57 protein-coding genes and 1 tRNA gene (1 of these 58 cut by a window edge) are annotated in these 55842 nt (G+C 68.7%); 39 read left to right on the forward strand and 19 right to left on the reverse strand.

Annotation, left to right across the window (positions count from 1 at the left end; translation table 11 throughout):
- The 11 genes from HKK74_RS26595 to lysA all read left to right on the forward strand — a co-directional run.
- Positions 1-1563: the 3' portion of an NADH-quinone oxidoreductase subunit G gene (locus HKK74_RS26595; RefSeq protein WP_187246086.1), read on the forward strand. It extends 900 nt beyond the left edge of the window; only the last 1563 of its 2463 coding nucleotides appear in the window; its start codon lies beyond the left edge, outside the window; its stop codon occupies positions 1561-1563.
- Positions 1560-2825: an NADH-quinone oxidoreductase subunit NuoH gene (gene nuoH, locus HKK74_RS26600; RefSeq protein WP_187246087.1), complete on the forward strand. Its 1266-nt coding sequence runs from the start codon at positions 1560-1562 to the stop codon at positions 2823-2825. The genes HKK74_RS26595 and nuoH (HKK74_RS26600) overlap by 4 nt, the downstream gene beginning before the upstream one ends.
- On the forward strand, positions 2812-3336 hold the full coding sequence (gene nuoI, locus HKK74_RS26605; RefSeq protein ID WP_187246088.1) for an NADH-quinone oxidoreductase subunit NuoI: 525 nt from the start codon (positions 2812-2814) through the stop codon (positions 3334-3336). The genes nuoH (HKK74_RS26600) and nuoI overlap by 14 nt, the downstream gene beginning before the upstream one ends.
- Positions 3333-4124: an NADH-quinone oxidoreductase subunit J gene (locus tag HKK74_RS26610; protein WP_187246089.1), complete on the forward strand. Its 792-nt coding sequence runs from the start codon at positions 3333-3335 to the stop codon at positions 4122-4124. The genes nuoI and HKK74_RS26610 overlap by 4 nt, the downstream gene beginning before the upstream one ends.
- A gap of 46 nt (positions 4125-4170) precedes the next feature.
- Positions 4171-4470, forward strand: coding sequence for an NADH-quinone oxidoreductase subunit NuoK (nuoK, locus tag HKK74_RS26615; RefSeq protein WP_187246090.1), 300 nt, complete (start codon positions 4171-4173; stop codon positions 4468-4470).
- Between the two features lie 13 nt (positions 4471-4483).
- Positions 4484-6388 (forward strand): NADH-quinone oxidoreductase subunit L, encoded by a 1905-nt coding sequence (gene nuoL, locus HKK74_RS26620; RefSeq protein ID WP_187246091.1) that lies wholly within the window; start codon positions 4484-4486, stop codon positions 6386-6388.
- Between the two features lie 70 nt (positions 6389-6458).
- Complete coding sequence (locus tag HKK74_RS26625; protein ID WP_187246092.1) at positions 6459-8009, forward strand: NADH-quinone oxidoreductase subunit M; 1551 nt, start codon at positions 6459-6461, stop codon at positions 8007-8009.
- On the forward strand, positions 8006-9604 hold the full coding sequence (gene nuoN, locus HKK74_RS26630; RefSeq protein WP_187246093.1) for an NADH-quinone oxidoreductase subunit NuoN: 1599 nt from the start codon (positions 8006-8008) through the stop codon (positions 9602-9604). The genes HKK74_RS26625 and nuoN overlap by 4 nt, the downstream gene beginning before the upstream one ends.
- A gap of 8 nt (positions 9605-9612) precedes the next feature.
- Entirely contained in the window at positions 9613-10608 is a 996-nt protein-coding gene (locus tag HKK74_RS26635) for a polyprenyl synthetase family protein (RefSeq protein ID WP_187246094.1), read from the forward strand.
- 189 nt (positions 10609-10797) lie between these two features.
- A complete protein-coding gene (locus HKK74_RS26640) occupies positions 10798-11193 on the forward strand; it encodes an SAV_915 family protein (RefSeq protein ID WP_187246095.1) in 396 nt (131 codons plus the stop codon).
- Between the two features lie 157 nt (positions 11194-11350).
- A complete protein-coding gene (lysA, locus tag HKK74_RS26645; RefSeq protein WP_187246096.1) occupies positions 11351-12673 on the forward strand; it encodes a diaminopimelate decarboxylase in 1323 nt (440 codons plus the stop codon).
- Between the two features lie 24 nt (positions 12674-12697).
- On the opposite strand, the gene rarD is transcribed toward lysA, so the two are convergent.
- The gene (rarD, locus tag HKK74_RS26650) at positions 12698-13606 is read right to left on the reverse strand and encodes an EamA family transporter RarD (protein WP_187246163.1); all 909 of its coding nucleotides are present in this window, start codon (positions 13604-13606) and stop codon (positions 12698-12700) included.
- Between the two features lie 237 nt (positions 13607-13843).
- Between rarD and msrA the strand changes: the two genes are divergently transcribed.
- The 5 genes from msrA (at position 13844) to HKK74_RS26675 (ending at position 16693) form a co-directional block, all read left to right on the forward strand.
- Positions 13844-14500, forward strand: a complete 657-nt coding sequence (msrA, locus tag HKK74_RS26655) for a peptide-methionine (S)-S-oxide reductase MsrA (RefSeq protein ID WP_187246097.1) — start codon at positions 13844-13846, stop codon at positions 14498-14500.
- Positions 14501-14826: 326 nt separating this feature from the next.
- Complete coding sequence (locus HKK74_RS26660; RefSeq protein WP_187246098.1) at positions 14827-15354, forward strand: flavoprotein; 528 nt, start codon at positions 14827-14829, stop codon at positions 15352-15354.
- Between the two features lie 25 nt (positions 15355-15379).
- A complete protein-coding gene (locus tag HKK74_RS26665) occupies positions 15380-15685 on the forward strand; it encodes a helix-turn-helix domain-containing protein (protein WP_187246099.1) in 306 nt (101 codons plus the stop codon).
- 301 nt (positions 15686-15986) lie between these two features.
- The gene (locus HKK74_RS26670) at positions 15987-16301 is read left to right on the forward strand and encodes a hypothetical protein (protein WP_187246100.1); all 315 of its coding nucleotides are present in this window, start codon (positions 15987-15989) and stop codon (positions 16299-16301) included.
- A complete protein-coding gene (locus HKK74_RS26675; protein WP_187246101.1) occupies positions 16277-16693 on the forward strand; it encodes a PIN domain-containing protein in 417 nt (138 codons plus the stop codon). Before HKK74_RS26670 ends, HKK74_RS26675 begins: the two co-directional genes overlap by 25 nt.
- Here HKK74_RS26675 and HKK74_RS26680 read toward each other — a convergent pair.
- The 4 genes from HKK74_RS26680 to HKK74_RS26695 all read right to left on the reverse strand — a co-directional run bounded on the left by HKK74_RS26680 (position 16674) and on the right by HKK74_RS26695 (position 19812).
- Positions 16674-17183, reverse strand: a complete 510-nt coding sequence (locus HKK74_RS26680) for a DUF7674 family protein (RefSeq protein ID WP_187246102.1) — start codon at positions 17181-17183, stop codon at positions 16674-16676. The two genes, HKK74_RS26675 and HKK74_RS26680, sit on opposite strands and share 20 nt — an antisense overlap.
- Positions 17184-17193: 10 nt before the next feature.
- Complete coding sequence (locus HKK74_RS26685) at positions 17194-18324, reverse strand: DUF4190 domain-containing protein (RefSeq protein ID WP_187246103.1); 1131 nt, start codon at positions 18322-18324, stop codon at positions 17194-17196.
- Between the two features lie 99 nt (positions 18325-18423).
- Entirely contained in the window at positions 18424-19005 is a 582-nt protein-coding gene (locus HKK74_RS26690; protein ID WP_187246104.1) for a suppressor of fused domain protein, read from the reverse strand.
- A gap of 432 nt (positions 19006-19437) precedes the next feature.
- On the reverse strand, positions 19438-19812 hold the full coding sequence (locus HKK74_RS26695; RefSeq protein WP_312881792.1) for a winged helix-turn-helix transcriptional regulator: 375 nt from the start codon (positions 19810-19812) through the stop codon (positions 19438-19440).
- 99 nt (positions 19813-19911) lie between these two features.
- On the opposite strand from HKK74_RS26695, the gene HKK74_RS26700 reads away from it, so the two are divergent.
- Positions 19912-20547 (forward strand): NAD(P)-dependent oxidoreductase, encoded by a 636-nt coding sequence (locus HKK74_RS26700; RefSeq protein WP_187246105.1) that lies wholly within the window; start codon positions 19912-19914, stop codon positions 20545-20547.
- A 274-nt stretch (positions 20548-20821) separates the two neighbouring features.
- Positions 20822-21691, forward strand: a complete 870-nt coding sequence (locus HKK74_RS26705) for a M12 family metallopeptidase (protein WP_187246106.1) — start codon at positions 20822-20824, stop codon at positions 21689-21691.
- Between the two features lie 39 nt (positions 21692-21730).
- Here the strand turns inward: HKK74_RS26705 and HKK74_RS26710 are convergent, their stop codons facing one another.
- Together HKK74_RS26710 and HKK74_RS26715 are read right to left on the reverse strand one after the other, a co-directional pair.
- Complete coding sequence (locus HKK74_RS26710; protein WP_187246107.1) at positions 21731-22345, reverse strand: GNAT family N-acetyltransferase; 615 nt, start codon at positions 22343-22345, stop codon at positions 21731-21733.
- A complete protein-coding gene (locus HKK74_RS26715; RefSeq protein ID WP_187246108.1) occupies positions 22342-22911 on the reverse strand; it encodes a DUF4240 domain-containing protein in 570 nt (189 codons plus the stop codon). Before HKK74_RS26715 ends, HKK74_RS26710 begins: the two co-directional genes overlap by 4 nt.
- 88 nt (positions 22912-22999) lie before the next feature.
- Between HKK74_RS26715 and HKK74_RS26720 the strand changes: the two genes are divergently transcribed.
- From HKK74_RS26720 to HKK74_RS26730, 3 genes are all read left to right on the forward strand, one after another.
- Positions 23000-23338, forward strand: a complete 339-nt coding sequence (locus HKK74_RS26720) for a YciI family protein (RefSeq protein WP_187246109.1) — start codon at positions 23000-23002, stop codon at positions 23336-23338.
- 360 nt (positions 23339-23698) lie between these two features.
- Entirely contained in the window at positions 23699-24025 is a 327-nt protein-coding gene (locus HKK74_RS26725; protein ID WP_187246110.1) for an ArsR/SmtB family transcription factor, read from the forward strand.
- Between the two features lie 186 nt (positions 24026-24211).
- Positions 24212-24736: an isochorismatase family protein gene (locus HKK74_RS26730; RefSeq protein ID WP_187246111.1), complete on the forward strand. Its 525-nt coding sequence runs from the start codon at positions 24212-24214 to the stop codon at positions 24734-24736.
- Positions 24737-24829: 93 nt separating this feature from the next.
- Here the strand turns inward: HKK74_RS26730 and HKK74_RS26735 are convergent, their stop codons facing one another.
- A complete protein-coding gene (locus HKK74_RS26735) occupies positions 24830-25660 on the reverse strand; it encodes an ABC transporter permease (protein WP_187246112.1) in 831 nt (276 codons plus the stop codon).
- A complete protein-coding gene (locus HKK74_RS26740; RefSeq protein WP_187246113.1) occupies positions 25657-28182 on the reverse strand; it encodes an alpha/beta fold hydrolase in 2526 nt (841 codons plus the stop codon). Before HKK74_RS26740 ends, HKK74_RS26735 begins: the two co-directional genes overlap by 4 nt.
- A gap of 155 nt (positions 28183-28337) precedes the next feature.
- On the opposite strand from HKK74_RS26740, the gene HKK74_RS26745 reads away from it, so the two are divergent.
- Positions 28338-29924 carry an MDR family MFS transporter gene (locus tag HKK74_RS26745; RefSeq protein WP_187246114.1) on the forward strand — a complete coding sequence of 529 codons (1587 nt, stop codon included), beginning with the start codon at positions 28338-28340 and terminating at the stop codon, positions 29922-29924.
- A gap of 57 nt (positions 29925-29981) precedes the next feature.
- On the forward strand, positions 29982-31358 hold the full coding sequence (locus HKK74_RS26750; RefSeq protein ID WP_187246115.1) for a hypothetical protein: 1377 nt from the start codon (positions 29982-29984) through the stop codon (positions 31356-31358).
- A 17-nt stretch (positions 31359-31375) separates the two neighbouring features.
- Here HKK74_RS26750 and HKK74_RS26755 read toward each other — a convergent pair whose 3' ends face one another.
- The 6 genes from HKK74_RS26755 to HKK74_RS26780 all read right to left on the reverse strand — a co-directional run bounded on the left by HKK74_RS26755 (position 31376) and on the right by HKK74_RS26780 (position 37119).
- A complete protein-coding gene (locus HKK74_RS26755; protein ID WP_246492008.1) occupies positions 31376-31525 on the reverse strand; it encodes a hypothetical protein in 150 nt (49 codons plus the stop codon).
- Entirely contained in the window at positions 31515-32090 is a 576-nt protein-coding gene (locus HKK74_RS26760; protein WP_187246116.1) for a SecDF P1 head subdomain-containing protein, read from the reverse strand. Before HKK74_RS26760 ends, HKK74_RS26755 begins: the two co-directional genes overlap by 11 nt.
- 40 nt (positions 32091-32130) lie before the next feature.
- Positions 32131-32673, reverse strand: coding sequence for a SecDF P1 head subdomain-containing protein (locus HKK74_RS26765; protein WP_187246117.1), 543 nt, complete (start codon positions 32671-32673; stop codon positions 32131-32133).
- Positions 32674-32805: 132 nt separating this feature from the next.
- Positions 32806-33879, reverse strand: coding sequence for a 2-oxoacid:ferredoxin oxidoreductase subunit beta (locus HKK74_RS26770; protein WP_187246165.1), 1074 nt, complete (start codon positions 33877-33879; stop codon positions 32806-32808).
- Positions 33880-33898: 19 nt separating this feature from the next.
- Positions 33899-35752, reverse strand: a complete 1854-nt coding sequence (locus HKK74_RS26775; protein WP_187246118.1) for a 2-oxoacid:acceptor oxidoreductase subunit alpha — start codon at positions 35750-35752, stop codon at positions 33899-33901.
- Between the two features lie 302 nt (positions 35753-36054).
- Positions 36055-37119 (reverse strand): hypothetical protein, encoded by a 1065-nt coding sequence (locus HKK74_RS26780; protein WP_187246119.1) that lies wholly within the window; start codon positions 37117-37119, stop codon positions 36055-36057.
- 99 nt (positions 37120-37218) lie between these two features.
- Here HKK74_RS26780 and HKK74_RS26785 point away from each other — a divergent pair, with 99 nt between their 5' ends.
- Entirely contained in the window at positions 37219-37461 is a 243-nt protein-coding gene (locus HKK74_RS26785) for a hypothetical protein (protein ID WP_187246120.1), read from the forward strand.
- 282 nt (positions 37462-37743) lie between these two features.
- Here HKK74_RS26785 and HKK74_RS26790 read toward each other — a convergent pair whose 3' ends face one another.
- Positions 37744-38874, reverse strand: coding sequence for a hypothetical protein (locus HKK74_RS26790; protein WP_187246121.1), 1131 nt, complete (start codon positions 38872-38874; stop codon positions 37744-37746).
- 430 nt (positions 38875-39304) lie between these two features.
- Between HKK74_RS26790 and HKK74_RS26795 the strand changes: the two genes are divergently transcribed.
- From HKK74_RS26795 to nuoH (HKK74_RS26810), 4 genes are read left to right on the forward strand one after another with little or no spacing between them, the layout of a single operon-like run.
- Positions 39305-39676: an NADH-quinone oxidoreductase subunit A gene (locus tag HKK74_RS26795; protein ID WP_312881798.1), complete on the forward strand. Its 372-nt coding sequence runs from the start codon at positions 39305-39307 to the stop codon at positions 39674-39676.
- Positions 39667-40794 carry an NADH-quinone oxidoreductase subunit NuoB gene (locus tag HKK74_RS41580; RefSeq protein WP_187246122.1) on the forward strand — a complete coding sequence of 376 codons (1128 nt, stop codon included), beginning with the start codon at positions 39667-39669 and terminating at the stop codon, positions 40792-40794. Before HKK74_RS26795 ends, HKK74_RS41580 begins: the two co-directional genes overlap by 10 nt.
- A complete protein-coding gene (locus HKK74_RS26805; protein ID WP_187246123.1) occupies positions 40791-41390 on the forward strand; it encodes an NADH-quinone oxidoreductase subunit C in 600 nt (199 codons plus the stop codon). Before HKK74_RS41580 ends, HKK74_RS26805 begins: the two co-directional genes overlap by 4 nt.
- Positions 41380-42348 (forward strand): NADH-quinone oxidoreductase subunit NuoH, encoded by a 969-nt coding sequence (nuoH, locus tag HKK74_RS26810; protein ID WP_187246124.1) that lies wholly within the window; start codon positions 41380-41382, stop codon positions 42346-42348. The genes HKK74_RS26805 and nuoH (HKK74_RS26810) overlap by 11 nt, the downstream gene beginning before the upstream one ends.
- An 89-nt stretch (positions 42349-42437) precedes the next feature.
- Here nuoH (HKK74_RS26810) and HKK74_RS26815 read toward each other — a convergent pair whose 3' ends face one another.
- On the reverse strand, positions 42438-43196 hold the full coding sequence (locus HKK74_RS26815) for a helix-hairpin-helix domain-containing protein (RefSeq protein ID WP_187246125.1): 759 nt from the start codon (positions 43194-43196) through the stop codon (positions 42438-42440).
- A 104-nt stretch (positions 43197-43300) separates the two neighbouring features.
- On the opposite strand from HKK74_RS26815, the gene HKK74_RS26820 reads away from it, so the two are divergent.
- The 7 genes from HKK74_RS26820 (at position 43301) to htpX (ending at position 50610) form a co-directional block, all read left to right on the forward strand.
- Positions 43301-43810, forward strand: coding sequence for a NuoI/complex I 23 kDa subunit family protein (locus HKK74_RS26820; RefSeq protein WP_187246126.1), 510 nt, complete (start codon positions 43301-43303; stop codon positions 43808-43810).
- A 37-nt stretch (positions 43811-43847) separates the two neighbouring features.
- The gene (locus HKK74_RS26825; RefSeq protein ID WP_187246127.1) at positions 43848-44417 is read left to right on the forward strand and encodes an NADH-quinone oxidoreductase subunit J family protein; all 570 of its coding nucleotides are present in this window, start codon (positions 43848-43850) and stop codon (positions 44415-44417) included.
- Complete coding sequence (gene nuoK / locus HKK74_RS26830) at positions 44417-44818, forward strand: NADH-quinone oxidoreductase subunit NuoK (RefSeq protein WP_187246128.1); 402 nt, start codon at positions 44417-44419, stop codon at positions 44816-44818. Before HKK74_RS26825 ends, nuoK (HKK74_RS26830) begins: the two co-directional genes overlap by 1 nt.
- Positions 44815-46671: an NADH-quinone oxidoreductase subunit 5 family protein gene (locus HKK74_RS26835; protein ID WP_312881801.1), complete on the forward strand. Its 1857-nt coding sequence runs from the start codon at positions 44815-44817 to the stop codon at positions 46669-46671. The genes nuoK (HKK74_RS26830) and HKK74_RS26835 overlap by 4 nt, the downstream gene beginning before the upstream one ends.
- Positions 46668-48146 carry a complex I subunit 4 family protein gene (locus tag HKK74_RS26840; protein WP_187246129.1) on the forward strand — a complete coding sequence of 493 codons (1479 nt, stop codon included), beginning with the start codon at positions 46668-46670 and terminating at the stop codon, positions 48144-48146. Before HKK74_RS26835 ends, HKK74_RS26840 begins: the two co-directional genes overlap by 4 nt.
- Complete coding sequence (locus HKK74_RS26845) at positions 48146-49618, forward strand: NADH-quinone oxidoreductase subunit N (protein WP_187246130.1); 1473 nt, start codon at positions 48146-48148, stop codon at positions 49616-49618. The genes HKK74_RS26840 and HKK74_RS26845 overlap by 1 nt, the downstream gene beginning before the upstream one ends.
- 134 nt (positions 49619-49752) lie before the next feature.
- Positions 49753-50610 (forward strand): zinc metalloprotease HtpX, encoded by an 858-nt coding sequence (gene htpX, locus HKK74_RS26850; protein WP_312881803.1) that lies wholly within the window; start codon positions 49753-49755, stop codon positions 50608-50610.
- 91 nt (positions 50611-50701) lie between these two features.
- Here htpX and HKK74_RS26855 read toward each other — a convergent pair whose 3' ends face one another.
- Positions 50702-51508: a UTRA domain-containing protein gene (locus HKK74_RS26855; protein WP_187246131.1), complete on the reverse strand. Its 807-nt coding sequence runs from the start codon at positions 51506-51508 to the stop codon at positions 50702-50704.
- Between the two features lie 124 nt (positions 51509-51632).
- Between HKK74_RS26855 and HKK74_RS26860 the strand changes: the two genes are divergently transcribed.
- Positions 51633-51932 carry a hypothetical protein gene (locus tag HKK74_RS26860; protein WP_187246132.1) on the forward strand — a complete coding sequence of 100 codons (300 nt, stop codon included), beginning with the start codon at positions 51633-51635 and terminating at the stop codon, positions 51930-51932.
- Positions 51933-52052: 120 nt separating this feature from the next.
- Here HKK74_RS26860 and HKK74_RS26865 read toward each other — a convergent pair whose 3' ends face one another.
- Positions 52053-52541: a YajQ family cyclic di-GMP-binding protein gene (locus tag HKK74_RS26865; RefSeq protein ID WP_187246133.1), complete on the reverse strand. Its 489-nt coding sequence runs from the start codon at positions 52539-52541 to the stop codon at positions 52053-52055.
- Positions 52542-52837: 296 nt separating this feature from the next.
- Between HKK74_RS26865 and HKK74_RS26870 the strand changes: the two genes are divergently transcribed.
- The 3 genes from HKK74_RS26870 to HKK74_RS26880 all read left to right on the forward strand — a co-directional run bounded on the left by HKK74_RS26870 (position 52838) and on the right by HKK74_RS26880 (position 55758).
- Positions 52838-52919: transfer RNA gene (locus HKK74_RS26870), tRNA-Tyr, on the forward strand.
- Positions 52920-53942: 1023 nt separating this feature from the next.
- Positions 53943-54629: a hypothetical protein gene (locus HKK74_RS26875; RefSeq protein ID WP_187246134.1), complete on the forward strand. Its 687-nt coding sequence runs from the start codon at positions 53943-53945 to the stop codon at positions 54627-54629.
- On the forward strand, positions 54589-55758 hold the full coding sequence (locus HKK74_RS26880) for a helix-turn-helix domain-containing protein (RefSeq protein WP_222722762.1): 1170 nt from the start codon (positions 54589-54591) through the stop codon (positions 55756-55758). Before HKK74_RS26875 ends, HKK74_RS26880 begins: the two co-directional genes overlap by 41 nt.
- Positions 55759-55842 lie beyond the last annotated feature (84 nt).

Below are 55842 nucleotides of genomic sequence, written 5' to 3' on the forward strand. Positions count from 1 at the left end.
CTCGTGCGCGGCGAGGACGGGGTGCTGGCGCCAGCGTCCTGGCCCGAGGCGCTCGACGCGGCCGCGCGCGGGCTCGCCGCCGCCAAGGGGCGCGCGGGCGTGCTCACCGGAGGACGCCTCACCCTCGAGGACGCCTACGCCTACGCCAAGTTCGCGCGGGTCGCGCTCGGCACCAACGACATCGACTTCCGTGCCCGGGCGCACTCGCGGGAAGAGGCCGAGTTCCTGGCCGCCGCGGTGGCCGGCCGCTCCATCGAGGTGTCCTACACCGACCTGGAGAAGGCCCCCGCGGTCCTGCTCGCCGGCTTCGAGCCCGAGGAGGAGTCGCCGATCGTCTTCCTGCGGCTGCGAAAGGCGGTCCGCAAGGGCCTCAAGGTCTTCTCGGTCGCCCCGTACACCACCCGCGGCCTCACGAAGGTCGGCGGCACGCTGATCCAGACCTCGCCCGGCGAGGAGTCCGCGGCGCTCGGAGCGCTGATCACCGAGGCGTCGGCCACCACCGAGGCCCTGAAGGCCGAGGGTGCGGTCATCCTGGTCGGCGAGCGGCTCGCCGCCAGCCCGGGTGCGCTCTCCAGCGCGATCCGGCTGGCCGAGGTGACCGGCGCGCGGCTCGGCTGGGTGCCGCGCAGGGCCGGTGAGCGCGGTGCCGTCGAGGCCGGCGCGCTGCCTGGCCTGCTGCCCGTCGGCCGCCCGGTCACCGACACCGAGGCACGAGCCGAGGTGGCGCGGGCATGGGCGGTGGCGGAGCTGCCGACCACCGCGGGCCGCGACACCGGTGAGATCCTGGCCGCCGCCGCGAACGAGCAGATCGACGCGCTCCTCATCGGCGGCGTGGACCCCTTCGATCTCACCGACCCGCGGGCCGCGCTCGACGCCATCGAGTCGACCCCGTTCGTGGTCAGCCTGGAGCAGCGGGTCAGCGCGGTCACCGACCGGGCCGATGTCGTGCTGCCGGTGGCGGCGGTGGCGGAGAAGTCCGGCACCTTCGTGAACTGGGAGGGCCGTGGCCGCCCGTTCGACACCGCGCTCGCGGTGTCCGGCGCCATGTCCGATCTCAAGGTCCTGAACGCCCTGGCCGGTGAGATGGACGTCCACCTGGCATTGCCCGCGCCCGAGGCGGCTCGCGCCGAGCTTCAGCGGCTGGGCGGTCACCGCGGCATCCGGCCGGCGGCACCCGGCGTGGCCGCTCGGGGTCACTTCGAGCCGGGACCCGGAGAGGCGCTGCTCGCCACCTGGCGGCTGCTGCTCGACCGCGGCCGGCTGCAGGACGGCGAGCCGTACCTCGCGGGCACGGCCAAGACCGCCGTCGCGCGGCTGTCGGCGGCGACCGCGGCCGAGCTGGCCGGCGGCGACGGCGCGGCCGACCGGGTCACCGTGGCCACCGAGCGCGGCGCGATCACCCTGCCGGTCGAGGTCACCGACATGCCCGACCGCGTCGTGTGGCTGCCGACCAACTCCACGGGCAGCGAGGTTCACCGCGAGCTCGGCGTGGGCGCCGGCGCCGTCGTGCGGATCGCCGCCGCCGGTGCGAGCGGGACCGATGAGACTGGAGGTAACCCGTGAGCGGCCTGTCGGCCTTCGGGCACGATCCTTGGTGGCTGATCCTGGGCAAGGCCGTCGTGGTCTTCGTCTTCCTGCTGCTGAGCGTGCTCTTCAACGTCTGGCTGGAGCGCCGGGTCATCGCGCGCATGCAGCTGCGGCCCGGCCCCAACCGGGCGGGGCCCTTCGGGCTGCTGCAGCCGCTGGCGGACGGCATCAAGGGTGCGCTGAAGGAGGACATCGTCCCGCGCACCGTTGACAAGGTGGTGTTCTTCATCGCCCCGATCCTCGCCGCCACGCCCGCGCTGCTGACCTTCGCGGTCATCCCGCTGGGCCCGGAGGTGTCGATCTTCGGCCACCGCACGCCGCTGCAGTTGACCGACCTGCCGGTCGCCGTGCTGATTACGCTGGCCGCGGCGTCGCTCGGCGTATACGGCGTGGTGCTCGCCGGTTGGGCGTCGAGGTCGCCGTACGCACTGCTCGGCGGTCTGCGCTCCAGCGCCCAGGTCATCTCGTACGAGATCGCGATGGGACTGTCGTTCGTGGCGGTCTTCATGTTCGCGGGCTCGATGTCGACCTCGCACATCGTGGCCGCCCAGCAGGACAAGTGGTTCGCGGTGCTGCTGCTGCCCTCGTTCCTGATCTACGTGGTCACGATGGTGGGCGAGTCGGGCCGGATCCCGTTCGACCTGCCCGAGGGCGAGGGCGAGCTGGTCGCCGGCTATCACACCGAGTACTCGTCGCTGAAGTTCCTCATGTTCTACCTGGCCGAGTACATCAACATGGTGACGCTCTCGGCGATGGCGACGACCCTGTTCCTCGGCGGCTGGCGGGCCCCTTGGCCGATCTCCACCGTGTGGCCGGGCGCCAACGAGGGCTGGTGGCCGCTGCTGTGGTTCTTCGCCAAGCTCTTCCTGTTCATCTTCGGCTTCATCTGGCTCCGCGGCTCGCTGCCGCGGGTGCGGTACGACCAGCTGATGAAGCTCGGCTGGAAGGTGCTCATGCCCTTCTCGCTGGGCTGGATCCTGTTGGTGGCGACCATCCGCGCGCTGCGCAACGAGGGTCACGACATGCCGCAGCTCCTGATGTACGGCGGAATCGCGCTCGCGGTGGTGCTGGCGCTGTCGCTGGTGTGGGACACCGTCGGCCGAGGCGCCGCCGAGGACGTCACCTCGGACGCGGTGCCCGATCCGGCGGCGGGCGGGTTCCCGGTGCCGCCGCTCGACGCCCCCCACTACCACGGCGTGACTGGAAAGAACCCGGAGGTCTCCAGTGGGACTCACTGACCGCCTGAACCCGGTCAAGGGATTCGGTGTCGCCTTCCACCAGATGTTCCAGAAGGTCGAGACCGTTCAGTACCCGGAGGTCAAGAAGCCGACCGCACCGCGGTTCCACGGCCGGCACCAGCTGAACCGCTGGCCGGACGGGCTGGAGAAGTGCATCGGCTGTGAGCTGTGCGCGTGGGCGTGCCCCGCGGACGCGATCTATGTCGAGGGTGCGGACAACACCGAGGAGGAGCGGTTCTCCCCGGGCGAGCGGTATGGCCGCGTCTACCAGATCAACTATCTGCGGTGCATCCTCTGCGGCCTCTGCATCGAGGCGTGCCCGACGCGGGCGCTGACGATGACCAACGAGTACGAACTGGCCGACGACAGCCGGGAAAGCCTGATCTACACCAAGGACATGCTCCTCGCTCCTCTGCGCGAGGGCATGGAGACGCCGCCGCACGCGATGCGACTCGGCGAGACCGAGGAGGACTACTACCGCCTCGGTCTCAAGGATGGTGACAACGAATGATCTTCTGGGTGCTCGCCGTCGTCTCGGTGTGCGCCGCGCTTGGCGTGATCTTCACGCGCAAGGCGGTGTACTCCGCGATGATGCTGGCCGTCGTGATGCTGTCGCTGGCGGTCCTGTACGCGGTCCAGGACGCGCCGTTCCTCGCCTTCGTGCAGGTGATCGTCTATACCGGCGCCGTCCTGATGCTGTTCCTGTTCGTGGTCATGCTCGTCGGCGTGACCTCGACGGACTCGCTGGTCGAGACGATCCGCGCGCAGCGGTTCCTGGCGGCGGTCGCCGCGATCGGCTTCGTCGTGCTTCTCGCGGTCGGGTTCGGCAACGCCGCTCTCCCCGCCGTGAAGGGGCTCAGGGGGGCCAACGCGAACGGCAACGTCGAGGGCCTGGCCGAGCTGATCTTCTCGCGGTACGTCTTCGCCTTCGAGGTGACGAGCGCGCTGCTGATCACGGCCGCGCTCGGGGCGATGGTGCTGGCGCACCGCGAGCGCACGACGCCCAAGCCGACCCAGAAGGATCTGTCCAAGCAGCGCTTCCTGGTGGGCGAGCACCCGACACCGCTGCCCGGGCCGGGCACCTACGCACGGCACAACGCGGTGGACATGCCGGCACTCCTGCCCGATGGCACCATGTCGGAGCTGTCGGTCAACCCGATCATCGCCCGCCGCGGGCGGCTCGGGCCCGAGTTCCACGCCGACCTGCACGGGGACTCCGGGGAGGAGGCGGCGGAGAAGGACCTCGCCGCCGTCAAGGCCGTGACGGACAAGGCCGTGACCAAGGAGACGGACCAATGAGGGGACTCCGCGCCTTCGAGCGCGCCGAAGCCGAGCGGGGGCGACGATGAGCCCGGCGCACTACCTCGTGCTCTCGATGATCCTGTTCACCATCGGTGGCGTGGGCGTTCTGATCCGGCGCAACGCGATCGTGGTGTTCATGTGCATCGAGCTCATGCTCAACGCCACGAACCTGGCGTTCGTCACGTTCTCGCGGATGCACGGTGAACTCGACGGCCAGGTCATCGCGTTCTTCGTGATGGTCGTGGCCGCCGCCGAGGTCGTGGTGGGCCTCGCGATCATCATGACGATCTTCCGTAGCCGCAGGTCGTCGTCGGTCGACGACGCGAACCTGCTGAAGTACTGAGGGGTCTGGCCAAATGACAGCCGTGTTGACCGCCGAGGGCGTTCAGTCCCTGGCCTGGCTTCTCATCGCCTTCCCGCTCGCGGGAGCGGCGGTGCTGCTGCTGGGCGGACGCCGTACGGACAAGTGGGGTCACCTGCTCGGATGCGCGATGTCGCTCGCGTCGTTCGCGGTCGGCGTGGCGATGTTCGTGCAGATGCTGGGGTACGGGCACGAGGAGCGCCGGCGTGTGGTGCACCTGTTCCAGTACCTCGTGGTCGGTGACCTCAAGGTCGACATGGGGCTCCTGATCGACCCGTTGTCGATCAGCTTCGTGCTGCTGATCACCGGTGTGGGATCGCTGATCCACATCTACTCGATCGGCTACATGGAGCACGACCCCGACCGGCGCCGCTTCTTCGCCTTCCTGAACCTCTTCGTGGCGTCGATGCTCCTGCTGGTGCTGGCCGACAACTACCTCGGCCTCTACATCGGCTGGGAGGGCGTCGGCCTCGCGTCGTACCTGCTCATCGGGTTCTGGCAGTACAAGCCGACGGCGGCGACCGCGGCCAAGAAGGCCTTCGTGGTCAACCGGGTCGGTGACTTCGGGCTGTCGATCGCGATCATGCTGATGTTCGCGACGTTCGGCACGATCTCCTTCACCGGGGTGTTCGAGAACGCCGGCGGCGCCGAGAAGGGCGTCGTCACGGCGATCGGCCTGCTGCTCCTGCTCGGCGCCTGCGGCAAGTCCGCCCAGCTGCCGCTGCAGTCCTGGCTGCTCGACGCGATGGAGGGCCCGACCCCGGTGTCGGCCCTGATCCACGCCGCCACGATGGTGACCGCCGGCGTCTACCTGATCGTCCGGTCCAATCCGATCTTCGAGCTGGCGCCGACCGCGCAGCTCGCGGTGACCGTCGTCGGCGCTGCCACGCTGCTCGCCGGTGCGATCATCGGTTGCGGCAAGGACGACATCAAAAAGGCCCTGGCCGGATCGACGATGTCGCAGATCGGCTACATGCACCTCGCCGCCGGCCTCGGCAAGGCGGGCTACGTCTTCGCGATCGCGCACCTCATCGCGCACGGCTTCTTCAAGGCCGGGATGTTCCTCGGCGCCGGCTCGGTGATGCACGGCATGAAGGACGCGGTGAACATGCGCAAGTACGGCGCCCTGCGCGCCGTCATGGTGATCACCTGGGCGACGTTCGGCCTCGGCTATCTCGCGATCATCGGATTCCCCGGGCTGTCCGGTTGGTTCACCAAGGACGGCATCATCGAGGCCGCCTTCCACAAGGGCGGAACGAGCGGGGCGATCCTCGGCGGGTGCACCCTGCTGGGCGCGGGCATCACCGCCTACTACATGTCGCGCGTGATGTTCATGACCTTCTTCGGCGGCAAGCGCTGGGACGACGGCGTGCACCCGCACGAGTCGCCCAAGGTCATGACGGTGCCGCTGATGCTGCTCTCCGTCGGCTCGGTGCTCATGGGCGGATTCCTGGTGCTCGGCGGCTTCTCCGAGTTCCTCGCGCCGTCCCTGCCTCCCGGGATGGAGGAGCACCACTTCGAGCCGATCACGAACGCTGGGATCGCCACGTTCGTGCTCATGATCATCGGCGTTGGCATCGCGTGGCGGCAGTACGCGGCCCGGCCGGTGCCGCGCGAGGCACCGAGGGGCAGCCTCGTCACCGTGGCCGCACGTAAGGACCTGTACGGCGACGCGATCAACGAGTCGCTCATCATGCGTCCCGGCCAGTGGCTGACCCGGCTGGCCGTCTTCTTCGACAACAAGGGCGTCGACGGGGTCGTCAACGGCCTGGCCGCCGGGATCGGCGGCACGTCGGGGCGGGTCCGCCGGCTCCAGACCGGCTTCGTCCGCTCGTACGCCCTTTCCATGTTCATCGGTGCCGCCCTGGTGGTCGGCGCCCTGGTGCTGGTGAGGATCTAGCCGTGGGCGATTTTCGCGAGGCGATGATCATCAACGTGTCCGCCGGAGGGCGGCCTGAACTGGAGCTGCCGTGCTGACCCTGCTCATCGCGCTGCCGGCCCTCGGGGCGTTCGGCATCACTTTGCTGCCCCGGGGCCGCGACGAGCTCGCCAAGCAGGTGGCGCTCGGCATCTCGATCGTCGTGGCGGTGCTGACCATCGGCATGGCGCTGCGGTTCGAGCCCGGCGGCGCGCGCTTCCAGTTCACCGAGTCGTACTGGTGGATCAAGCAGTTCGGCGTGCACTGGGCGGTCGGCGTCGACGGCGTCGCGCTCGTGCTGATCGCGCTGTCGGTGATCCTGATGCCGCTGGTCATCCTGGCCTCGTGGTCCGAGGCCGACCGGTTCGGCGGCGCGGAGCTGCCGAAGGCCGACCTCGACAAGTACGCGCGGCCCAAGCGGTCGGTGAAGACCTACTTCGCCCTGCTGCTGTCGCTCGAGGCGATGATGATCGGCGTCTTCGCGGCGACCGACGTCTTCCTCTTCTATGTCTTCTTCGAGGCGATGCTGATCCCGATGTACTTCATCATCGGGTCGTTCGGCGGGCCGCAGCGCTCGTACGCCGCGGTGAAGTTCCTGCTGTACTCGCTGTTCGGCGGGCTGATCATGCTCGTCGCGGTCATCGCGCTCTACTCGCAGGGGCCCGGCACCTTCCTGTTCGCCGAGCTGAGCAAGCTGAACCTGGACCCGACCACCGCCAAGTGGCTGTTCCTCGGCTTCTTCATCGCGTTCGCGATCAAGGCGCCGCTGGTGCCGTTCCACACCTGGCTGCCGGACGCGGCCGGTCAGGCCCCGACGGGCGCCGCCGTGCTGCTCGTCGGCGTGCTCGACAAGGTCGGGACGTACGGCATGCTCCGCTTCTGCCTGGAGCTGTTCCCGTCGGCGGCCAAGTGGTTCACGCCCGTCGTGATCACGCTGGCGGTGATCGGGATCATCTACGGCGCGGTGCTGGCGATCGGCCAGGTCGACCTCAAGCGGCTGGTCGCCTACACCTCGATCTCGCACTTCGGGTTCATCGCGCTGGGCATCTTCGCGATGACCTCGCAGGGGCAGTCCGGCGCCACGCTCTACATGGTCAACCACGGCTTCTCGACGGCCGCGCTGTTCCTGATCGTCGGGTTCCTGATCGTACGGCGCGGGTCGGCGCGGATCGACGCCTTCGGCGGCGTGCAGAAGGTCGCCCCGGTGCTGGCCGGGACCTTCCTGATCGCCGGCCTGTCCGGACTGGCGCTGCCCGGCCTGAGCTCGTTCGTTTCCGAGTTCCTGGTGCTGGTCGGGACGTTCACCCGCTACCGCGTCCCCGCCGTGATCGCCGCGGTCGGCATCGTCCTCGCCGCCGTCTACATCCTGTGGATGTACCAGCGGACGATGAACGGGCCCACCGCCGAGCCGGTCAAGGGCATGAAGGACCTGTCCCACCGGGAGCTCGCGGCGCTGGCCCCCATCATCGCGATCATCGTGGCCCTGGGCTTCTATCCCAAGCCGGTGCTCGATGTGATCAACCCATCGGTGCAGCACACGATGAGCCGGGTCCAGATGAAGGATCCCGCCCCCACTGTGGCTGAGAAGGGAACACGCCCGTGAAGGGGACCGCTCTAGTGACCGCCGCTCCGAACTTCTCGGCGCCGCACATCGAGTACGGGCAACTGGCTCCGATGCTGCTGGTGTTCGGCGTGGCCGTCCTCGGGGTGCTCATCGAGGCTTTCGTCGGCCGTGACTGGCGGCGTGCCGTCCAGGTCCCGCTGGCCTATCTCGGTCTGGGCGGTGCCCTCGCCTGGACGATCTACCTCGGTGTCGACCGGGCCTCGATCGAGGGCCGTACGCTCTGGGACCACGCGCCGAACTTCAAGGCCGCCGCCATGGGGTCGGTGGCCGTGGACGCCCCCACGTACTTCCTGCAGGGCACCATCCTGGTCTTCGCGCTGGTCAGCCTGCTGCTCATCGCCGAGCGCGGGCACGACGCCTTCACGCCCCAGGCCGCCGCGGTGCCCGGCAGCGACGCCGAGCAGGAGAGCATGGCGGCGGGATCGGAGCACACCGAGGTCTTCCCGCTGATGATGTTCGCGGTCGGCGGCATGCTGCTGTTCCCCGCGTCCAACGACCTGCTCACGATGTTCGTGGCCCTCGAGGTGCTGTCGCTTCCGCTGTACCTGCTGTGCGGGCTCGCCCGCCGGCGCCGCCTGCTCTCGCAGGAGGCGGCGGTGAAGTACTTCCTGCTCGGAGCATTCTCCTCGGCGTTCTTCCTGTACGGGGTCGCGCTGCTGTACGGCTTCGCGGGCTCGGTGCGGCTGTCCGACATCGCCAACGAGATCGGCAAGCAGAGCGGCAGCGAGCCGTTGCTGCTCGCCGGGGTGGCGCTGCTCTCGGTCGGCCTGCTGTTCAAGCTGGGCGCCGTGCCGTTCCACTCGTGGAAGCCGGACGTCTACCAGGGCGCGCCGACCCCCATCACCGCGCTCATGGCCTCCTGCACGCTGGTGTCGGCGTTCGGCGCGATCCTGCGGGTGTTCTACGTCGGACTGGAGAACCTGCGCTGGGACTGGCGGCCGATGATGTGGGCCGTGGCCATCATCACGATGGTCGCCGGCGCGGTCATCGCGATCACCCAGACCGACGTGAAGCGGCTGCTCGCCTACTCGTCGGTCGCGCACGCGGGCTTCCTCCTGCTCGGTGTCATCGCGACGTCCAAGGCGGGACTGTCGGCCACGTTGTTCTATCTCGCGGCGTACGGCTTCACCACGATCGGCGCGTTCGCCATCGTCATGATGGTGCGCGACTCGGGTGGCGAGGCGGGGCACCTCAGCCGCTGGGCCGGTCTCGGCAAGCGGTCGCCCGCCATCGCGGGCATCTTCGCGTTCTTCCTGCTGGCGTTCGCGGGCATCCCACTGACGAGCGGTTTCACCGGCAAGTTCGCGGTCTTCCAGGCCGCCGTCGAAGGCGGCGCGACCCCGCTCGTCATCGTCGGTGTGCTCTCCTCGGCGATCGCCGCCTTCTTCTACGTCCGGGTCATCGTCGTCATGTTCTTCAGCGACCCGGAGCCCGACGCCCCGGCCGTGGTGGTCGGGCGGACGGCCGCGACCGCTGTGGCACTCGGGTTGGCGGCTACTGTGGTACTCGGTGTGCTGCCGCAGCCGATGCTCGATCTCGCCGGGCAGGCGGCGACGCAGCTGTTCGTCCGGTAGGGGGACTTGTGAGTAGTGCCATTCCGTTCGGTCTGCCGGTCACCGATGAGCTCGCAGCGGACGTGGTGGAGCGACTCGCGGCCGTGGAAGAGCGGTTGCTCGAGACCGCACGCGATCAGGATCGGCTCCTGACCGAGGCCTCCCGGCATCTGGTCGCGGCGGGCGGGAAGCGGTTCCGGCCGATGCTGGTGCTGCTGGCCTCGTACTTCGGGGATCCGACCGCTCCCGGCGTGGTGTCCGCCGCCGTCGTGGTGGAGCTGACGCACCTGGGCTCGCTCTACCACGACGACGTCATGGACGAGGCACCGATGCGGCGCGGTCAGGTCTCCGCCAACCTGCGGTGGACCAACACGATCGCGATCCTCACCGGCGACTACCTGTTCTCCCGCGCCTCGGACCTGCTCGCCGACCTCGGCCCGGAGGCCGTCCGGGTACAGGCCCGGGCGTTCTCCCGGCTGGTCCGCGGGCAGATCCAGGAGACGGTCGGGCCCGCGCCCGACACTGACCCGCTCAAGCACTACCTGCAGGTGATGGCGGACAAGACCGGCTCGCTCATCGCCGTTTCCGGCCAGTTCGGCGCGATGCTGGCGGGGGCGTCCGCCCATGTGGTCGACACCATCACCTCGGCGTGCGAGAAGATCGGTGTGGCCTTCCAGCTCTCCGACGACATCCTCGACATCGCCTCCGAGTCCGACCAGTCGGGCAAGACCCCCGGTACCGACCTGCGCGAGGGGATCCGTACCCTCCCGGTGCTGCACGTGCTGGCGTCGACCGACCCCGCGGACGAGCGGCTGCAGAAGCTGCTGACCTCCGACCTCACCGACGACGAGGCCCACGCCGAGGCGCTCGGGCTGCTGCGCTCCCACCCGGCCATGGACCGGGCCCGGGCCGATCTTCGGCAGTGGGCCGCGGACGCCCGCGCCGAGCTCCTCACGCTGCCCGACGTGCCCGCCCGGGCGGCCTTCGAGGGCCTCTGCGACTACGTGGTCTCCCGCACCGGCTGACCGGTCACGGCCGGGCCGCGGCGGCGCCCGCCCAGCGCCTGCCCAGACCCCGTCAAGGTGGCGTAAGAGGCCGCCTGACCTGCGTAGTTATCGCGTATATAAGTCTCTCATTCCCTGAGTTCGACCCTAGCGTGAAGAGAGTCAGCCGCCATCGCGGCAGGCAGGGACCAGGAAATGAGGGCTCAGAGCATGGCATCCCCGGATCTTCTCGTCGTGCCGGTACGTACCGCCTCTGGCGGCACGTTCGCCGTGCGGACGGCACGGCTCGCGGGCGAGGGGCGGGTGGGCATCGCGTTCACGTCGGTCTCGAGGCTGCGGCAGGTCCTCGGCGGCGACCAGGCCTGGGTGCGCCTGCATGAGGCCGCACTACGGCACCTGCTGAGGCCGCTCGGCGTGGCCCGGATCCAGGTCGACCCCGAGGTGATGGTCCCGCGGATCCCGGCCGACCCCGCGGGCGTCGTACCGCCGCAGGTGACGCGCACCGACCTGCGCCGCCCGGCCGCGCCGGCCGCCGACCACGCCGGGCCGGGTGAGGGTTCGGCGGCTTTCGTGCCCGTGGGCGTCCCGGCCGCACGCCATGGATGAGCAGGGCCGCGGCGGCGGGCGGTTCCTCGCCCCGGGGATCACCGGGGTGTTGTGGGTCCTCGCGGCCGCCGTACTGATCACTCTGCTCCTGACGGTCTTCAGATGAGTCTCAGCGCGCGGGTGCGGGCGCACGCCCGGATCCGCAGGGGGAATTGACATGCTTCTCAGTACACGGCGGGCGGATATCGACCACGCGATCTGGCCCGCGACCGCCCACGATCTGGACGGCGACGACATCTCGGTCGGCGGGATCCCGCTGGCGAGGTTGGCCGACCGTTACGGCACTCCCCTCCACGTCGTCGACGAGACCGACGTGCGGCAGCGCTGCCGTGCCTTCAAGGCGGCGTTCGCGGGCGGTGAGGTCGTCTACGCGGGCAAGGCCTTCCTGTGCCGGGCGATGGCCCGGTGGATCGCCGAGGAGGGGCTGTCGCTCGACGTCTGCTCCGCGGGAGAACTCGCGGTGGCGCGGGCGGCCGGCTTCCCGGCGAAGCGGATCGTCATGCACGGCAACGCCAAGACGCCCGAGGACCTCAGGGCGGCGATGGACTACGGCGTGGGCCGCATCGTGGTGGACTCGACGGCCGAGATCAGCCGGCTCGCGGCGCTGGGCCGCCGCGCCGCGCCGCAGCGGCTGCTGATCCGTGTCATTCCCGGCGTGGACGGTGGTTCGCACCCGGCCATGACGACCGGCACGGAGGACCAGAAGTTCGGCTTCTCGATCGCCTCGGGTGCCGCCGCCGAGGCGGTGCGGCGGGTGATCGGACAGCGCGGGTTCGAACCGGTCGGCCTGCACTGCCACATCGGCTCGCAGATCACGAGCATCGAGCTGTTCGAGCGCGCCGCGGTGCGGGTCGTCGACCTCATGGCGACCATCCGCGACGAGCACGGCGTCACGCTGCCCCAGCTGGACCTCGGCGGTGGATTCGCGGTCCCGTACCTCTCCGGCGACGCGGAGATCTCTCCCGCGGCGGTCGGCGAGCGGCTCATGGCCGCCGTGCGCTCCGCCTGCGCGTCGTACCGGTTGCCGGTGCCCCAGGTGACGGTCGAGCCGGGCCGCGCGATCAGCGCCCGCGCCGGGGTCACGGTGTACCGCGTGCTCGGCGTCAAGCGCGGGCTGTCCGGGCGGGTCTTCGTGACCGTCGACGGCGGCATGAGCGACAACCCCCGGCCGAGCCTGTACGGGGCGAACTACACGGTGCGGCTGGTCGGCCGCCGGGCGACCGCGGCCGAACGCGCGACGACCGTCGTCGGGCGGCACTGCGAGGCGGGCGACGTGATCGCCAGGGACGCGCTGCTGCCGGCCGACGTGCGGCCCGGAGACCTGCTGGCGGTGCCCTGCACGGGCGCCTACCACCACTCGATGTCGTCCAACTACAACCTGGTACGGCGCCCGCCGGTCGTCGGTGTCGCCGGCGGAAACGGCCGGCTGCTGATCCGTCGCGAGACCGAGAGCGACCTGCTCCGCCGTGACGTCGGCTGACGGGTCATCTCCGGCCTCGTCCGATCACGACCGGGGCAGCGAGGCGACCGGCTCCGGCGTCACCGCGGGAACGACCTGCCGCCGCTGCCGACGGGAACCGCGCACGCCGTCGTACGTCAGGATGACCAGCGCGACCCAGACCAGCAGGAAGCCGATCCAGCGGCTGGCGGGCATCTGCTCGTGCTGCACCAGCAGTCCGATGAGGAACTGCAGGGTCGGCGCGAGGTACTGCAGCAGCCCGACCGTGGTCATCGGCAACCGGATGGCTGAGGCGTTGAACAACATGAGCGGAACAGCCGTGATCACGCCCCCGCCGACCAGCAGCAGCGCCTGCGCCGCCCCGGCGTTCCCGAACGTCGCGTCGCCGTGGGAGTGCAGCATGAGAGTGAAGGCCAGTGCGGGCAGCAGCAGCACGCTGGTCTCGACCGTGAGGCTCTCGGCCGACGGCGTGTTCGCGAACTTCTTGAGCAGGCCGTACGTGCCGAACGAGCACGCGAGCGTGAGCGCGATCCACGGCAGCCGGCCGTAGTCGGCCGTCAGCACGATGACCGCGGCCGCGCCCAGGGCGATGGCGGCCCACTGCATGCGACGCAGCCGCTCCTGGAACACGACGACGCCGAGCACGACGCTGATGAGGGGATTGATGAAGTAGCCCAGCGAGGTCTCGATGGTGTGCCCGGAGTTGACGCCGTAGATGTACATCCCCCAGTTGACGGAGATGACCATGGCGGCCAGGGCCAGCAACCCGACCTGCTTGAGGGTGAGTGAGCGCACCCATGACCAGTGCCGCCGTACGGCGAGGATCGCGACGACGGCGAAGAGCGACCACAGAATGCGATGGGCGAGGATCTCGGACGCCTCGGCCGGCTTCAGCAACGGCCAGTACAGCGGGAACAATCCCCACATGGCATAGGCCGCGATTCCGAAGATCATTCCCTTGCGCAAATCCGTCACCAGTGGATGATATCAGCAGGTAATTAGTCATAATGCTTAACGGTAATGTCAAGCACTGCTTCAGGAAATGGCCGTGGCCGAGCGTTGTTCGGTGTCGGCGAAAGCACGTCCCCGGGCGCTCGCGGTGGTGCGTACGCCGACACTGAACGGGCTTCGACACGCGTCCGCGCGTCAGTGCGTACCCATCGGCCGGACCCACGGGTTAGCCTGGGCAACGTGTTCGGATTCGCGAAGACGCAGATGGTCTCATCAGAGCAGGCGCTGCCGGGGCGCGACGTCCCCATGCCGGTGCCGCCCCGCCACGAGGTCCTCGGCGGCCCCGTGGCACCGCCCTACCCTGACGGCGCCGAGGTCGCCGAGTTCGCGATGGGCTGTTTCTGGGGTGCCGAGCGCATCTTCTGGCAGACCCCGGGAGTGCTCTCCACCGCGGTCGGTTACGCGGGCGGCTACACGCCGAACCCCACGTACGAAGAGGTCTGCTCCGGGCTGACCGGCCATACCGAGATGGTGCGCGTCGTTTTCGACCCGGCCCAGATCTCCTACGAGGAACTGCTCAAGGTCTTCTGGGAGGGACACGACCCCACCCAGGGCATGCGGCAGGGCAACGACGTCGGCACGCAGTACCGCTCGGCGATCCACCACCGGTCGGCCGAGCAGCAGAAGGCCGCCGAGACCTCCAGGGACGCCTACCAGGAGGTCCTCACCTCGCACGGCCATGGGCCCATCACCACCGAGATCGTCCCGGCCGACGAGTTCTACTTCGCCGAGGAGTACCACCAGCAGTACCTGTCCGACGCCAAGAACCCGAACGGCTACTGCGGCATCGGCGGCACCGGCCTGAGCTGCCCGATCGGCATCGCCCCGGCCGAGTGACCTGGTCGGTTCACGATGACGTTTCGGTCCTGTGGGCGGAACACCGTGGGCTGACGTTCCCTGATGACCTCAGATGGTTGGAGATCCACGGGGAGCCCGTAGCGCTGCTCGATGCCAGTTTGGCTGGGTGCATAAGCGGCTACGTGGACGGCCGGTTGAACGGCCATGACCTTGTCGTGGTGGATAAGTGCGCTCGCGACCTCCGTGACCTCCTTCCAAAGCTTCGGGCCGGGGAAGGCCACGAGTATGTCGTGCGGCTGGTCCGGATAGCGGATCTCATCCTCAATGACCCGGGCCAGGCCAGGGATCGTGACTAGCCTTGATGCATGGTGGACGGCAACGGACGGGGAGTCCTCTATCTGGTGACCTGTGCTGCGCCTCCGGCGGCGGATGCGGAGATCTTGGTCCGGTTGGCGCAGTCCGCCGGCTGGCGGGTATGCGTGATCGCTTCTCCGTTGGGACTGCGGTTCTTGGACGCCGAGCGGCTGGCGGCGGTGACCGGTGAGCCGGTGCGCAGCGAGTTCCGAATGCCGAGCGAGTCCAACGCTCTCCCGAGCGCCGACGCGGTAGTCGTAGCTCCAGCGACGTTCAACACGATCAACAAATGGGCGACGGGGATCACCGATACCTTCGCGGTCGGTCTGCTGTGCGAATTGATGGGCTTCGGCGTGCCGATTCTGGCCGTTCCGTTGCTGAAAGAAGCGCTGGCCCGTCATGTGGTCTTCGATCGGAACTTGCAGACGCTGCGGTCGATGGGGGTCCAGGTCATGTTCGATCCCGCTGCGCCTGCGGATGCGCGCATGCCACGCTGGGAAGAGGTTCTGAAGGAGCTTCACTCCATCCTCGGCGGATGACCCCCGGCGGAGAGGATCACGGGCCTTGGACGCTCGCGCGGAGATCGGACAGCGGATCGCCAGGCAACGTCGGCGGCGCGGCCTCTCTCAAGTCGTGGTGGCCGGACTGGTTGGCCGGTCGGAAAGCTGGCTGAGCCAGGTCGAACGGGGCCGCCGGTCGATCGATAGCCACGCGGTCCTCCTGCGCCTAGCCGAAGTGCTCGATGTGGACATCAGTCAGCTCACCAGCGAGAACACAGGCGTGAACATGGCGAAGTATCAGGCGGCGACGGCGATCCGGGACGCCATAGCAGTGGTTGCTCTTGGCCTACGCCCTTCCCAAGCCTTGTGATCGTTGTTCGGGCAATGGAGGTCGAGTCGATTCCCTGATGTTCGGCAACGGGGGCTGGTCGGGGCTGACAACGGTAGAAGGCCCCACGGTGTGCGTGCCGTGCGAGCGATGTGATGGAAGCGGCCAAGTGTGACCGCGTTGAACCAGGGGCCCGGCCCATGCATCCCCGAACGGATTCTGTGCCTGGTCATCCCGCGCCTTCGTCCGAGGCCACGGCCTGTACCGGCGATCTCGATCCGTAGCCGAGATTGTTCGCTCCACGGCTGGCAGGTTTACTACTTCTAGTAGTAAACTTCGCTGCATGGGTGCACAAGAGGATGTGTTCGCTCCGGGCGGTGGGCCGGCGGTGAAGGTGAGCGTCTCGCTGCGGGCGGGTAACCTTCGTGCGGTCAAGGAGCGGGTTGGGGCGCGGGGTGTTTCGTCCTACATTGACGCGGCGGTTGAGCGTCAGATCGAGCGCGATCTTCTGGAGGAGGCTCTTCGGGTGAACGAGGTGGCTTCCGGTCCGATTCCGCAGGCTCTGCGTGATGAGGCCGCCGAGCTGTTCCGTAGCGTCAAGTCCTCGCCGGAGCTACAGGAAGAAGAGGACGGGTGGCGCGGGCACAGAGCAGGCTGAGTGCGGGCACGTTGCTCTTCGACTGTGAGGGCCTGGTCAAGTGGTGCCAGGCGGATCAGCGGGTCACGAGCATGGTGCGGGAGGCGCAGGACAACGACTTCCGGGTCGTGGTGAGCGCGATCACTCCCGTGGAGGCCCAGGACGTGCGGGTGAAGGCCGATCGCCTCCGCTGGTTCCTCTCGCGGCTACGGGTCGAACCGGTCAGCGAGGAAGTCAGCATGAGTGCGATTGAACTCCTTCGTATCGCTCGACTTCACGGTCACAAGTACGCGATCGATGCGATCGTCGCCGCTACGGCTCTGCGAGCGGTCAAGCCCGTCATCATGCTCACCTCCGACGAGGACGACATGACTACGCTCTGCGGGAAATCAGTCAAGGTCGTCCGTATCTGACTCCTGCGGGGTCGTACGCGCGAACCTCAACACTGTCACATAGCAGGACAGACTGGGTGGCATGGGCCTGAGGTGCCCGATCGGTATCGCCCCGGCCGAATGAGCTGGTCGGTTCACGATGACGTTCAATCGGCCCGTCGCCAGAGTTTTTCGCTGCTTGCGCGCGCAGAGGTTCCGGCCGCGAGGAGATGAAGTCCCGAACGGCCGGATCCCATGGCCCGACGTTTTCGACGAAGGATGTAACGATCAGCGCCCGGAGATCACGGTCGGACGACGCAAGCGCCCGCGGCAGGAACTCCAAGCAACGATCAACAAGTTCGCCATGCCCTCGGCGGTGAGCGTCGAGAACGCAGTTCGTGAGATCCCAGAACAACACGTGCTGTAGGAGCTCTCCGTTGTTGAAGAGATGCATCTCCAAATGCTCGTCGAACTCGGGAATCTCGGCGACGAGTTGATCAGCGATGCGCTCATAGGTCAACGACGCGGGCATGACGCTCGCCCTAGCGGGACATGACCGAGCGCCGCAGCTTGCGCCCGTCGCCGTCGGTGACGTAACACACCACTTCGCGGTCGCCCAGTTCCCAGGCTTCCTGTTCCGGGTAGACGTACAGTTCGTCGACCGGCACCGGGGACGGGTGCTTGCGGAAGTGGGCGTTCTGGCGGGCGGTGCAGCCGAGTTCGGCTTTCCTCATCACCGCGGAGTCTCCTGCCCAGCCGCCGTCCGGCAGATTGAACTTGTGCGTCACCTGGAAGGTGTGCGGCCCAGTGCAGGGAGCGATCTTGACGGTCACGGAGGCGTTCCCGGACTCCTCGTGGTCGAAGCAGTCACTTACGGCCAGCTCCGACCACTCCCTCCTGCCCGGATCCCCGGTGGCGATGGGGGCTGTGAGCTTCTTGCCGTCGGTGGCGAGCGCGCATGCGACCGTACGGTCCCCCGCGAGCCAGCCAAGTCTCCGTGGCATCAGCACATACGGTTCAGCGTTCTCCACAGGTGTACGGGTCTTGAACGTCGCGAGCATCCGTTCCTCGCAGCCCGCGAAAGCCTGCCGGTCGACTTCCTTCGCACCGGGCCAAGAGCCGTTCGGAAGCTTGAAAGCCAGGATCACCTGTCCGTCATGCGGACCACCACATGGCGCGATCTTGATATCTGCCGACGTCTCGTCCGCAGGGAGATCGAAGCACTCTCCCGGGCGAGGGGACAGCCGAGCCGATGTGTCCGAGGGGGAGCGCTCCTTGTCGGAGTCGCGGAACTCCTCCCTCAGCTCGACGATTCCGAAGGTGATTCCCCCGACCAGCCAGGCGGCGGCCGCGACGAGCCCCATGATGGCGTGACCACGGCCGGCGTCCCCGTTACGGCGGATCTGCACGAGCGCCACGATCGCAAGGATGATGGAGAACATGAACCCGCCGATGAGCCCGAACGCCAAGGCCGCGATGGCGAACCCATTGATCTTCTTGGGCTGTTCACCAGTGTCGGCGGCGACTGGTGCGGGAGGCGTCGCGAGGGACCCCGGCTCGTCTCCCGGCCGGCTGGAGGCCGCTCTGTACTTGGGGTCATCGGAGTGTCCGGGAGCGGGCTCGTCCGGGGGAGTCCACCTGGGTTGCTCACCAGTTGGCGGAGGCTGCGTCATGGCGGCAGACGTTAGTGGAGCCGGACGGTAAACAAAACGGATTTATTCCGGCGCGCGTGGCCATTTCCGGCGAAGTCAGCAGAAGGCTTTGGGCGTGTTTCAGAAGTCGAGTGCCATCTCGGCACGTCGAGGGTCGAGGAGATCAGGCTGCTTGTGCTCTAGTTCGGATTCGAAGGCGTCCCACCCGAGCTTTGCCACGTAATCAGCCTCTGACCGGCTGATGGGTATCAGCCAGGTGAGGGCGATCGCGAACGCTCGCCCTTCCTCGTCGGGCTCCACCACGGCGAAGTCGTTGTCATGGTGGACCGGCAGGGAGGCATAGAACGCCTCGAGTGGGCTTCCTTCCAGAATGGGGCCGTACGGTCCGACCACGTCGCCTCGAAGGAGGGCCGACTCTTCTCTGATGAGGTGGCAACCGATCTGCTGCAGTAGTGCCGGATACGGGCCGTCTGCCTGGTCCGACGGCACGGAGATCATCAGTTCTTGATGGATGCTCTTGTCCGAGACACGGGACGGAAGGTGGGTCTCGCTCAGACCGACCGTCACGTACGTGTTGACGTTGGGGAGTTCGCCTCCGCTGCACTCAGCCACCCTGAACGGCATGGGGCGGCCGTCGGGATTGTAGCTCCAGCCGTGCATGATCCGCCCGAGTCGACTTTCAAGGTGATCGATCAGATTCATGTCCGCTCCCACGCCGCTTGCGAGATTCGCCGGTTGCCCGACGGGATGGCAGTCCAGCCTATGGTCGGCAACGACGGGGATCTTGGGAATGAGACGATCTTGATCCGCGGCGCGTGGAGATCTGACGGATGCACAGTGGGCGGCGCTGGAACCGTTGCCACCGGTCGGCAAGAAGCAGGGACGGCCGCCGAAATGGACGAAACGGCAGGTGAGCCCGCGCCGTTGCGTGAGGGTGTGATCTCCGCCCACCTGGAGAAGCACTTGGAGTCGATGCGCAGGGGTGGCTTGACGCCCGAGGAGACCTTCGCCGACTTCTCCACTGTGATCCGGGTGAAGCCACCCGCGCCCGCTCGTACTGAGCCGCGACCCAACGTTTCCGCGGAAACGCTCGCGCAGTACGGCAGACGACGTTTCCGCGGAAACGCCGAGCCGCTAGCCCGTGCGGTCGAGCGACGAGGCTTCGCGGGCGTCGAGCAGTTCGTCCCAGTGCTGCTCGGCCCACTCGCATGCCGCCGCCATCGGCTCCAGGAGGCTGCGGCCGAGCGGCGTCAGCTCGTAGTCGACCCGCCGTTCCGGCCCGGCGCACACCGTACGCCTGATCAGGCCGTCCCGCTCCAGCGCTCGTAGCGACCCGGTGAGCACCTTCGCGGTGACGCCCCGCAGAGGGATCCGTAGCTCGGAGAAGCGCCGCGGCCCGTCCTCCAGGCAGCGAATGATCATCCCGGCCCACTTGTCGCCGAACCGGATCGGGGTCAGGTCCGATGGGCAGACCGGGTCGAACATGTCCGGATCGAGTGGCTTGGTCACCCGGTCCACGCTAGCCGGTATCCGATCGGAAACCACCTGCCCGGTTAGCGTCCCGGGAGTGGCCGGCGATCGGAGCGGCCCGGACGTGAGGTGGGACGGATGAGCAAGATCGTTGTTTTCGGCGCGGGCGGAAGGGCCGGGCGGGCCGCGGTCGAGGAGGCCCGGCGGCGGGGACACGAGGTCACCGCCGTGGTGCGTGATCCGGCCGCGCACCGCGGCCTGGCGACGGACGGCGTACGACTGGTCGCGGGGGATGTCACGGACGCCGAGAGCGTCGCCGAGGCGGCGCAGGGCCACGACGCCTCGATCAGCGCCGTCTACGACGCCGGCGCGCAGCCCGATGTGTTCTACACCGCCGCCTCCCGCGCGCTGCTCGACGGGCTGTCGCGGGCCGGGGTGGGTCGGCTGGTCTCGGTCAGCCTCGCGTCGCTCCTGCCGACCGAATCCGGGACGCTTCTCATGGACACCCCCGGTTATCCGCAGGAGTACCGCGGGTTCCTTCTGGGCCATGCGGCCGGCAACGAGGTGCTGAGCGGGGCCGACACCTCGGTGGATTGGCTGGTCCTCAGCCCGGCCGGCGACTTCGACCATGGAGGTGCGCGAACCGGTCGCTACCGTACGGCTCCAGGCGAGGCGAGCAGTCGCATCACCTATCCCGACTTCGCGATCGCCGTGCTCGACGAGATCGACAACGCCGAGCACCACCGTACGCACCTGGGCATCGAGGCGACCTGATGGCCGAGTAGATTCACGATGGCCCCGCTGAGCAGGTGGCCCGCCATATCCGCCGCTACCCGGACACCGGCGGCCAGGCCCTGTGGTGGCCATCGAATCCGCAAGGTGACGGTTTTCCGGGCGGACGGGCCTTCGAAAGTCACGGCGTCGAGAATCCGGGTCGAATCGGCTGGGTAGCTCTCCGGCAGAAAAGACCCGTGAATGACGCGGGCGGATTCGGGGGATTCTAATGAGACGCATCAATTTCTTGATGTCGGTCGCGATCGTGGCATCAATGGGGATTTCCCCGGCCAGGGCCGGCGATGAGCCGCCCGTCGAACTCTGGCGTCAGCAGATGAGCGGGCCTGCTCACTCGCTGACGCTGCCGGACGTCGCCGGCCGGCTGCGCGACATCTCGTACGTCGCCATCGACGGTCAAGCCGTGACCGAGGGCGACATCTCGCTCGGCCGGGTCGGCGACGTGGCCGGTGGCCGGCTGCACTTCCCCGGTGTCCTTCCCGAAAAGGAGTCGCCCAGGCCGGAGGGGGTGCCGGACGACACTTGCACGCGAGGTCCTTCGGGCGCGGGCGTCAGCGACGCGTCGGCGCTGTGGCCGAAGGGGAGGGTGCCGTACGTGTTCGATCCGGGCCTGCCGGCGGCCGTGCGCGACATGGTCGGGAAGGCCATCGCCGGCTTCACCGCCGGGACGTGCGTACGATTCGTGCCGCGGACTGATGAGCGCGCCTTCGTCCGCATCCTCGCGGGCACCGGCTGCTATTCGATGCTGGGCATGAGAGGCGGGCAGCAGGACCTGTCGCTCGGCACCCGTTGCAATTACCTGGGCACGGTCATTCACGAGTTGATGCACGCCATCGGATTTCACCACGAGCACAACCGGTCCGACCGGGACGGTTCGGTGGACGTTCACCTGGAGAATGTGACACCGGCCTATCGCTCCCAGTTCCAGAAGGTGGCGGCCGAACGGAATCGGTTGCTCGGCGACTTCGACCAGAACTCGGTGATGATCTACGGGAACAGGGCGTTCTCCGCCAACGGGCTGGACACCCTGGTCGCGAAGAACGGCCAGGCGCTGACCGATCCGTACGCCAAGACGGGCTTCAGCGGCGCAGACCTGATCGCGGTCCGGCAGATGTACGGCTGCTGACGACATGGGCGTCCGGCCACGCCCGGCCGGACCCCGTGATCATCCCGTCGCGCGGCCGAGATAGGTGATGGGCCCGGAATCCGGGACCGGGATCTCGTGAAACCCCATGCGGTCGTAGAAGGCCCTGGCGGCGGTGTTGGAAGACACCATGCCGAGATGGACGGCGGGCACCCGCGCGCGCCGCAACGCGCCGAGAAAGGCGTCCATCAACCGGCGGCCGTGGCCCTTGCGCTGATGGTCGGGCAGCAGGTCGATGTGCAGGTGGGCCGGATGGCCGGCGAGTTCGGGCAGCACCATGCGCTCCGGGTCGTGCATGAGGCCGATCATCGTCTCGGTCGGCGTACGCGGCTCGCGGTCGAGAGGTGGATACCGGTCGACCAGTTTCGGCAGCCAGACCTCCCGGTACCGCTCGACGAAGGCGACGGTGTCGGCGGTGCCGAGAATGTAGCCGACCGCCCGTTCCCCGTCGTCGAGGACGAAGGCGAGCTCCGGCTCGAGCTCGGCGTACGGTGCGGCGAAGATGCTCGGCATCAGCTCCAGGTCGGGGTAGATGTGCCGGGAGTCCCCGCCCTCGTGCGCCGTCCGCACGCAGATGTCGTACAGCGCCGCGCGATCCTCGGGCCGGTAGGGCCGGACGGTGGGACGAGTGGTCATGCTCGGTGAGCCGGCTGTCGGAGGTAGAGGGAGGCGAGCCGGGGCAGCCGCTCGCGCATCTCGTCTTCATCGTCGAAGTCGAAGTTCTCCCCCATATCGGGCTCGACCTCCTCGTCCTCCCGGCCGTCCTGGCGGCGGTCCCAGGCCTCGTCGAAGGCGTCCTCGTCCCCGCCGGTCAGTCGCTCGTACGCGTTGGAGGCCGCGTAGCCGGCCTCCTCGTAGAACACCGCACCGTCGTCGAACTCCGCCGCGGCCTCGATCACGGCCGGATGTTCGGCGAGGCTGTCCGGTGACCGAGCCGCCTTCTCGTACCATTCGCGGCCCAGCGCGATCAGCCCGGACCGGAAGTCCATGAAGGCGTCGTCCGAGCAGCCGCCACCGATGAGGTACGCCGCGGCCCAGACGTCGTTGCGGTACATGGCGGCGCTCAACTCGTCGAACCGCTCCTGGAACCCGAGGATGGCCTCCTCGGGTCGCAGGGCCAGCCGGTCGACCAGCGCTTCGTCGAACGGCTTGTCGTCCGCGCGCGCGGACTCGACGAGACTCCAGAAATCTTCGGTATCCACGGCAGGTAACTCTGCCACTCCGGAGGGCTCGGATCGAGTACGGAAGGAACCCCGGAATCTGTCATTCGGTGAGGGCATGATGCGAGTCATGCTGCATCTTCTGACTCTGCGCTACCTCGCCGCCACGACCGAGGTCGAGCCGCATGTGGCCGGTCATGTCCACTTCCTCGAGCGCTACCACCGTCAGGGAATCTTCCTGATCTCCGGCCCGACGGTGCCCGCCGAGGAGGGCGGGGTCATCGTCGCCCGGGGGGTCGACCGCGCGCACATGGAGGACATCGCCGCCGAGGACCCGTTCGTACGGGCCGGAGTGGCGGCCTACCAGGTGGTGACCATCGCTCCAGGACGCATGCACCCGATGGTGTCGGATCTTCTCGCCGAGCCCCTCGTCCGAGCCGGAAGCGAGCGCGGCGACCTGCCTCGGTGAACGATGTCGCCGGCCACGGCCCTGGGGCGGCGACACGTCGGACGGGCGCGCCCGACGGGATGCCGGGCGCGGCTGTGGTCAGTAGGGCAGGGCACGCCCGGACGGACTCCGCAGGTCCGGCGTGGCCGGCTGACGCGGAGGTCGCGGACGTTTGACGAGTTGCTGCCGTGTCATGCTGATCATTTCCCCGCTTCTGGCAACCGCTAATCGGTAGATCACTGTGAATCCCTCTTCCAGGTTCAGTCATGCTTTGGCGATGCCACTGGTAGGGCGGTCCGGTTTCTCCTGACATGGACCGCTTGGCGGCCGGACCGTGCCATCTGCGGGGAGGCGAGTACGGCGAGCGTTATCCTTCCGGGCATGAGCGAGACCCTGATCGAGCCGCCGAGGGCGGAGCTCGACATGGCCACCGTGCTGACGGCCCTCGCCGACCGTGGCCGGCTCGCGACCGTCCGAGCGCTGGCGGAGACCGGAGAGGCCACTTGTGGCCAGGTGTCGCAGGTGAGTGGGCTCAAGGTGAGCAAGTCGACCGTCTCTCACCATCTGCGGATCCTCCGGGAGGCCGGGATCACGCGTACCCGGCTCGACGGACCACGGCGTTACGTGTCGCTGCGCCGCGATGATCTGGACGAGCGCTTCCCCGGCCTCCTCGACGCGGTGCTCACCGAGACCGGCACGCGATCATAGGGACGCACGCGGCATAGCGATGCTGCGGACAGATCGACGATGCGGGCATGAACAGCGACCGGACACACCCGTCTTTCCGGCTTTCATGTTCCCGGCGTACGGCCTACCTCGGCGGTTGCGCTCGCCGTCGTGCGCGGGGAAGCGTAGAGATACAGCCGACCCGTTCTCACATTAGGATCGCCGGATATGGCACTTGAGTCGATTGATCCCCATCAGACTGCATTTGTCGCCATCGATCTTCAGATTCGCATCGTGGGCCATGCGACGGCTCCGCACACGGGCGCCGACGTCGTACGTCAGTGCATGCGCTTGACAGCGGCATCCCGCGACAAGGGAGGCCAGGTCGTCATCGTGCGATACGAGCGGCCCGGCGAGTCACAGCCGCCCGGTAGCGAACTGGTCAGCGAGATGGAGCCGCAGGGCGACGACCTGCTGATCACCAAGAACACGTGGGGAGCCTTCCACGAGACCGGCCTGCACGAGGCACTGCGCAAGCGAGGCATCACGACGCTGGCGCTGGCGGGCCTCGCCACCAACTTCAGCGTCGAGTCGACGGCGCGCGCGGCCCACGAGCTCGGCTACCGGGTGCTGCTGGTCGAGGACGCCATGGCCGGCCTGGACGCCGGTGACCATGCCTTCGCGGTCACGCGGATCTTCCCGCACCTCGGTACGGTCTGCTCGACCGACGAACTGCTCGGCGCCCTCGCCTAACGGCATCATGTGCCGGTGAGCACCATCGTCAAGTGCTGGACGGCCCACGGATCCGGCGTCGGCACGTGCGGTCCGGCCGGATCGGCCGCAGCACTAGGAGACCACGTCCTTCGCCTGGAACCGCCGGAAGGCCACCGCGAGCAGGACCACCGCGTAGGACACCGAGACCGCCGTCCCCTTCGCCATGCCGGACCACTGGACGGAGGGCTGCAGGGCGTCCATCCAGGCGTACATCCAGTGCGAGGGCAGGAACTGCCGCCAATCGCCCAGCGCGGTCACCGCGTCGAGGATGTTGCTGACGATGACGAGCCCGACGGCGCCGCCCACGGCGCCGAGCGGGGAGTCCGTCGTCACCGACAGCAGGAAGGCCAGCGCCGCGACGACGAGCTGGCTGACCAGCGCGTAACCGACCATGAGCGTCATGCGGCTCAGCGCGCTGCCGGCGGGCAGGGCCGTGCCGCCGGTCGGCAGCGTCATGTCGTCCCAGCCGAACGCGAGTGTGCCCGCGACGAGCGCCATTAGCGGCAGCGTCACCACGGCCGCGGTCGCGTAGCCCAGCGCCACGATCAGCTTCTGCCGCAGCAGCCGGGCGCGCGGCACCGGGGCGGCCAGCAGGTAGCGCAGTGAGGACCAGTTCGCCTCGCTCGCCACGGTGTCACCGCAGAAGAGCGCCACCGCCACCACGAGCAGGAAGCCCGCCGACACGAACAGCGTGAAGGCGGTGAAGTTGAGCCCGCTCGCCGTGGCCACGGTCACGAGTCCCGGCGCCCCGTCCCCATCGGGATCGCCGCCGACCTGGAAGGCGGCCATGAGCACCCAGGGAAGCAAGAGCAGGATGGCGAAGGCCACGAGAGTACGGCGCCGCCGGAACTGGCGGACGGCCTCGACGCGGAGCGGCAGCGTGCGACCGGCCTGGTAGCTCATCGGCCCTCCCCGATGATCGAGAGGAACGCGTCCTCGAGCCGCCGTTCGGTGCCGACGATCTCGGCGACCGGGCCGTCGGCCACCTTCCGGCCGTGCGACATCACGACCACGTGCGTGCACGTCTGCTCGACCTCGGCGAGCAGGTGGCTGGAGACGATGACGGTCCGGCCGCCACCGCCACCGCCACCGTCCGCGTCTGCGGGCCCGTCCTCGCCGTGCCGCCCGGAGGCGTAGCGCTGCAGTACGGCCCGCATCTCGCGGATCTGCGGCGGATCCAGCCCGTTGGTGGGCTCGTCGAGCACGAGGAGGTCGGGCAGGCCGAGCATGGCCTGCGCGATTGCCAGCCGCTGCCGCATGCCCTGCGAGTACGTTCGTACGGGCCGGTCGAGGGCGGCGCCGAGATCGGCGATCCGCAGTGCCTCGTCGGTGTGCGCCTCGTCGCGCGGCCGCCCGGTGGCCCGCCAGTACAGCTCCAGGTTGTCCCGGCCGGACAGATGCGGCAGGAAGCCCGGGCCCTCGACGAACGAACCGAGCCGGGCCAGCACCGCCGCGCCGGGCGTGACCCGGTGGCCGAAGATCCGGATCTCGCCCTGGTCGGGGTGGATGAGCCCCATGAGCATGCGCAGAGTCGTCGTCTTTCCCGCTCCGTTCGGGCCGAGCAGCCCGAGCACCTGGCCTCGCTCCACCCGCAGGGACAGGTCGTCCACGGCCAGGTGGCCGCTGGCGTACGCCTTGGTCAGCCCGGTGATCTCCAGTGGCACGTCGTCCAGCGACGCGTCGTACGACGTGCGCCGCCGGCGGCCGGTCACCACGATGACCAGCGCGATCGCGGTCGCGGTGAGCGGCATCAGCCAGGTCCAGGCTGGCAGCGGCGTGGCCGGGATCCGCAGGGCCGGCGCGACGGGCACGGTGAGGCCGGAGGCCACTGCGATCTTGTACGCGGCGGGCTTGGCCGGGCCGGCGAAGCCCATGTCGGTGGTGGTCAGGACCAGCCGGATCCGGTGGCCGCGGGCGAAGCGGTAGTCGAGCGCGGGCAGCGACACGTCGACCGTCCGGCCGTCGGCGGCCTTCTCGACCCGGACCGGTGCGGCGATCCGCCGCGCCGGAGTGGCGGCGTCTCCGCCGACGTCGTACAGCTTGGCGAACAGTGTCGCGTCGGGGTCGCCCGTGACGCGGAGCCGTACCTTCGGGGCGCCGGTCACCCGTACGGGCTCGGCCAGCGGCGCGGTATCGAACGTCGCGGCCTGACCCGGCATGTCGAGGGCCAAGCCGTTCGCCGCCGCGCCGCCGCCGCCGAGATCACCCAGGCTGCCGAGGGCGCCGAGGCCCGGCAGCGCTGAGATCGACGCCGGTGACCCGCCCGCGGGGTTCTGCACCGTCTGCTCTTGGCCGGTCAGCGGCAGCGTACGGCCGCGGGCGCTCAGCCCCGGGTAGGACCGGGCCGTGGCGGCGTCGATGACGATCTGCTGGGTGGAGGAGTCGATGCCGCCGGCCCGGGTGACGGTGAAGCCTGGAGACGAGCCGGGCCGGTCGCGCAACCAGCGGTCGAACCAGCCGCGGACCAGATCGCGGACCCGGCCGGTCTCGGGGTCGCCGCCGTCGTGGCCGCCCTGGAACCACACCACCGAGACCGGCGTGCCGGCGCGCGCGATGCCGGCCGCGTTGGCGTCGGCCTGGTCGAGCGGGAACAGCGAGTCCGACTGGCCCTGGATCAGCAGGGTCGGCGCCTTGATCCGGTCGGTCACGGCCGCCGGGCTCGACCGGCGCAATGTACGGACCGCCTCGTCGGTGGGGCGCCCGGTTTCGGCGACCTTCTGATACATCGAGCACAGTGCCGGGAGGAACCGTCCACAGGCTGTGGATCCCGAGTCGCCGGTGAAGAAGATGCCCGCCCACAGTTTCTTGAAGACGCCGTGCTCGGGCCCGGCGGCTCCGCCGCCGGGGAACAGGGCGTCCGCCAGGTCGTGCCAGGTGATCTGCGGGACTATCGCGTCGACCCGGCGATCGTGGCCGGCGGCGAGGAGCGAGATGGCGCCGCCGTAGGACTCGCCCGCGATCCCGACGCGCGGGTCGCCGGGCCCGTCGAGGCGCACCTCGGGCCGGCGGGCCACCCAGTCGACCAGTTGCCGTACGTCCTTCACCTCGTAGTCGGGCGAGTTGAGCGCGATCTCGCCGGTGGAGGCGCCGAAGCCGCGCGCCGACCAGGTCAGGACGGCGTAACCGGCCTGGGCGAGCTCCCGGGCCTCGGCCCGGGTGCCCTCCTTGGAGCCGCCGAAGCCGTGCGCGAGGAGCACGGCGGGTGCCTTGGCCCCCGGTGGGCCGGCCGGCCGGAAGAACGTCGCGTCGAGGGTGACGCGCTGGTCGTCCCGCGGGCCGTCGACGACCTGGATGCGGTGCTCCTCGGCCCGGACCGGCGGATCGCCGTCCCGGGCCACGCCCCAGCCGATACCGCCCCCGGCGACGAGCGTGCCCGCCACGGCGACGAAGGCCCAGCGCCGTCGCAGCGCTCCCCGCAGGTCCATGAGACGACCCTATGCAGCGAAGGGCCGCCGCTCGTCCTCCCCGCGGTCGCGATCACCCTCGATCGGCTCCGCCGCCGGACGTAGAACGGACTACGCCAAGCGGAGTATCCCGGCATAATGGTGATTCATATGCAATGTGCAGCTAACAATCGCGTATGCGTCAACAGTGCCGGGGGCAGCGGGTGACGGAGACTCGGTCGTACTCCCATCGGGAGATACTCAAGATCCTCTCCGGCCTCGTGCTGGCGCTGCTGACATCGATGATCTCCACCTCGGTGGTGGGCACCGCGCTCCCGGCGATCGTGGGCGACCTCGGCGGCCAGGACCAGCTGTCCTGGGTCGCGAGCGCCCCGCTGCTGACGATGACGGTCTCGACGCCGCTGTGGGGCAAGCTGTCGGACCTGTTCGGCCGCAAGCTCATGTTCCAGCTCGCGCTCGTCGTGTTCGTCCTCGCCTCGATGGCCGCCGGGCTCTCCCAGAACATGGCCGAGCTGATCTCCGCGCGAGCCGTGCAGGGGCTCGGCGTCGGAGGGCTGTCCGCGCTCACCCAGGTGATCCTGGGCGACATCATCGAGCCTCGTGAACGCGGCCGGTACGCGGGCTACACGGGAGCGGCCTTCGGTGTCTCGACCATCACCGGGCCGCTGATCGGCGGCTTCATCGTCGACGCCGACAGCCTGGGCTGGCGCTGGTGCTTCTATGTCTGTGTCCCGCTCGCCGCCGTCGCCTTCGTCGTGATCCAGAAAGCGCTCAAGCTGCCCCGGGTGAGGCGGGACGCCCGCATCGACTGGCTCGGCGCGTTCGCGATCACAGGTGGTGCGAGCGCGCTCATGATCGTGCTGACGCTCGGCGGCAAGCAGTTCGCCTGGAACTCACCGTGGACGTACGGCCTCGGCGCGCTCAGCGCGGCGCTGCTGGCCCTCTCGATCGTCGCCGAGCGCAGGGCCCGCGAGCCGATCCTGCCCCCGCGTCTCTTCACCAACCGGACCTTCGTGTTCAGTGCGCTCGCCTCGCTGTTCGTCGGCGTGACCCTGTTCGGCGCGTTGACCTTCCTGCCGCAGTACCTGCAGATCGTCAAGGGCATGTCGCCGACCATGTCCGGGCTGACGACGGTGCCCATGGTCGTCGCGCTGTTCCTCGCCTCGGTCGGCTCGGGCCGGATCGTGACGGGGACCGGGCGCTGGAAGGTCTTCCCGCTCGCCGGCCTGCTGCTGGTCGCCGTGGCGATGCTCCTGCTGTCCGGGCTGAACTCGAACTCCGGCCGGCTGGTCGTCGGCCTCGACGTCGCGGTGCTCGGGCTGGGGCTGGGGCTCTGCCTGCAGATCCTCATCCTCGCCGCGCAGAACGGTGCGAAGCGCGAGGACATGGCCGCCACCACCGCGGGCGTCTCGTTCTTCCGGTCCCTCGGCGGTGCGATGGGCGTCGCGGCGTTCGGCGCGATCCTGACGAGCCGGCTGAACGCGGAGATGGCCGGCATGCTGCGCGCCGCCGGTGCCGAGGCCCCCGTGGACGGCACCCGCCTCGGCTCGCCCGAGGCCATCCGGCGGCTGCCGGAACCGTTCCACGGCTTCGTGCTCGAGTCGTTCGCGCGGGCGATGGAGACCGTCTTCATGGTCGGTGTCCCCATCGCGTTGCTCGGCTTCCTGTCCGTACTCGCCCTGAAGGAGCTGCCGCTGCGCTCGGCGGCCGCCCCGGCGAAGGCGCGACCGCTCGCCGAAGGTGATCCCGCGAATGTGTCCTGATACACGCAGACGACGGACATGTTCCGTTACCGTTACGGCGGCGCGACGGGGAGGGTCATGCGGGACGACGCGGAGGCACTCAGGGGGATCCAGCGCCTGTACGTCGTCGAGTTCGACTCGCTCGCCCAGCGGCATCTGTGCGACATCGGGATAACCCCCTTCGGCGGCGACGCCGAGACCGCCATCGTCGCGATGATGCGGCTCGCCGATCTGCTGTCCGAGACCATCGTGCTGACCGACAACATGATCTTCGACGGCATCCTCCTGCACAGCATCGGGCCACGGCGGATGCTGCAGTTGGTCGGCCGGCCCGTCGGAGCCCAGCTGGTGTTCCCGTTCGAGATCCGCTCGCGGGCCGACACGATCGAGCAGGCACTTCTGCGCGCGCTGCGCGAGCCCGCGGCGGGCGGCCGTGACCTGCTCAACGCGTTCGAGTACGACGCGCTCGAACTGCCCGAGGCCGAGCGCATCGAGATCGGGCAGCGGCTCGGCAACCTCCGGGTCCGGGAACTCGACCGGCGGGTCGACCGGCACGGCGTCACCGAGGGGATCGCCCGGCTGCTCATCGAGCGGTGCGGCGCGCCGGAGGAGCAGGTCCGGCCGATGCGAGAGGCATGGGAGGCATGGATCAAGGCCGACCGGGACGGGCAGCTGACGATCCGGCCCGCGGGCGAACGGCGCGACGCCGACGACGACCGGGCCTTCGCGCTCGACCCGGTCGCGCGGATGCGCGGGGACCTGCAGACCGCCGAGGGGCGGCAGGCCCTGCAGTGGGTGGAGTACAACCGGCACGAGCGCCGCACCACCATCCGGGCCCGGCTGCGGGACTGGCTGCCCGGCGTCGACGGTGAGCAGGCCATGGACCGGCAGGTGATCGAGCTCTGGCACAACGCCTGCTACCTGCGCTCCCTCGCGTACGCACAGGGGGCCGAGCTCATCGAGTTCGTCCTCGGCGACCCCAGGGCCGCGCAACGCCGGCGGCTCGCCAGACGCCGGCGCGCTCCCGCGCAGGGCGGCGAGACCCGGCAGGTGATGCTGCCGGTGACCCTCCTCAGCGAACTCGGCACCATGCCGAGGTCGGTGTTCGAGACGGTCCTCTACACCAACCGGGACGCGATCGACGACTGGCGCCGCACGGGCGACCCACGCGCCAGGCGCCGCGTGGCCTACGGGCTGCTCGAGGCCTCGGACCAGCCCGACCCGGCTCTGCTGTCCAGGGAGACGCTCACCCGTCTCCTGCTGGTCATCGTCGCGGCGTTCGTCGCGGACGCGTTCCAGGAGACGTCATGGCAGATCAAGGCGCCGGTGCTGCTCGCCGCCGTGGCGGCGAGCTCGTGGTCGGACATCAAGACGTTCTTCCGGCTCCGCGGCCGGCTCGGCGCGGTCATCGACGTCCGCGACGGCGAACGCCGCGAGCTGCCCGACCCGGGCTAGGCGTGTTCGCGCGCCGGTCACCGTACGGCGCAGAGGATGCGGTTGTCGCCGCGCTGCCAGAGTGTGCCGACCTCGGCGAAACCGGCCTCCCGGAGGACGCCGACGTGCGTGGAGAGCAGGCCGGACTCGGAGCCGTGGTGGGCGGCGGCGAAAGCCCTAACCGGCACCGGTCATCTGACGGACGAGCCGCTCCGCCTCCTGGCGGGAGAAGTTCGACGAGATCTGTACCTGACCGCCGGTGATCGCTTCCTGCACCGCGGGCGCCGAGACCACGCGCCCGTCGACCACCAGGGCCAGCTGGTTGCGCGGGGACTGCTCGCCGGCGACCTGCCGGGTGAGCGAGCCGAAGGCGGTGCCGTCGGCCGGTACGAGATCGATCTGGACGTGCCAGCCCGAGCCGCCGTTCGGCGAGAGCGCGGCCTCGATCCTCTCGACCCGCGTCACGGTCATCCCCGGAGCGAGCCGGTAGCACTCCGTGCCGTCGAAAGCGGGTACCCCGGATCCGTCCGTACAGGCCCCCGGTGTCACCTCGGTGACCTGCTGGATCCCGAGCGGCCTGCGCAGCTGGGGGGTCTCCTCCCCACCGCCGGCGCGCACCACGATGACGACCACGACGGCGATCACCACGAGGACGAAGACGGCCGCCACGGCGAGCAGGACGATGAGCGCCGTCCGGTCGCGCGGAGGCTGCTGCGGCGGCGGTGGCCCGTACACAGGGGGATACTGCTGCACGTTTGCTCCTCCAGGCGAGAGGACGGTCCAGGGGGAAGGGTCAGCGTGAGCCCTTCAGCTCGCGGATGAGCCGGTCGGCGTCCGGCCGGGTGAAACCGCCGGCGATGATGACCTTCCCCCGGGTGACGGGCGACTCGACCCGGGTGGCCGTGACCAGCCGGCCGCGCACGACGAACGCGACGTCGCGCCCGACCATCCTGCGGGTGAGTGAGGCGAACGCCCGCCGATCGGCCGGCAGCAGGCTGATGGAGATCTCGTGTCCGCCGAGCCGACCGCCCTGGACACGGATGTCGTTGACGCGGCGGACCTCGATGCCTTTGGCGATCTGGTAACAGGTGGGTCCGGCCGTGCTCTGGCCTTCGACGCCCTTGGCACCGGACACGCACTGTCCCTGTGTCGCCTGGGTGATCGGGTAGACGTACAGCGGTGCGTCGAAGCGCGCCATCTTGCCCCGCATGGGCGCCGCGACGAGCGCCCCGGTGACGGCGACCGCCGTGGCGGTGATGCCGACCGAGACCACCAGGGCCAACAGCGCCGTGCGTGACGGCCTCTTCGAACGCACTCGGAGCGGACCGACCCGCATCGACACCTCCTGTTTGACGGTACAAGTCTTCCAGTCGGCGCGATCAGCCGATAGCGCCCGCAACGAACAACTGCGAGATAGTGCCGAAAAGGAACCCCGGCCCTGATCTCGCAGTCGTCCGCGCTTCAGCCGTCAGTCGATGCGCCAGGTGTCCCCGCTGCCGAGCAGCGCGGTGAGGTCGCCCGCACCCTCCCGCTCGATGGCGTCGTCCATTTGCTCGCGCATGAGCTCGTCGTACGAGGGACGCGCGACCTGCCGGAAGATGCCGATCGGGGTGTGCTCGAACGTCGGCGAGTCCAGCCGCGACAGCGCGAAGGCCTGCGACGGGTCGGGATTGTGCGCGTCGTGCACCACGATGTCGGCCGACGTCGCCGGCACCACCTCGAAGCCGCCGGACGCCGAGCGCCGCAGCGCCTTCTCGCCGTCGGCTCCGAAGATGATCGGCTGACCGTGCTCGAGACGGATCGTGATGTCGTCGCGGACGGCGGCGTCCTTGAGCGGCTCGAAGGCCCCGTCGTTGAAGATGTTGCAGTTCTGGTAGATCTCGACGATCGCGGTGCCCTTGTGCTCGGTGGCCGCACGCAGCACCGACTGCAGGTGCTTGCGGTCGGAGTCGAGCGTGCGGGCCACGAACGTCGCCTCGGCGCCGATCGCCAGCGAGATCGGGTTGAACGGGGCGTCGAGCGACCCCATGGGCGTCGACTTGGTGATCTTGCCGATCTCGGAGGTGGGGGAGTACTGCCCCTTGGTCAGCCCGTAGATCCGGTTGTTGAACAGCAGGATCTTGAGGTTGACGTTGCGTCGCAGCGTGTGGATGAGGTGGTTGCCGCCGATCGACAGCGCGTCGCCGTCACCGGTCACGACCCACACCGACAGGTCGGGGCGGGACGCGGCGAGACCCGTCGCGATCGCGGGGGCCCGGCCGTGGATCGAGTGGAACCCGTAGGTGTTCATGTAGTACGGGAACCGCGACGAGCAGCCGATGCCCGAGACGAAGACGATGTTCTCGCGCTTGATCCGCATCTCGGGGAGGAACCCCTGGACCGCGGCGAGGATGGCGTAGTCGCCACAGCCGGGGCACCAGCGGACCTCCTGGTCGGTCTTGAAGTCCTTGGCCGATTGCGTCTCGTCCTCCGGCAGTTGCGGAGGGCTCGAAGGACGCTCGGCCAGCTGGGTCAGGCTGATGAACCCGTGGCCGTTCGGCATGGCGTTGGAGATTTCGGTCTCACTCACTGTCGATCACGTCCTGGATGACACCCGCGAGCTCCTCCGCCTTGAACGGCAGCCCGCGTACGCGGTTGTAGCTGATCACGTCGATGAGGTACTTGCCTCGGAGCAACAGGGCGAGCTGGCCGAGATTGATCTCCGGCACGATCACCTTGTCGTATGACCTGAGCACCTCGGCGATGTTCGCTGGGAACGGGTTCAGATGCCGCAGATGCGCTTGGGCGACGTGACCGCCGGCCTTGCGCACCCGTCGTGCCGCGGCCGTGATGGCGCCGTACGTGGAGCCCCAGCCGAGCACGAGGACCTTCGCCCGGCCGCCGGGGTCGTCGACCGACAGCGGGGGGATGTCGCGCGCGATGCCGTCGATCTTGGCCTGGCGCAGCCGCACCATCAGATCGTGGTTGCCCGCGTCGTAGGAGATGTTGCCGGAGCCGTCCGCCTTCTCGAGCCCGCCGATGCGGTGTTCGAGCCCGGCGGTACCCGGCACCGCCCACGGCCGGGCCAGCGTCCGCGGGTCCCGCTTGAACGGCTGGAAGGAGTCATCGGGCCCGAGGTCGGCCGGGTCGGCGAACTCGGGATCGATGGCGGGGAGCGTGGACACCTCGGGGATCCGCCACGGCTCCGAGCCGTTGGCCAGATAACCGTCGGAGAGCATGATCACCGGGGTGCGGTAGGTCACCGCGATCCGGGCGGCCTCGATCGCCGCGGCGAAACAGTCGGACGGCGACTGCGGCGCCACGACCGGCACCGGGGCCTCGCCGTTACGTCCGTACAACGCCTGCAGCAGGTCGGCCTGCTCGGTCTTGGTCGGCAGGCCGGTCGACGGCCCGGCGCGCTGGACGTCGATTACGATCAGCGGCAGCTCGACCGCGACCGCCAGCCCGACGGTCTCGCCCTTCAGCGCCATGCCCGGCCCGGAGGTCGTGGTGACGCCGAGCGCGCCGCCGAACGCGGCGCCCAGGGCCGCGCCGACGCCCGCGATCTCGTCCTCGGCCTGGAAGGTGCGCACGCCGAACCGCTTGTGCTTGGACAGCTCGTGCAGGATGTCGGACGCCGGCGTGATCGGGTACGAGCCGAGGAACAGCGGAAGGCCGCTCAGCCGGCTCGCCGCGATCAGGCCGTAGGCGGCGGCCATGTTGCCCGTGATGTTGCGGTAGTGGCCGGGCGGCAGGGTGGCCGGCTTGACCTCGTACGAAACCGAGAACGCCTCGGTGGTCTCGCCGTAGTTCCAGCCGGCCTGGAAGGCCGCCACGTTGGCCTTCATGATGTCGGGCTGCTTGGCGAACTTCCGGGACAGGAAGTCGACGGTGGCGTCGGTCGGCCGCTGGTACAGCCACGACAGGAGGCCCAGCGCGAACATGTTCTTGGCCCGCTGGGCGTCCTTCTTGGACACCGCGATGTCCTTGAGCGCACCCACCGTCATCGAGGTGATCGGCAGCGCGTGCACGTGGTACTCGTTCAGCGAGCCGTCGTCGAGCGGGCTCGTCGCGTAACCCACCTTGGCGAGGTTGCGCTTGGTGAACTCGTCGGTGTTGACGATCAGGTCGGCACCGCGGGGCAGGTCGCCGAGATTGGCCTTCAGCGCCGCCGGGTTCATCGCCACGAGCACATTCGGGGCGTCGCCCGGGGTGAGGATGTCGTGGTCGGCGAAATGCAGCTGAAAACTGGAAACACCGGGCAACGTGCCGGCCGGTGCCCGGATCTCGGCCGGGAAGTTGGGCAGCGTGGATAGGTCGTTGCCGAACGACGCCGTCTCTTGGGTGAATCGGTCGCCGGTCAGCTGCATCCCGTCACCGGAGTCACCGGCGAAGCGGATGATGACGCGGTCGAGTTGTTGGACCGGTTTGGTCACAGAGGAAGACCTCCTCGACGCGCAGCACCCGCCCCGGGGGAGGCATCCGGGGTCAGTGTGCTACTTAGGCTTACCTTCATGTTACGTCCGGGACAGGGCTTCCGCTCCGGACGGGGTAGTCCGCCGCCTCATGCCCCGGCTCGTCCACAGGCCCCCGGCCGAGGAGTCAGTCAGCCCCGTGACACCAGAGGTATCACTTTGAACGGGACTTCACCTGACTCCGGCGATTCCGGACATGCCACATCAAGCCTGTAGGACGAAACGAGACAACGGCACTGTAGTCCGGACCGATCGAATCTCGGTCAAGCGCTCTGCTGTTCCTGACGCAGTTTGGCGAGCAGCCCATTGACATCGCCCGCTGAGACCGACTCGGCGACGACGCGCGCCCGTGCCTGGTAGGAGTGCGAGCCCGGAGTACTGCGCGCCCAGCGGACCCACGACTTCCAGCCGCTGCTGGTGACCGTGCAGCTCAGATCGAACGTCCGGCTCGAACCCACGCTGCGGCGGTTGGTGCAGCTGCCGAGGTCACGGCCGTTCGCGCGGATCGTCGCCTTCAACACCGCCCGTACGTTGTCGTCGTTCACTGCGAGGCTCGTCACGGAGTACTTCACCGTGCAGCCGCTCGATCCGCAGTTGCTGAACTTCAGATCGCCGGCACGCGGGAACCGGATCCCCGGGTCGAGGGCGTCAGTGAGCCTTGTCACCTTCTGCTGAAGGTCGGTGAAGAGGGCGGCGGTCTCGGTGGCGGACACCTCGGCGACGTCGAACTGGTAGGTGTCGGTCCCGGTGGACTTCACCCTCAGCAGCTTGTGCGGCTGTGCCCGGGAGATCTGGTACTCGCCGTCGGCGGTCGTCACCTTGACCGACGGGGTGCCGTTGATCGCCTCGGCGTTCCCCACCGGGCTCTGGCCGGCCGCCCGCAGCCGCTGCGTGATCGTGCCGGACGCCAGGACGTCCTTGACGTCGAGGTCGAGCGTCGACGTCGCCGCGCGGCTCCACCGGCCGGCGTAGTCCTCCGGATTGGTGGTGACGCCGCCGTGCGATCGCCAGAAGGACCTGCCGGCCTTCAGGAAGGTCGTGCCGTCGACGACGATCACATCGGCCGTGTCGCCGCCCACAGTGATCGTCCCACTGCCCGAACCGGCCCTGGTCACGGTCAGCCGGGCCTGCATGGAGATGCCGTTGGAGGAAAAGGAGCCGGTGTAGCGCAGCGCGCGGACGGCGGACAGGCGCTGTGCCGCCTTGCCGGCCTGGCCGCCTGTCTTGCCACCCCCCTTGGTCGCTCCCGCGGTCTCTTCGCCGTCGCCGGTGCTGAGGCGGATGATCGCGCCGACCACCACGAGCAGGACCACCACCGCGGCGGCCATGATGATCCACACGGCGCGACGGCTGCGCTGTGGCGGCGGCGGATCGTACGGCCGCGGTGGCCCGGCGTGATCGGGCCGCCCGTAGGGGCCGGGGGAGTCGTGGGCAGCCGGCCCGCCGGGTGGGTAACCGGGCCCGCCGGGTGGGTAACCGGGGCCGCCGGGGCCACCTGGCGGCGGGCCACCGTGATGCGGACCACCGTGCTGAGGACCGCCGTGCTGAGGACCGCCGTGCTGAGGACCGCCGTACGGGGGGCCGCCCTGCGGCGCGCCACCGTACGGGGGGCCGCCGTATGGGGGGCCGCCTTGCGGCGCGCCGCCGTACGGGCGGTCGCCTTGCGGTGAGCCGCTCTGGGGCGGGCCACCGTACGGGAAACCGCCCTGCGGATGACCGCCCTGCGAAGAGCCACCCCGGGGAGGCCCGCCCTGGGGCTGATCGGTCGGCGCCCAGCCCGGTTCGGGCGGGCCGCCCTCCGGCGGTTCCCAGGATCCGGGGCCGTTGCCGTGCTCATTGCTCATGTTCAGGCTCCCCCGCCGCTTCGCCTTTTGCCGCGACCATACGTTTGATGAGTACCACCGACAAGACCGGCGCGGAGCGGTCGTTCACAATGTGTGTCGGGCGAGATGTCAGGCGCTGTTGAGACCGTTCAGCATTGTCTGGATCTCAGTGCTGGTGGCGCCGTTCGCCATGGCCTCCGCCCGGCCCCACCAGCGGCGCGTTCCCGTACCGCTGCGGAAACTCGTCCAGGCGGCGCTTCGGACCCGGCATGTGACTTTGATCGATTTCAGTGACGTAACGGTGCCCGAATTGCTGCATTCGCCGAGTTTCCGGCCGTTCTTGTCGTTGGCCGTGATCCGTACGAAAACGGTGACGCGAACGGACGAGTCGCCGGTCCGGGTGGACCAGACGTCCGAGTGCACGGTGCAGCCGGACGTCGTGCAACTGCCCCAGCTGATCTTGTCGACGCGTGTGCTCCGCGTCGGGTCGAAGGAGTCCTTCAACGCGTTGATGCGGCTGCGCAACTCGGTGGCGGCCGCACCCTCGGCGTTGTTCGACTCGATGACGTCGAAGGCGTTCTGCGGATACCTCTGCTCCACGCGCAACAGCCGTGGCGAGCCGTCGTCGGAGAGGTAGAACACGTTGCTCGTCGTGGTGATCTTCAGCGCCTGGACTCCCTGCACCGACGTGCGCACGGTGCTCTGGACGCTGTACCGGCTGACGCTGCGCAGGTCGGCGGCGATGCCCGACGGCGTCACTTCCTGCTTGAACCTGCTTCCCAGCGAGGAGGAGCGCAGTTTCCCCCAGCGCGAGTCGCCGATCCACACCGCTGTGTCGGCGACATTGGCCTCGGTGCGCCAGAAGTCACGGCCGGCCTTCACGTACACGGACTCGCCGGCCATGATCAGTTGTGTCTTCTCGCCGTTCCAGGTCACGTCGCCGGTGACCCAGCCGGTGCGGGTGACCTTCAGATCGCCCTCGAGCTTGTCGCTGCCCGAGCTCACGGTGCCGCGCAGCGTCAGCCCACGCGCCACCGACAGCCGCTGGGCGGCCGCGGCGAGCTTTTCGGTCGGCGAGTCGCCGCTGCTGGAGGAGCCGCCTCCGCCCTTGTCGTCTTTGGAGAAGGCGCCGCTCGCGGCCAGGACCACGATGACGATCACGACGACCAGAAAGCCGCCGCCCGCGAACAGCCCGATGAGCAGACCGGTGTTCGACGAGGGCGGAGGAGGCGATGGCGGGAACGGCGAAGGCTGCGGCATCCCCGGCATCCCCGGCATTCCGGGCTGACCGAAACCCGGTCCCGGCTGCCCTGGGTGCGGCCCCGGTCCGTACTGCCCCGGCCCAGGCGGATACCCCGGGCCGGGCTGCCCCGGCTGCCCGGGTCCCGGCTGTCCCGGACCCGGCTGTCCCGGTCCCTGATGTGGAGGGGGCTGCTGTCCTGGTGGCGCCCAGCCCTGTCCCCATCCCTGCCCCTGAGGTCCTGGAGCCCCCCACCCGCCGTCACCGTTCATACGGTGCGTCCCTCCCCTGAACGCCGCAACGTCCACATAGCGGGACGTAGTCGGACAGAAATTATGTCGCCTTGGACGCCGGTCGGCCACCACATATGACGCATTGGACATGCCGGAACCCCCAGTGATGGGCGGCTTGCGCGATACGTTGGTCTTGAACGGCTTTCGGGAGGCTGGTGTGCAGGGCTACTTCAGCTCGTACTTGGTCGTCGGGGTGCTGTTTCTGATCGGCGGCGCGATCGTCGCCGGCGCGCTGTCGGCCAACCGGATGCTGCGCCCGCACCGGCCGACGCCGGAGAAACTGAGCACCTACGAGTGCGGTGTCGATCCCGTCGGCGAGGGCTGGGCGCAGTCCTATGTCCGCTACTACGTCTTCGCCTACCTGTACGTCGTCTTCGCGGTCGACGCCGTCTTCCTGTTCCCGTGGGCCACCGTGTTCGCGGCGCCGGGCTACGGGATGCTGACGCTGGGCGAGATGTTCCTGTTCCTCGGCTTCCTCGCGACCGGGCTCGTGTACGCGTGGAGGAAGGGCGTTCTGACGTGGGTGTGATCGATCTGCCGGAACCGCGCGTCGGTGCGCTCTCGAGGGTCGCTCCGAAGCCGGTGAAGTTCGTGCTCAACTGGGGGCGGCGCTACTCCCTCTGGGTCTTCAACTTCGGCCTGGCCTGCTGCGCGATCGAGTTCATCGCGACCTCGATGAGCCGGCACGATTTCATCCGGCTGGGCGTGATCCCGTTCGCGCCCGGACCGCGTCAGGCCGATCTGATGGTCGTGTCGGGCACGGTCAGCGACAAGATGGCCCCCGCGATCAAGCGTCTGTACGAGCAGATGCCCGAGCCCAAGTACGTCATCTCCTTCGGGGCCTGCTCCAACTGCGGTGGTCCCTACTGGGACTCCTACTGCGTCACCAAGGGCGTCGACCAGATCATTCCGGTGGACGTCTACGTGCCGGGCTGCCCGCCGCGCCCCGAGGCGCTGCTGCACGGCATCGTCCGGCTCCAGGAGAAGATCGCGGCCGAGTCGCTGGGGGATCGGTACGCGGGCGGCACCGACCCGGTGACCGCGGCACCGCCGCCACGCCCGCTCTCGCCCACCGTTCTGCGCCGCCCGCTTCAGCCCGTGCCCGAGGTGCTCGAGGAGGCCGATCAGCCGACACAGGCGCTCGGCATGGTGCATGTCGCCGAGCCCGATGCCTCCGATGCCCCGGGTGACCGGCATGCCGCAGGCGCGTCCCATGCACCCGGCGACGCTGACGGCGACGCGATCGACACCGCCGACACCCCCGAGGCCGTCGGCGACACCACCGCCACCGAGATCACCGACTCTGCCGGGAACACGGACGTCACCCAGCCCACCGTCGCGCTCGATGCGCACGCGGAGCCGGCCGAACGGACCAGGGAGCTGCCGCTCGTACGCGAGCCGGGAATCCGCGCCAAGCCGGCCATCGACGACTCTGAGGCGCGGGACCTGATATCCGTGGACCGCACGAGCACCGAGGAGTTCCAGGCCGTCGATCGCAGCCCGACCGAGGAGCTCAAGGTCGTCGACGACCAGAGCAGGCCGTCGTTCGCGGACCGGGTCAAGCGGCTCGGCCCCGCCGACGACGGCGCGCCGACCGACCCGACCATCATTCCCGGCCTGCGCGACGACGACGAGGACCAGCGGTGACACTCAGTGCGGCGTGGGCGGAGCGGTTCGAGGGAGAAGCCGTCACCACCGAGGCCCTCGGTGAGCTGACCGTCGACGTGCCCCCCGGGTCGTGGGTCGCGGCGCTGACCTTCGCGCGCGACGAGCTGGGTTGCGGCTTCTTCGACTGGCTGACCGGCGTCGACGAGCTGGAGGAGGGGTTCGGTGTCGTCGTGCACGTCTACTCGCTGGAACACGGGCACCACGTGCTGATCCGTACGCGCGTGCCGCGTGAGGCCTCGGTGCTGCCGACGGCGACGGCCGTCTACCGCGGCGCGAACTGGCACGAGCGCGAGACGTTCGAGATGTTCGGGATCGTCTTCGACGGCCACCCCGATCTGAAACCGCTTCTGCTGCCCGACGGCTTCGAGGGCCACCCGCTGCGCAAGGACTTCGTGCTCGCGGCCCGGGTGGCCAAGGCCTGGCCGGGTGCCAAGGAGCCGGGCGAGGGCGCCGGCGGCGCGCCCAGCCGGCGGCGCATGCTGCCGCCGGGCGTACCCGAGGACTGGGGGCCGCGGGCGGCGGCTCCCCGCGACGGCGTACGCGAGCGAGGAGGGAAGCCCGAGCATGGGCAGTGAGCTGGCGGAGATCACGGTCAAGATCCTGCTCGTGCTCGGCGCCTTCGCGCTGCTGCCGTTGCTGGTCGGGCAGGCCGAGCACAAGGTCATGGCGCACATGCAGGGGCGCCTCGGCCCGATGTACGCGGGCGGCTTCCACGGCTGGGCGCAGCTCGTCGCCGACGGGGTGAAGTTCGCCCAGAAGGAGGACGTCGTCCCGCGGGCCGCCGACCGGCGGATCTTCATGATCGCGCCGGGGGTGGCCCTGGTCCCGTACCTCGTGGTGCTCGCGGTCATCCCGGTCGGCCCGGGGCACGTCGTGCTCAACCTCGGCATCGGGCTGTTCTTCGCGCTCGCGGTGATGGGCATCGGCGTGATCGGCGCGATCATGGCGGGCTGGGCGAGCGCGAACAAGTACTCGCTGATCGGCGGGATGCGGGTGGCCGCGCAGCTGATGTCGTACGAGCTGCCGATGGTCTTCGCGGCCTCGTCGGTGGCGATGGCGGCGGGCACGCTGTCGCTCAGCGGAATCGTGGACGAGTGGCGCTGGTGGTGGCTGCCCTGGCAACTGGTCGGCGGCGTGGTGTTCTTCGTGGCCGGCCTGGCCGAGCTGCGCCGTCCGCCGTTCGACATGCCGGTCGCCGACTCGGAGATCATCTTCGGGCCCTACACGGAGTACGGGGGCCTGCGCTTCGCACTGTTCCTGCTCGCGGAGTACGCGGGAATCGTCGTGCTCTGCGCCCTCACGACGGTGCTGTTCCTCGGTGGCTGGAACGGGCCCTTCATGAGCGACGACCTCGGCTGGCTGTGGACGCTCATCAAGGTGTTCGCGCTCGCGTTCGTGGTGATCTGGCTGCGGGTGGCCTATCCCCGGCTGCGCGAGGACCAGCTGCAGAAGCTCGCCTGGGGCTTCCTGGTACCCCTCGCGCTCGCGCAGCTCGCGCTGACCGGGGTCGTCAAGGTGATGATCTCGACCTGACCGCCCTGGCCGGGGCGGCCCGGCCGACTTGGACGACCGGCCGACCTGGACGACCGGCCGACCTGGACGACTGACCGGTTTCGGCCGGGTCAGTGCAGGAAGACGGCGTACTCGGCGATGCTCTGCACGAGGGCGGGGGGCAGATCGGCGTCGACGGCGAGCTCCTCGACCGATACGAAACCGCCCTGCTCCTTCCGTACGTTCAGGACTTTTTCCACCAGCTCCTCGGTCATACCGGGCAGCAGCGCCAGCGTCGGCCCGGGGACGTGGTTGACGTCGATCAGCCCGCCGTCGTCGTAGCCACGCGGGAGGTCCGGCCGGCCGATGCGCACTTCGGCCGCCAGCGCGGGATCTTCGGCGATGAGCGCCCGGGCCTGCTCGCGCAGCGCCCGGCGGTGCTTGGCGACGTTGATGGCCTGCTGGTTGAGCCGGTCGCGCGGGCTCGTGCGCGGGAAGATCGACGGCCGTGCCGCGATGGCGTGAACGGTGCCGGTGACCCAGAGGGTGGTCATCAGCGCCGCCCCGAGGGCGGCGAGCGCACCGATCCCGCTGTAGAGCAGGAACATGACCGTGGCGGAGCCGGCGCCGTAAGCCGCGCCGGTCGCGGCGAGCGGCCACGAGCGCCGCTTCACCCCGGCGTAGACGAACGAGTACGGCGTCCCGAAGCCGAAGGTCAGGAGCGGGACGGACGCCCACAGGATTCCGTTGGACCCGCCCGACGGCACCATGGGCGGCGGCTGGTACGGCGGAAGCGCGGGGGGACGGGGAGGTTGGGGGACGGGCGGCTTGGGCCGCCATCCGTGCGGATGCCGGGGGCGTCCTGGGGGTTGCGGGGACGACCATGCCATAGGTGGATGGTAAGCGTGGTTCGACCCGATGTTCATATATACGAGACGGTCGAAGGGGCCTCCCGCGTTCCCACAGGGCGCTGCGTAGGGAATCATGGTGTTTCGTGACACGGCTACCAGGAGGCGGTCTGGCCAAGGGGCTCGCCGTCACATTGCGGACGATGACCCGGCGCTCGATCACGCGTCAGTACCCCGACGCGCACCCTGACCTGCCCCCACGCAGCAGGGGCGTCATCGCGCTGTTCGAGGAGAACTGTACCGTCTGTATGCTTTGCGCCCGGGAATGCCCTGACTGGTGCATCTACATCGACTCGCACAAGGAGACGCTGCCCGCCGAGGGCGGTGGACGGGCCCGTACCCGCAACGTGCTCGATCGGTTCGCGATCGACTTCTCCCTCTGCATGTACTGCGGGATCTGCATCGAGGTGTGCCCCTTCGACGCCCTGTTCTGGTCGCCCGAATTCGAGTACGCCGAGTACGACATCGCCGAACTCACCCATGAGAAGGACCGGTTGCGCGAATGGATGTGGACGGTTCCGCCGCCGCCCGCCCATGACGTGGGAGCGGAGACCCCCAAAGAAGTGACCGCCGCCGAGCGGGGCGCGCGACGGTGACGACCATGACGGCGGGCGGCCGTACGAGGAGCCGGTGGTGACGGGCCAAGAGATCGTCTTCGTGCCCCTCGGCGTCGTGGCCGTGGGCGCGGCGCTGCTGGTGGTCACGACGAAGCAGATGGTGCACGCCGCGCTCTGGCTGGTGGTGACCCTCGGCGCGCTGGCCGGCATGTATCTGGTGCTGACCGCCGAGTTCGTCGCCTGGGTGCAGGTGCTCATCTACGTCGGCGCGGTCGTGGTGCTGCTGCTGTTCGGGATCATGCTCACCCGCGCTCCGATCGGCCGCTCCGCCGACCTCGACTCGGGCAATCGATGGATCGCGCTGGCCGTGGCGGTGGCGACGGCCGCGCTGCTCGTGACCGTCGTCGTCCAGGGCTTCCGGACGGCCTATGTGCCGCTGAAGCCCGGCGGAGGGTCGGCCGAGGCGATGGGCGCCGGGGTGTTCCGCACCTGGGTGCTGCCCTTCGAGGTCCTCTCCGTGCTGCTGCTCGCCGCGCTGATCGGCGCCATCGTCCTGTCCCGGTCCGACATCGGCCCCGGCCCCGACCCCGGTTCTGATACCGGCCCCGGCTCCGGCGGCGGTTCACGGCGGAAGGGCGACGGCTGATGCACATCCTCTATCCGCTGGTGGTCGCCGCGCTGCTGTTCTCCATCGGCGTGTACGGCGTGCTGGCGCGGCGCAACGCGATCCTCGTCCTCATGTCGGTCGAGCTCATGCTCAACTCGGTCAACCTCAACCTGGTCACGTTCGACGTGTGGCTTCGGGACCGGCTGCACGGCGGTCAGGTGCTGACGCTCTTCACGATCGTGATCGCCGCCGCTGAGATCGGCCTGGGACTGGCGATCGTCCTGCTGGTCTTCCGGAACCGCGAGAGCATCGACGTGGACCGGCTCCGCGCCCTCGCCGAGTCCGACGCCGAGCCGCCCGCGGACTCGGTCGTGGAGCGGCAGGGGCCGGCCGGCCAGGGTGACCAGGTGGCGGTCTCTTCACGGAGGGCGCCCCAGTGATCGCTCTGGCCTCTCTGACGGTGCTGTCGCCGTTCATCGCCGCCGTGGTGGGGATGCTGCTGGGCCTCCGGCTGTCCCGGCTGCTCGAGACCCGCGGCGTCCCCGGGCACCGGGTGTTGCGCAACGGCCCGGCGGTCATCGCGGTCGTGGCGTCGGCGCTCGCCACGCTGTTCGCCCTCATCGTGGCGGTCACGCTCTGGCTGGACCCGGGCCCGCGCGAAGGCACGCTCACCCTGATCCCCACGGGCACCCTGCCGATCGCCGTCGGGCTCCAGGTCGACGGGCTGGCCGCCGTCGTCGGCCTCATGGTCTGCTGCGTCGCGCTCGCGGTGCAGGTCTACTCCATCGCCTATCTGGCCGAGGACCCGCGCTACTCCTCGTACGCCGCGTTCGTCTCGCTTTTCACCTCGGCGATGCTGCTCGTCGTGTTCGCCGGCGACCTCCTGCTGCTGTACGTCGGTTGGGAGGTCATGGGGGTCTGCTCGTACTTCCTGATCGGCCACCACTGGGAGGACCGGGCCAACTCGCGGGCCGCGGTCAAGGCGTTCCTGGTCACCCGGACCGGTGACGTCGGCTTCCTGTTCGGGATCTTCGTGCTCGGCGTCGGCGCGGGGACCTTCCAGATCGACGAGGTGCTCCGGCGGGTCGGCGACCTGCCCGACACGACCGTGCTCGCCGCGACGCTGCTGCTGCTCGCCGGGGTGGCGGGCAAGAGCGCGCAGTTCCCGTTGCACACCTGGCTGCCGGACGCGATGGCCGGCCCCACTCCCATCAGCGCCCTCATCCACGCGGCGACGATGGTGGCGGCCGGCATCTACGTGGTGGCCCGGCTCTACCCGGCGTTTCTCGCCGCGCCCACCGCCCTCGCCGTGCTCGGCGTGATGGCCGCGATCTCCATGCTGGGCGCCGCGCTGGCCGCCCTGGCGCAGAGCGACCTCAAACGGGTCCTCGCCTACTCCACGATCAGCCAGCTCGCCTACATGGCGGCCGGGCTGGCGGTCGGCACCCGCAGCGGCGCGGTCTTCCACCTGCTCACCCACGGCGCGTTCAAGGCCCTGCTGTTCCTCGCGGCGGGCTGCGTGATCTATGTGACGGGCTCGAACCTGCTGCGCGACTACGGCGGCCTGCGCGAGGCGATGCCGATCACGTTCTGGTCCATGACCATCGGCTTCGCGGCGCTCGTCGGGCTCCCGCCGGTCAGCGGGTTCTTCAGCAAGGACGCCATCATCGAGGCGGCGCTGCACGCCGAGAGCGGCATCCCCGGCCCGGTCGCCACGATCGTGTACCTGACCCTGCTGGTGACCGTCGCCGTAACGGCCGCCTACGCCACGCGCGCCTGGCTGATGACCTTCTTCGGTACGGCCCGTACCGCCTTCACGCCGCGCGAGGCGCCGCGGCTCATGTCCTGGCCGGTCGGAATCCTGGCCGTACCCACGGCGATCCTCGGGTTCTTCGGGCTCGGCGCGTCCGAGCTGCGGCCGCACCTCGGCTCTGCCGCGCTGTCGCTGCTGCTCGCCGGGGCCGGCGGCTACGGCGCGTACGCGGTGTGGAGACGCGACCCGGCCCTCGATCCCGCGCGGGTGCTCGGCCCGGTCCGTACGACCTTCGAGCGGGGGTTCCACGTCGACGACGTCTACGACCGGGTGGTCGTCGCACCGGTACGCGCGCTCGCCCGCGCCGTGGTCGGCGTCGACGACCGGGTCATCGACCGGGCGGTCGAGAGCTCGGCCGGCGTGACCCGGGCGTTCGGAGGGTTGCTCCGCCGGCCGCAGAACGGTAATCCGCAGACCTACCTGACCGGCCTGCTCGCCGGCATGGCGGTCATCGTGCTCGCGGTGGTGATCTTCGTATGATTCTGCTCGCGATGCTGGCGGTGCCGCTCGCCGGGGCGCTGCTGCTGCTCGTACCGGGCCTGCGCCAGAACCGGCTGCACGGCACGGTGGTCTCCGGGATCACACTGATCCTGGCGCTGGCCGCGGCACTGGCCTTCGACCACGGGAACCCCCGGATGCAGCTCGAGGTCGACCGGGCCTGGGCGCCGGCGATCGGCCTGCGGTTCCACCTCGGCGTCGACGGGATCTCGCTGCCGCTGGTGGTGCTCACCGCGCTGCTGACCTTCCTGTGCTTCCTCTACCTGCTCAGGCACCCGGCGGCCGGCGGTGCCTCGCCCGCGCTGCTCACCGCCCTCCTGCTCGTGCTCGAGGTCGGCATGCTCGGCACCTTCGTCGCCCTCGACCTGGTGCTGTTCTTCGTGTTCTTCGAGGTCGTGCTGATCCCGATGTACGTCGTGATCGCGGTCTGGGGCGGCCCCGGCCGCCGCGCCGCGGCGTACAAGTTCATCCTCTACACGCTGCTCGGCTCCGGCGTGCTGCTGGTCGGGCTGCTGCTGGTCGGGGTCAACGCGGGAACCCTCGACATGGTCGAGCTCGCCGCGCGGCACGGCGAGGGCCTCTCGCGCGGCATGCAGATCACCGCGTTCCTGCTGATCGGCCTGGGCCTGGCGGTCAAGGCGCCGATGTGGCCGCTGCACACCTGGCTGCCGGACGCGCACACCGAGGCGCCCACCGTCGGCTCGGTGCTGCTCGCGGGCGTGCTGCTGAAGATGGGCACGTACGGTCTCGTACGGCTCGCGCTGCCCCTGGCGCCCGAGGGAGCGGAGTTCTGGGCACCCTGGCTCGGCCTGCTCGCGGTCATCGGGATCATCTATGGGGCGCTGGCCTGCCTCGCCCAGAGCGACCTGAAACGGATGATCGCCTTCTCGTCCGTCGGCCACATGGGCTTCGTGCTGCTCGGCATCGCGACCCTCACGCCGGTCGGGGTGAACGCCGCGCTGTTCGGCAACATCGCGCACGGACTCATCACCGGGCTGCTGTTCTTCCTCGCCGGTGCGATCAAGGAGCGGTACGGCACCGGCGACCTCGACGAGCTCGGCGGTGGCATGCTCGCCAAGGCACCGCGGTTGGCGGCGATCCTCACGTTCGCGTGCGTCGCGAGCCTCGGCCTGCCCGGCCTGGCCGGGTTCTGGGGCGAGATGCTCGCGCTGCTCGGGGCCTACCAGCCCGGTGCCGGCCTGCCCCGTGAGACGTTCGTGACGTTCATGGTCTTCGGCGGGCTCGGCGCCGTGCTCACGGCGGCGTACTTCCTCCGGATGCTCGCCAAGATCACCCATGGCACGCCGGCCGACGGTCCGGTGGTGGCCGGCGTGACCCGGCACGAGTACGCGGCGTGGGTGCCGCTGATCACCCTCACGATCGTCATCGGGCTCTGGCCCAAGCTGATCCTGGACCTGACCAGCGCTCCCGTACGCGCGCTCCTCGGAGGCGGCTGATGATCCAGGCCATCGACTACGCGGCGATCGCCCCGGTGCTCATCATCGCGGCGGCCGCGGTCGCGCTGCTGCTCGCCGACGCCTTCGACGTGCCGAAACGCTTCCTCGGCCTGGGCTGCGCGGGCGCCCTGCTCGCCGGGCTGGTCGCGGTGATCGCACTCGCGTTCGGAGGGCCACGGGCGACGTTCTGCCTGCCGTCCGGGCTGCGAGGTGACGGCCCGCCCTCCTGCTCGTACGTCGCGGACGACTTCGCCCTGCTCTTCCAGGTCATCGTGCTCGCCGCCGCGGTGATCGTCGTACTGATGTCCTTCGACGAGATCACCGCCTCGAGGTTGCCCGCCGGGGAGTACTACTTCCTGTTGCTGTGCGCGCTCATCGGGGCGCTCACGCTCGTCGCCGCCCGCGACCTCGTACTGCTGATCGTGGCGCTCGAGACCCTGTCGCTGCCGGTGTTCGCGCTGGTCGCGCTGCGGCGTTACGACGGCCGGGCCGGTGAGGCGGCACTCAAGCTCTTCCTCATCTCGGTGATCTCGGCCGCGGTGATGCTCTTCGGCATCAGCCTCGTCTACGGCGTCACCGGCGCGATGCACCTGGACCGGGTCGCCGCGGCGCTCGCCCGTACGCCGGCCGACCTGAAGCCGGTCGCGGCGGTCGGCGTGGTCATGGTGATCGCCGGATTCGCGTTCAAGGTCGCCGCGGTGCCGTTCCACTTCTGGGCGCCCGACGTCTACCAGGGGTCGCCGCTGCCGGTCGCTGCGCTGCTGTCCGTGGTCTCCAAGGCCGGCGGCTTCGCCGGCCTGGTGATCACCGTGGCCATCGGCTTTCCCTCGTACGGGCATGTCTGGGGGCCGCTGCTCGCCGTCCTGGCCGCGCTGACCATGACGCTCGGCAACGTCGTCGCGCTGCGGCAGCGCCATGCCGTACGGCTGCTGGCGTGGTCGTCGGTGGCGCAGTCGGGGTACATGCTCGCGCCGCTGGCCGTCGGCGCCAGGCGGCTGCCCGACGCGGTCGCGGCGACGGCGGCGTACGTGGCGCTGTACGCGGTCATGAACATCGGCGCGTTCGCGGTGGTCGCGGCGGTGGCGCGCAGGTACGCCCGCAACTTCCTGACCGACTACCGGGGCCTGGCCCGCGCCAACCCGGCCGCGGCCGCCGCGCTGGCCTTCTTCCTGGTCTGCCTGGCCGGCCTGCCGCCGGGGGTCATGGGGCTCTTCGCCAAGATCGTCGTTTTCCGGGCGACCGTGGCCGGAGACGTCGTCTGGCTGGCCGTCGTCATGGCGATCAACACGGTGATCGGCCTTTACTACTACCTCGCCTGGGCCGTACGGCTGTTCGCCGCGCCCGAGACCGAGGGCCCGCCGCTGCGCACCGGCTGGGCGGTCGGCGCGGCCATCGGTGCCGCCGCCGCAGGCGCCGTGGTGCTGTCGGTGGCACCCCAGCTGGTCGTGCAGACGGTGTCGGCCATCACCTGAGGGGGAACGTCCCACCAGGTCATCCCGTTGTTCCTAGTGACGGCTTTGATGGGGGCGCCGACCCCGCGTGGCGGGGGCGAAGGCTCGTGCCGGTGGGGCGCAGGCGCGAGGTGGTCGGTCAGGAGGCAACCGCGGTGCGAATGAACGGCGTCAAGACGGCGATGCTGATCGGCGCGCTCTCCGCCGTGATGCTCGTCGCGGGCTGGGCGTTCGGCAGGGGCGCGGGGCTCGCCATCGCCCTCGTGATCGCGCTCCTGACCAATGGCATCGCCTATTTCTTCAGCGACCGCCTCGCCTTGCGCTCGATGCGGGCACACCCGGTGAGCGAGGTCGAGACACCGATCCTCTTCCAGATCGTGCGGGAGCTGTCCACGTCGGCTCGGCAGCCGATGCCCCGGCTGTACGTCTCCGAGACCATGCAGCCCAACGCGTTCGCGACCGGGCGCAGCCCGCGCAAGGCCGCCGTCTGCTGCACCCGGGGCATCCTGGAGATGCTCGACCCGCGCGAGCTGCGCGCGGTGCTGGGCCATGAGCTGTCGCACGTCTACAACCGCGACGTCCTCATCGCCTCGGTCGCGGCGGGGATAGCCACGGTGATCACGTATCTCTCGCACCTGGCGATCTTCATGCCGTTCGGGAGGTCGGAGGACGACGAGGGCCCCGGCATCTTCGGGATGCTGCTCATGCTGTTCCTGGGCCCGATCGCCGCCATGATCATTCAGATGGCGATCAGCCGTACCCGGGAGTTCCAGGCCGACGCCTCGGGCGCGCAGCTCACGGGCGACCCGCTCGCCCTGGCGAGCGCGCTGCGCAAGATCGACGCGGGAGCGCGCGCGAGACCGCTGCCCCCCGATCCCGAGCTGGCGCCGGTGAGCGCGCTCATGATCGTCAACCCGTTCCGCGGGCAGAGCATCGTGCAGCTCTTCTCCACCCACCCCTCGACGGAGGAGCGCGTGGAGCGCCTGGAGCGAATGGCCGGTCACCGGCGCTGAGCCGTCGTCTTTTCGTCAGTCCCGCCCTCGGTTCCGCCTTCGATTCGAATCAGATCGCATCGATCGGCCCGGTGTGGGGTCGGTGGTGGGATCAGAACTCGTCCATCCCGCCGACCTGGCCGATGGTGAAGATATGCCGGGTCGAGGCGCAGATCGTCTCGAGGATGTGGACGGGGGTGCCCTCGGTGGAGTACGAGGCGCGCAGCACCTGCACCACCCATTCGCCGGGCTCCAGCTCCAGCGTCTCGGCCTCGAACCGGGTCGCCGGGCGGGAGGTCAGCGTCTCTTCCGCGTGCCCGAAGGCATAGCCGAGCGCGACGATCGCCGCCTGGAGCGACGGCTTCACGAACTCGGGCTCGGCGATGCGGGTGCTGGCGAACAGATCGGCGCGAAAGTACGACGTCGCGATGCGTACCGGCACGTCGTTCGCGGTCATCATCTTGCGACGCGCGATGATCTCGTCGCCGGGCTCGACGCGCAGGCACGCCGCCACGTGCTCGCTGGCGGGTTCGGGGCCGATGTACAGCATCCGACGGTCGGGGGTGATGCCCTGACGCTCGGCCTCCACGAGGAAGAGCGACACCGAGCCCCGCGTCGCCGGGTCGGTCGGCAGAGCCCGCTGGACGATGACCCGCGTGCCCTTCTTGGCCGGTGGTTCCGGGGCCTTGGCGGTGGGGCCCTTGCGCATCTGGGATATCCGGCCGGGGGAGACTCCGAGCGCCTTGGCGATCTCTTCGAGGGTGTGGCCGGCCTCTCGGGCCTCGGCGATCGCGCCACGTCGCATCCGGGCGGCCTCTTCGGTCAGCCCCTGCTGTTCGGTCATCGCGCGACTGAGTGCCTGCGCGCGATCGATGGGGTCTGCGATGGCGGAAAGGTCGCGCAACGTTCTCAGGTCCACGGGGTCCTTCCTGACGAGGGTTCAGTTTTAGTCCCCCTATTGCGCCTCAACGGGGGGTGTTCGTATGCTCGCCTCACAGCGAACTTTAGACCCCCTAAAAGTCTACATTCAGGGAGATCGCGCCATGGGTGAAGCTTCGTCCGGTCACTTCGCCCATCTTGCTACAGGGGGGATCGGCGAAGAACGGCAGGCGCTCGCCGAGGCCGAACGGCGGATGAGAGGAGAGTTCCCCGGGTGGTCGTTCTGGCGGGCCCGCCGCCGTGACGGCGGTCAGGGGAGTTGGTGCGCCACCCGTGGCCGGCAGCTGACGTGCCAGGAGTTATACGGGGGATTGGCTCGCACGCTCGTGTGCGAGACCCCGGAGCAGCTTCACGAAGAGCTCATCATCCAGGCCAAACTGGGGGAGCGCCACGGGCCGCCATGAGGCGGCCGCGCTCTCCGGAACGACGTCGCCGGGCCCTGTGGCGACCGGCCGCCACAGGGCCCGGCGACCGGCCGTACCTGCACCGGGCCCGCGGGTGTATGCGTTCGATCGACGCGCGGGTTACCGGTAGTTCGTGAACTGCAGGGCGACGTCGAAGTCCTTGCCCTTGACCAGCGAGATGATCTGCTGCAGGTCGTCCTTCTTCTTGGAGCTGACCCGCAGCTCGTCGCCCTGGATCTGGACCTTGGCCCCCTTGGGCCCCTCATCCCGGATGAGCTTGCCGATCTTCTTGGCGTCGTCCTGGGAGATGCCCTCCTTCAGGGCCACCGCCAGCCGGTAGATCTTGCCCGAGATCTTGGGCTCGCCCGCGTCGAGAACCTTGAGCGACACCCCGCGCTTGATCAGCTTCTCCTTGAACACGTCGAGGACGGCGTCCGCGCGACTCTCGCTGTTCGCCTTGATCTCGATGCTGTCGCCAGTCCAGGCGATGCTCGCCCCGACGCCCTTGAAGTCGAAGCGGTGACCGATCTCCTTGGCCGTCTGGTTCAGGGCGTTGTCGACCTCCTGACGGTCGATCTTGGAGACGATGTCGAATGACGAGTCAGCCAACGCACAAACCCTTCTCGCTGCTTGGAAACGGCGCCCCGGCCCTCGGCGGGGCGTCCGCGTGGCGGCACGGCCATCACGGAGCCGGCGCGGTACCGACCACCCTAGCCAGCCTCACCTAAGCGGCGCGTCGGGAAGCCGTCGAGACCTGGTCTCGGCACTCGTGCGGCGGGCGGTTCGATCTTGTCACATCGCGAAAAGATCTCGATCGCGGAGAGCCGGGCGGTACGTCCCACCGGATGTCACTACCACCGCTCCCGTCCGCTATCCTTTCCAGTGCCGTCGCGCGAGCGACGCAAGGCGGGTTGCCCGAGCGGCCAAAGGGAACGGTCTGTAAAACCGTCGGCTCAGCCTACGTTGGTTCGAACCCAACACCCGCCACACCATGTGGAACGGCCCCTGACCTGGGGATACCAGGACGGGGGCCGATCTTGTATGTCCTGATCGTTCCCAGCTGCTTCCGACGTTTGCCGGGCATCCGTGGAACCACCGTGGAACAGGCGCAGGCGTAGCCCGGCCCGCTTGGCGTCCATCTTCATGGATCACTCCCCCGTAACTGCCTGATCTTGAGCGGCGTGGTCGGAGAACCGACTATTGCTCGGGCATCGGAGCCGTGCGGCAGCGATCTCATACTCTCCGCGCTGACCTGAGCGACCGCGGCGGTCGACATCCCGAGCTGCAGCGAATCATTACGAGCAAAACGAGCAAGATCCACAGCCGTCCACAGATGTCCATTGACCTGCCTCTGGGCGGGTGCACCGTCCAGGTGCATCCACGGCCGTCAGAGACCGCTGTTAGCGCTGGCGTTAGTTGAAGACCTGGTCATCGCAGATAGCGGCCATCCGGGAGTGCTTGTCCGCGCGGACGGCGAGATGCTGGCACAGAGTGTTTCGCACGAACGAGTGCGAGTGCTCCGGCTCGTGGGGGGCTGGGGTCGCGAGACCCACTTCACGCCGCGCAACCAGCGTGCCCGGCCTCCCGCTACCTAGGGAGCAGGCGGGGGTCCTGTGCCCTGGTCCGGTTACACGGGCAGCGCTGACGCTTTAGAAGTCCGATTCAATGATCCTGCGTGGAATGCGCCGGTAGTCCTGCCCCTTGGCATGTTCCAGGTCTGCTGCCTGCACCACACCTCGACGCCTCACCAGTGGCACCGGTGTGTGAGCCACGCGACATGCCCGCGCGACCGGCCGTGCTTGTCGCGCTCCCAGGCCAGCAGGAACGCGTATCGGCCGGTCGTCTTGACGCGGACAACTGGCGCCAACCATTCACTTTCAGCCACATATCGAACATACTGGCGACAGGTGATCGCGGTGGCTGGCCCGGCTGACCTGGCCAGACTTCCAACTTCCTCTTTCTTCCCCTCAGATGAGGTAGCATATGAGGAAGCTGAGCCCCGGAGGTCTCATGAGTGAGCAGTGGAGTGCTCCCGCACATCGTCGCGTCACCCCGCCCAGCGAGGCACCCGCCAACCTCAAGGCGCTGGGGCTCACGGTGGAGATCATTCACCGCGCTATCGAAAAGGGCGACATCGCACGTCGGCGCGTTGACCGGCCCGTGTATCCGGTCTCATATCCTGGAGTCACAATGTGGGCGACGACTCTTGCTGCATTGCGGCAGGAGTTGTTGAAGATCCGCCAAGGCTGGAAGATCGGCAAGACGGGCAACTACGAGACCGTTTATTCGGAGGAGCGCAAGATCGCTTTTGCTGTTGTCGCAGGCGACTCTCTCACGGGCGTCGACGGCAAACGTGACCCTAAGCTCAAGCGGAAGAAAGGGCCTAAAACCAGAGATCGCATCGAGCGCAACGCAAAGTACATTCAAACGGCTCTCTCCCTCCCTGAACTCGAGGAGGAAGAAGGTGTCACCGACGATGAAGCATGTGAGACATGGTTCATCATGGTACGGGCCAGCAAGGACAAGATCTACATTGAAGTCTCCCGACCTATTGAGGCCGGCGATGGCAACGTAGATGACTGGTCCCCGAGGCATCTGGTCGAGCCGCTACAGATTTCCGGTGCTATCGCACCGATAGACCCATATGGGGATGATGATGACGACGACGGAGAAGAGTTGGTTGGTCGACAGCCTTAACGAGGGACGGTTCACTCCTAGTCGACTAACTCTTGTTAGAGAACGTCGTGGTCTAACGAAGCAGGCGCTTGCGGACCTGTGCGGTGTATCGCGGCGGGCAGTGACGGCATGGGAGTCGGGACGAGTTGATAATCCGCCGATCGACGTACTTAGTCGAGTACTCGATTTCCCTGAATCTTTCTTCCTGGCGGATGAAGTAGCACGGGTGGACCCGGAAGCTGTCAGCTTTCGAGCCCTCTCGACCATGACGGCTCGTCAACTCCATCGCGTGCTCGCTGCTAGCACGCTTGCAGTTGAACTAGCCCGATGGATGGATGATCACTATAAGACGCCTTCTCCGGATTTGCCTGATCTATCTGATACCGAAGGACTAGACCCCGTTGTCGCTGCCGAGACAGTGCGACGGGTTTGGAGTTTGGGTGATGGCCCGATTAAGCACCTTCTTGGCCTTCTGGAGAGAAAGGGTGTTCGGGTTTTTTCGTTGCCGATCAATGACCGCGAGGTTGATGCTTTCTCTTTTTGGCAGGAGGATCGGCCTTATGTATTCTTGAATACCGGTCGAACAGTAGAGCGAATGCGTTTTGACCTGGCCCACGAGTTGGGTCATTTGATCTTGCATAAGGAGCTGATTGCCCGTCGTGCTCGCGACATTGAGCAACAGGCGCAGGATTTCGCCTCCAGCTTCCTGATGCCAGCCGATGCATTGTATGAACTAGTCATCGGCAACCCCAGACTCAGTGACGTATTTAGTCTTAAGCGATACTGGAAAGTGTCGGCAGTCGCGATGGTGCATCGACTTTTTCAGCTTGGGATTATCTCGGAGTGGTCTAACCGGACTTGGATGATTGAATTGTCCGAGAGGGGCTTTCGCTCGTCTGAGCCGGATGGGATTTCGCCAGAAACGTCTAAGCTCTTCAAACAGCTTTTCGCGCTTGCACGGCAAGATGGCTGGTCTCGCAGTCGGATAGCTAGTTCGTTGTTCATCTCGGAAGATGAGTTGGATGTCATGGTCTTCGGTCTTGCGGTAACGAACGCACCTAAAGGTGTCGCTCGTATTGGGCAAGATGTCACGGAGAGCGTGCCACCAGCATTTGGGGGCGGTAATTCCAGAATACGAAGAGTGAAATAAAGCTGGGGTGTTGCTGATCGCTTCTATCGGTGGCATCGGTTCCCTGAAGCCTCGCAGAGGGGGGCACGATTTTGGCCGGTGTCC

Origin of the sequence: Actinomadura alba (assembly GCF_014323705.1) — a bacterium.
Lineage (GTDB): Bacteria > Actinomycetota > Actinomycetes > Streptosporangiales > Streptosporangiaceae > Actinomadura_C > Actinomadura_C alba.

Excerpts from the sequence above, each read along its gene's own strand:
- HKK74_RS26845 (WP_187246130.1), top strand. The coding sequence starts at position 48,146 with ATGATCCAGGCCATCGACTACGCGGCGATCGCCCCGGTGCTCATCATC.
- HKK74_RS26815 (WP_187246125.1), bottom strand. The coding sequence starts at position 43,196 with ATGGCATGGTCGTCCCCGCAACCCCCAGGACGCCCCCGGCATCCGCAC.
- HKK74_RS26880 (WP_222722762.1), top strand. The coding sequence starts at position 54,589 with ATGACGACGACGGAGAAGAGTTGGTTGGTCGACAGCCTTAACGAGGGA.
- HKK74_RS26720 (WP_187246109.1), top strand. The coding sequence starts at position 23,000 with ATGCTGCATCTTCTGACTCTGCGCTACCTCGCCGCCACGACCGAGGTC.
- HKK74_RS26690 (WP_187246104.1), bottom strand. The coding sequence starts at position 19,005 with ATGAATCTGATCGATCACCTTGAAAGTCGACTCGGGCGGATCATGCAC.
- HKK74_RS26640 (WP_187246095.1), top strand. The coding sequence starts at position 10,798 with ATGGCATCCCCGGATCTTCTCGTCGTGCCGGTACGTACCGCCTCTGGC.
- HKK74_RS26685 (WP_187246103.1), bottom strand. The coding sequence starts at position 18,324 with ATGACGCAGCCTCCGCCAACTGGTGAGCAACCCAGGTGGACTCCCCCG.
- HKK74_RS26860 (WP_187246132.1), top strand. The coding sequence starts at position 51,633 with ATGGGTGAAGCTTCGTCCGGTCACTTCGCCCATCTTGCTACAGGGGGG.
- HKK74_RS26740 (WP_187246113.1), bottom strand. The coding sequence starts at position 28,182 with ATGGACCTGCGGGGAGCGCTGCGACGGCGCTGGGCCTTCGTCGCCGTG.
- HKK74_RS26790 (WP_187246121.1), bottom strand. The coding sequence starts at position 38,874 with ATGCCGCAGCCTTCGCCGTTCCCGCCATCGCCTCCTCCGCCCTCGTCG.
- nuoK (WP_187246128.1), top strand. The coding sequence starts at position 44,417 with ATGCACATCCTCTATCCGCTGGTGGTCGCCGCGCTGCTGTTCTCCATC.
- HKK74_RS26710 (WP_187246107.1), bottom strand. The coding sequence starts at position 22,345 with ATGACCACTCGTCCCACCGTCCGGCCCTACCGGCCCGAGGATCGCGCG.
- HKK74_RS26875 (WP_187246134.1), top strand. The coding sequence starts at position 53,943 with ATGAGTGAGCAGTGGAGTGCTCCCGCACATCGTCGCGTCACCCCGCCC.
- HKK74_RS26745 (WP_187246114.1), top strand. The coding sequence starts at position 28,338 with ATGCGTCAACAGTGCCGGGGGCAGCGGGTGACGGAGACTCGGTCGTAC.
- HKK74_RS26765 (WP_187246117.1), bottom strand. The coding sequence starts at position 32,673 with ATGCGGGTCGGTCCGCTCCGAGTGCGTTCGAAGAGGCCGTCACGCACG.
- HKK74_RS26770 (WP_187246165.1), bottom strand. The coding sequence starts at position 33,879 with ATGCCGAACGGCCACGGGTTCATCAGCCTGACCCAGCTGGCCGAGCGT.
- HKK74_RS26730 (WP_187246111.1), top strand. The coding sequence starts at position 24,212 with ATGGCACTTGAGTCGATTGATCCCCATCAGACTGCATTTGTCGCCATC.
- nuoH (WP_187246124.1), top strand. The coding sequence starts at position 41,380 with ATGGGCAGTGAGCTGGCGGAGATCACGGTCAAGATCCTGCTCGTGCTC.
- rarD (WP_187246163.1), bottom strand. The coding sequence starts at position 13,606 with ATGATCTTCGGAATCGCGGCCTATGCCATGTGGGGATTGTTCCCGCTG.
- HKK74_RS26660 (WP_187246098.1), top strand. The coding sequence starts at position 14,827 with ATGGTGGACGGCAACGGACGGGGAGTCCTCTATCTGGTGACCTGTGCT.
- HKK74_RS26705 (WP_187246106.1), top strand. The coding sequence starts at position 20,822 with ATGGGGATTTCCCCGGCCAGGGCCGGCGATGAGCCGCCCGTCGAACTC.
- HKK74_RS26725 (WP_187246110.1), top strand. The coding sequence starts at position 23,699 with ATGAGCGAGACCCTGATCGAGCCGCCGAGGGCGGAGCTCGACATGGCC.
- HKK74_RS26840 (WP_187246129.1), top strand. The coding sequence starts at position 46,668 with ATGATTCTGCTCGCGATGCTGGCGGTGCCGCTCGCCGGGGCGCTGCTG.
- HKK74_RS26750 (WP_187246115.1), top strand. The coding sequence starts at position 29,982 with ATGCGGGACGACGCGGAGGCACTCAGGGGGATCCAGCGCCTGTACGTC.
- nuoL (WP_187246091.1), top strand. The coding sequence starts at position 4,484 with ATGACAGCCGTGTTGACCGCCGAGGGCGTTCAGTCCCTGGCCTGGCTT.
- nuoK (WP_187246090.1), top strand. The coding sequence starts at position 4,171 with ATGAGCCCGGCGCACTACCTCGTGCTCTCGATGATCCTGTTCACCATC.
- HKK74_RS26780 (WP_187246119.1), bottom strand. The coding sequence starts at position 37,119 with ATGGCCGCCGCGGTGGTGGTCCTGCTCGTGGTGGTCGGCGCGATCATC.
- HKK74_RS26700 (WP_187246105.1), top strand. The coding sequence starts at position 19,912 with ATGAGCAAGATCGTTGTTTTCGGCGCGGGCGGAAGGGCCGGGCGGGCC.
- lysA (WP_187246096.1), top strand. The coding sequence starts at position 11,351 with ATGCTTCTCAGTACACGGCGGGCGGATATCGACCACGCGATCTGGCCC.
- HKK74_RS26610 (WP_187246089.1), top strand. The coding sequence starts at position 3,333 with ATGATCTTCTGGGTGCTCGCCGTCGTCTCGGTGTGCGCCGCGCTTGGC.
- HKK74_RS26735 (WP_187246112.1), bottom strand. The coding sequence starts at position 25,660 with ATGAGCTACCAGGCCGGTCGCACGCTGCCGCTCCGCGTCGAGGCCGTC.
- HKK74_RS26670 (WP_187246100.1), top strand. The coding sequence starts at position 15,987 with ATGGGTGCACAAGAGGATGTGTTCGCTCCGGGCGGTGGGCCGGCGGTG.
- HKK74_RS26680 (WP_187246102.1), bottom strand. The coding sequence starts at position 17,183 with ATGCCCGCGTCGTTGACCTATGAGCGCATCGCTGATCAACTCGTCGCC.